54 protein-coding genes and 2 pseudogenes are annotated in these 56,108 nt (G+C 60.9%); 36 read left to right on the top strand and 20 right to left on the bottom strand.

Going from position 1 to position 56,108, the window contains the following annotated elements; translation table 11 throughout:
• From AC1DYF_RS10870 to AC1DYF_RS10900, 7 genes are all read left to right on the top strand, one after another.
• A partial coding sequence (locus AC1DYF_RS10870; RefSeq protein WP_477876742.1) for a hypothetical protein occupies nucleotides 1-296 on the top strand: 296 nt, incomplete at its 5' end.
• Between the two features lie 81 nt (nucleotides 297-377).
• Nucleotides 378-1,334, top strand: coding sequence for a UDP-3-O-acyl-N-acetylglucosamine deacetylase (gene lpxC / locus AC1DYF_RS10875; RefSeq protein WP_477876743.1), 957 nt, complete (start codon nucleotides 378-380; stop codon nucleotides 1,332-1,334).
• A gap of 201 nt (nucleotides 1,335-1,535) precedes the next feature.
• Nucleotides 1,536-2,384: an outer membrane protein assembly factor BamD gene (locus AC1DYF_RS10880; RefSeq protein WP_477876899.1), complete on the top strand. Its 849-nt coding sequence runs from the start codon at nucleotides 1,536-1,538 to the stop codon at nucleotides 2,382-2,384.
• Between the two features lie 19 nt (nucleotides 2,385-2,403).
• Entirely contained in the window at nucleotides 2,404-4,077 is a 1,674-nt protein-coding gene (gene recN, locus AC1DYF_RS10885) for a DNA repair protein RecN (protein WP_477876744.1), read from the top strand.
• A 59-nt stretch (nucleotides 4,078-4,136) separates the two neighbouring features.
• Nucleotides 4,137-6,308 (top strand): NAD-dependent DNA ligase LigA, encoded by a 2,172-nt coding sequence (gene ligA / locus AC1DYF_RS10890; protein WP_477876745.1) that lies wholly within the window; start codon nucleotides 4,137-4,139, stop codon nucleotides 6,306-6,308.
• A gap of 255 nt (nucleotides 6,309-6,563) precedes the next feature.
• Entirely contained in the window at nucleotides 6,564-8,396 is a 1,833-nt protein-coding gene (locus AC1DYF_RS10895) for an aminopeptidase P family protein (RefSeq protein WP_477876746.1), read from the top strand.
• A gap of 98 nt (nucleotides 8,397-8,494) precedes the next feature.
• Nucleotides 8,495-8,983: an acyl-CoA thioesterase gene (locus AC1DYF_RS10900; RefSeq protein ID WP_477876747.1), complete on the top strand. Its 489-nt coding sequence runs from the start codon at nucleotides 8,495-8,497 to the stop codon at nucleotides 8,981-8,983.
• Between the two features lie 48 nt (nucleotides 8,984-9,031).
• On the opposite strand, the gene AC1DYF_RS10905 is transcribed toward AC1DYF_RS10900, so the two are convergent.
• A complete protein-coding gene (locus AC1DYF_RS10905) occupies nucleotides 9,032-9,331 on the bottom strand; it encodes an AzlD family protein (RefSeq protein ID WP_477876748.1) in 300 nt (99 codons plus the stop codon).
• Nucleotides 9,331-10,044: an AzlC family ABC transporter permease gene (locus tag AC1DYF_RS10910; protein ID WP_477876749.1), complete on the bottom strand. Its 714-nt coding sequence runs from the start codon at nucleotides 10,042-10,044 to the stop codon at nucleotides 9,331-9,333. The genes AC1DYF_RS10905 and AC1DYF_RS10910 overlap by 1 nt, the downstream gene beginning before the upstream one ends.
• A gap of 186 nt (nucleotides 10,045-10,230) precedes the next feature.
• On the opposite strand from AC1DYF_RS10910, the gene AC1DYF_RS10915 reads away from it, so the two are divergent.
• Nucleotides 10,231-10,614: a YciI family protein gene (locus AC1DYF_RS10915; RefSeq protein ID WP_477876750.1), complete on the top strand. Its 384-nt coding sequence runs from the start codon at nucleotides 10,231-10,233 to the stop codon at nucleotides 10,612-10,614.
• Nucleotides 10,615-10,625: 11 nt separating this feature from the next.
• Here the strand turns inward: AC1DYF_RS10915 and AC1DYF_RS10920 are convergent, their stop codons facing one another.
• Complete coding sequence (locus tag AC1DYF_RS10920) at nucleotides 10,626-11,327, bottom strand: helix-turn-helix transcriptional regulator (protein ID WP_477876751.1); 702 nt, start codon at nucleotides 11,325-11,327, stop codon at nucleotides 10,626-10,628.
• Between the two features lie 83 nt (nucleotides 11,328-11,410).
• Between AC1DYF_RS10920 and AC1DYF_RS10925 the strand changes: the two genes are divergently transcribed.
• Together AC1DYF_RS10925 and AC1DYF_RS10930 are read left to right on the top strand one after the other, a co-directional pair.
• Nucleotides 11,411-11,815, top strand: coding sequence for a VOC family protein (locus AC1DYF_RS10925; protein WP_477876752.1), 405 nt, complete (start codon nucleotides 11,411-11,413; stop codon nucleotides 11,813-11,815).
• A gap of 75 nt (nucleotides 11,816-11,890) precedes the next feature.
• A complete protein-coding gene (locus AC1DYF_RS10930) occupies nucleotides 11,891-12,352 on the top strand; it encodes a cupin domain-containing protein (RefSeq protein ID WP_477876753.1) in 462 nt (153 codons plus the stop codon).
• A gap of 38 nt (nucleotides 12,353-12,390) precedes the next feature.
• Here the strand turns inward: AC1DYF_RS10930 and panB are convergent, their stop codons facing one another.
• Nucleotides 12,391-13,221, bottom strand: a complete 831-nt coding sequence (gene panB, locus AC1DYF_RS10935) for a 3-methyl-2-oxobutanoate hydroxymethyltransferase (RefSeq protein ID WP_477876754.1) — start codon at nucleotides 13,219-13,221, stop codon at nucleotides 12,391-12,393.
• A 16-nt stretch (nucleotides 13,222-13,237) separates the two neighbouring features.
• A complete protein-coding gene (panC, locus tag AC1DYF_RS10940) occupies nucleotides 13,238-14,095 on the bottom strand; it encodes a pantoate--beta-alanine ligase (protein WP_477876755.1) in 858 nt (285 codons plus the stop codon).
• A 471-nt stretch (nucleotides 14,096-14,566) separates the two neighbouring features.
• Between panC and AC1DYF_RS10945 the strand changes: the two genes are divergently transcribed.
• Entirely contained in the window at nucleotides 14,567-14,740 is a 174-nt protein-coding gene (locus AC1DYF_RS10945) for a hypothetical protein (RefSeq protein WP_477876756.1), read from the top strand.
• Nucleotides 14,741-14,782: 42 nt separating this feature from the next.
• Here AC1DYF_RS10945 and AC1DYF_RS10950 read toward each other — a convergent pair whose 3' ends face one another.
• Entirely contained in the window at nucleotides 14,783-15,658 is an 876-nt protein-coding gene (locus tag AC1DYF_RS10950) for a 50S ribosomal protein L11 methyltransferase (RefSeq protein ID WP_477876757.1), read from the bottom strand.
• Nucleotides 15,659-15,720: 62 nt separating this feature from the next.
• A complete protein-coding gene (locus tag AC1DYF_RS10955) occupies nucleotides 15,721-16,323 on the bottom strand; it encodes an SCO family protein (protein WP_477876758.1) in 603 nt (200 codons plus the stop codon).
• A gap of 333 nt (nucleotides 16,324-16,656) precedes the next feature.
• Between AC1DYF_RS10955 and AC1DYF_RS10960 the strand changes: the two genes are divergently transcribed.
• Nucleotides 16,657-18,636 carry a methyl-accepting chemotaxis protein gene (locus AC1DYF_RS10960; protein ID WP_477876759.1) on the top strand — a complete coding sequence of 660 codons (1,980 nt, stop codon included), beginning with the start codon at nucleotides 16,657-16,659 and terminating at the stop codon, nucleotides 18,634-18,636.
• 2 nt (nucleotides 18,637-18,638) lie between these two features.
• Nucleotides 18,639-19,103 (top strand): chemotaxis protein CheW, encoded by a 465-nt coding sequence (locus tag AC1DYF_RS10965; RefSeq protein WP_477876760.1) that lies wholly within the window; start codon nucleotides 18,639-18,641, stop codon nucleotides 19,101-19,103.
• A 96-nt stretch (nucleotides 19,104-19,199) separates the two neighbouring features.
• Here the strand turns inward: AC1DYF_RS10965 and AC1DYF_RS10970 are convergent, their stop codons facing one another.
• From AC1DYF_RS10970 to AC1DYF_RS10980, 3 genes are read right to left on the bottom strand one after another with little or no spacing between them, the layout of a single operon-like run.
• Nucleotides 19,200-19,454 carry a Txe/YoeB family addiction module toxin gene (locus AC1DYF_RS10970; protein ID WP_477876761.1) on the bottom strand — a complete coding sequence of 85 codons (255 nt, stop codon included), beginning with the start codon at nucleotides 19,452-19,454 and terminating at the stop codon, nucleotides 19,200-19,202.
• Nucleotides 19,451-19,708 (bottom strand): type II toxin-antitoxin system Phd/YefM family antitoxin, encoded by a 258-nt coding sequence (locus AC1DYF_RS10975; protein ID WP_477876762.1) that lies wholly within the window; start codon nucleotides 19,706-19,708, stop codon nucleotides 19,451-19,453. The genes AC1DYF_RS10970 and AC1DYF_RS10975 overlap by 4 nt, the downstream gene beginning before the upstream one ends.
• Before the next feature lie 42 nt (nucleotides 19,709-19,750).
• On the bottom strand, nucleotides 19,751-20,239 hold the full coding sequence (locus AC1DYF_RS10980) for a CreA family protein (protein WP_477876900.1): 489 nt from the start codon (nucleotides 20,237-20,239) through the stop codon (nucleotides 19,751-19,753).
• A gap of 176 nt (nucleotides 20,240-20,415) precedes the next feature.
• On the opposite strand from AC1DYF_RS10980, the gene aqpZ reads away from it, so the two are divergent.
• Nucleotides 20,416-21,105, top strand: a complete 690-nt coding sequence (gene aqpZ, locus AC1DYF_RS10985) for an aquaporin Z (protein ID WP_477876763.1) — start codon at nucleotides 20,416-20,418, stop codon at nucleotides 21,103-21,105.
• A 58-nt stretch (nucleotides 21,106-21,163) separates the two neighbouring features.
• Here the strand turns inward: aqpZ and AC1DYF_RS10990 are convergent, their stop codons facing one another.
• Nucleotides 21,164-22,534, bottom strand: a complete 1,371-nt coding sequence (locus AC1DYF_RS10990) for a TIGR03808 family TAT-translocated repetitive protein (RefSeq protein WP_477876764.1) — start codon at nucleotides 22,532-22,534, stop codon at nucleotides 21,164-21,166.
• A gap of 114 nt (nucleotides 22,535-22,648) precedes the next feature.
• Between AC1DYF_RS10990 and AC1DYF_RS10995 the strand changes: the two genes are divergently transcribed.
• The 5 genes from AC1DYF_RS10995 (at nucleotide 22,649) to AC1DYF_RS11015 (ending at nucleotide 27,928) form a co-directional block, all read left to right on the top strand.
• Nucleotides 22,649-23,233 (top strand): TMEM175 family protein, encoded by a 585-nt coding sequence (locus AC1DYF_RS10995; protein WP_477876765.1) that lies wholly within the window; start codon nucleotides 22,649-22,651, stop codon nucleotides 23,231-23,233.
• A gap of 69 nt (nucleotides 23,234-23,302) precedes the next feature.
• Entirely contained in the window at nucleotides 23,303-24,259 is a 957-nt protein-coding gene (locus AC1DYF_RS11000) for a L,D-transpeptidase (RefSeq protein WP_477876766.1), read from the top strand.
• A 107-nt stretch (nucleotides 24,260-24,366) separates the two neighbouring features.
• Nucleotides 24,367-25,950 (top strand): Na+/H+ antiporter, encoded by a 1,584-nt coding sequence (locus AC1DYF_RS11005; RefSeq protein WP_477876767.1) that lies wholly within the window; start codon nucleotides 24,367-24,369, stop codon nucleotides 25,948-25,950.
• A 91-nt stretch (nucleotides 25,951-26,041) separates the two neighbouring features.
• A complete protein-coding gene (locus tag AC1DYF_RS11010) occupies nucleotides 26,042-27,559 on the top strand; it encodes a winged helix-turn-helix domain-containing protein (RefSeq protein WP_477876768.1) in 1,518 nt (505 codons plus the stop codon).
• Between the two features lie 111 nt (nucleotides 27,560-27,670).
• Entirely contained in the window at nucleotides 27,671-27,928 is a 258-nt protein-coding gene (locus tag AC1DYF_RS11015; protein WP_477876769.1) for a hypothetical protein, read from the top strand.
• A 34-nt stretch (nucleotides 27,929-27,962) separates the two neighbouring features.
• On the opposite strand, the gene AC1DYF_RS11020 is transcribed toward AC1DYF_RS11015, so the two are convergent.
• On the bottom strand, nucleotides 27,963-28,574 hold the full coding sequence (locus AC1DYF_RS11020) for a TetR/AcrR family transcriptional regulator (RefSeq protein ID WP_477876770.1): 612 nt from the start codon (nucleotides 28,572-28,574) through the stop codon (nucleotides 27,963-27,965).
• Between the two features lie 104 nt (nucleotides 28,575-28,678).
• On the opposite strand from AC1DYF_RS11020, the gene gstA reads away from it, so the two are divergent.
• Nucleotides 28,679-29,356: a glutathione transferase GstA gene (gene gstA / locus AC1DYF_RS11025; protein ID WP_477876771.1), complete on the top strand. Its 678-nt coding sequence runs from the start codon at nucleotides 28,679-28,681 to the stop codon at nucleotides 29,354-29,356.
• Nucleotides 29,357-29,416: 60 nt separating this feature from the next.
• On the opposite strand, the gene AC1DYF_RS11030 is transcribed toward gstA, so the two are convergent.
• Complete coding sequence (locus tag AC1DYF_RS11030; protein WP_477876772.1) at nucleotides 29,417-30,406, bottom strand: zinc-dependent alcohol dehydrogenase family protein; 990 nt, start codon at nucleotides 30,404-30,406, stop codon at nucleotides 29,417-29,419.
• Nucleotides 30,407-30,510: 104 nt separating this feature from the next.
• Between AC1DYF_RS11030 and AC1DYF_RS11035 the strand changes: the two genes are divergently transcribed.
• Entirely contained in the window at nucleotides 30,511-31,371 is an 861-nt protein-coding gene (locus AC1DYF_RS11035) for a LysR family transcriptional regulator (protein ID WP_477876773.1), read from the top strand.
• A 54-nt stretch (nucleotides 31,372-31,425) separates the two neighbouring features.
• On the opposite strand, the gene AC1DYF_RS11040 is transcribed toward AC1DYF_RS11035, so the two are convergent.
• On the bottom strand, nucleotides 31,426-32,028 hold the full coding sequence (locus tag AC1DYF_RS11040; protein ID WP_477876774.1) for a superoxide dismutase: 603 nt from the start codon (nucleotides 32,026-32,028) through the stop codon (nucleotides 31,426-31,428).
• A 181-nt stretch (nucleotides 32,029-32,209) separates the two neighbouring features.
• Between AC1DYF_RS11040 and AC1DYF_RS11045 the strand changes: the two genes are divergently transcribed.
• The 3 genes and pseudogenes from AC1DYF_RS11045 (at nucleotide 32,210) to AC1DYF_RS11055 (ending at nucleotide 33,509) form a co-directional block, all read left to right on the top strand.
• A complete protein-coding gene (locus AC1DYF_RS11045; RefSeq protein WP_477876775.1) occupies nucleotides 32,210-32,662 on the top strand; it encodes a hypothetical protein in 453 nt (150 codons plus the stop codon).
• A gap of 181 nt (nucleotides 32,663-32,843) precedes the next feature.
• Nucleotides 32,844-33,202, top strand: a pseudogene (locus AC1DYF_RS11050) (type II toxin-antitoxin system RelE/ParE family toxin).
• On the top strand, nucleotides 33,189-33,509 hold the full coding sequence (locus AC1DYF_RS11055) for a helix-turn-helix domain-containing protein (protein ID WP_477876776.1): 321 nt from the start codon (nucleotides 33,189-33,191) through the stop codon (nucleotides 33,507-33,509). The pseudogene AC1DYF_RS11050 and the gene AC1DYF_RS11055 overlap by 14 nt, the downstream one beginning before the upstream one ends.
• A 28-nt stretch (nucleotides 33,510-33,537) precedes the next feature.
• Here AC1DYF_RS11055 and AC1DYF_RS11060 read toward each other — a convergent pair whose 3' ends face one another.
• Nucleotides 33,538-34,983 carry an RtcB family protein gene (locus AC1DYF_RS11060; protein ID WP_477876777.1) on the bottom strand — a complete coding sequence of 482 codons (1,446 nt, stop codon included), beginning with the start codon at nucleotides 34,981-34,983 and terminating at the stop codon, nucleotides 33,538-33,540.
• 147 nt (nucleotides 34,984-35,130) lie between these two features.
• Nucleotides 35,131-36,150, bottom strand: coding sequence for a LacI family DNA-binding transcriptional regulator (locus AC1DYF_RS11065; RefSeq protein ID WP_477876778.1), 1,020 nt, complete (start codon nucleotides 36,148-36,150; stop codon nucleotides 35,131-35,133).
• A 463-nt stretch (nucleotides 36,151-36,613) separates the two neighbouring features.
• On the opposite strand from AC1DYF_RS11065, the gene AC1DYF_RS11070 reads away from it, so the two are divergent.
• From AC1DYF_RS11070 to AC1DYF_RS11080, 3 genes are read left to right on the top strand one after another with little or no spacing between them, the layout of a single operon-like run.
• Nucleotides 36,614-37,612: a substrate-binding domain-containing protein gene (locus tag AC1DYF_RS11070; protein ID WP_477876779.1), complete on the top strand. Its 999-nt coding sequence runs from the start codon at nucleotides 36,614-36,616 to the stop codon at nucleotides 37,610-37,612.
• Nucleotides 37,613-37,664: 52 nt separating this feature from the next.
• Nucleotides 37,665-38,453: an ATP-binding cassette domain-containing protein gene (locus AC1DYF_RS11075; RefSeq protein WP_477876780.1), complete on the top strand. Its 789-nt coding sequence runs from the start codon at nucleotides 37,665-37,667 to the stop codon at nucleotides 38,451-38,453.
• Nucleotides 38,450-39,508, top strand: a complete 1,059-nt coding sequence (locus AC1DYF_RS11080) for an ABC transporter permease (RefSeq protein ID WP_477876781.1) — start codon at nucleotides 38,450-38,452, stop codon at nucleotides 39,506-39,508. The genes AC1DYF_RS11075 and AC1DYF_RS11080 overlap by 4 nt, the downstream gene beginning before the upstream one ends.
• A 194-nt stretch (nucleotides 39,509-39,702) precedes the next feature.
• Here the strand turns inward: AC1DYF_RS11080 and AC1DYF_RS11085 are convergent, their stop codons facing one another.
• Nucleotides 39,703-40,542, bottom strand: a complete 840-nt coding sequence (locus tag AC1DYF_RS11085; RefSeq protein ID WP_477876782.1) for an SDR family oxidoreductase — start codon at nucleotides 40,540-40,542, stop codon at nucleotides 39,703-39,705.
• A gap of 328 nt (nucleotides 40,543-40,870) precedes the next feature.
• Here AC1DYF_RS11085 and AC1DYF_RS11090 point away from each other — a divergent pair, with 328 nt between their 5' ends.
• The 6 genes from AC1DYF_RS11090 (at nucleotide 40,871) to AC1DYF_RS11115 (ending at nucleotide 48,186) form a co-directional block, all read left to right on the top strand.
• On the top strand, nucleotides 40,871-42,160 hold the full coding sequence (locus tag AC1DYF_RS11090) for an arsenic transporter (RefSeq protein WP_477876783.1): 1,290 nt from the start codon (nucleotides 40,871-40,873) through the stop codon (nucleotides 42,158-42,160).
• 255 nt (nucleotides 42,161-42,415) lie between these two features.
• Nucleotides 42,416-43,339 carry an ArsR/SmtB family transcription factor gene (locus AC1DYF_RS11095; protein WP_477876784.1) on the top strand — a complete coding sequence of 308 codons (924 nt, stop codon included), beginning with the start codon at nucleotides 42,416-42,418 and terminating at the stop codon, nucleotides 43,337-43,339.
• Between the two features lie 105 nt (nucleotides 43,340-43,444).
• The gene (arfA, locus tag AC1DYF_RS11100) at nucleotides 43,445-44,953 is read left to right on the top strand and encodes an arabinosylfuranosidase ArfA (protein ID WP_477876785.1); all 1,509 of its coding nucleotides are present in this window, start codon (nucleotides 43,445-43,447) and stop codon (nucleotides 44,951-44,953) included.
• Nucleotides 44,954-45,006: 53 nt separating this feature from the next.
• Nucleotides 45,007-46,284: an extracellular solute-binding protein gene (locus AC1DYF_RS11105; RefSeq protein WP_477876786.1), complete on the top strand. Its 1,278-nt coding sequence runs from the start codon at nucleotides 45,007-45,009 to the stop codon at nucleotides 46,282-46,284.
• 178 nt (nucleotides 46,285-46,462) lie between these two features.
• Nucleotides 46,463-47,347 carry a carbohydrate ABC transporter permease gene (locus AC1DYF_RS11110; RefSeq protein WP_477876787.1) on the top strand — a complete coding sequence of 295 codons (885 nt, stop codon included), beginning with the start codon at nucleotides 46,463-46,465 and terminating at the stop codon, nucleotides 47,345-47,347.
• Complete coding sequence (locus AC1DYF_RS11115) at nucleotides 47,344-48,186, top strand: carbohydrate ABC transporter permease (RefSeq protein ID WP_477876788.1); 843 nt, start codon at nucleotides 47,344-47,346, stop codon at nucleotides 48,184-48,186. The genes AC1DYF_RS11110 and AC1DYF_RS11115 overlap by 4 nt, the downstream gene beginning before the upstream one ends.
• Before the next feature lie 45 nt (nucleotides 48,187-48,231).
• Here the strand turns inward: AC1DYF_RS11115 and AC1DYF_RS11120 are convergent, their stop codons facing one another.
• Nucleotides 48,232-49,314: an ABC transporter ATP-binding protein gene (locus AC1DYF_RS11120; protein WP_477876789.1), complete on the bottom strand. Its 1,083-nt coding sequence runs from the start codon at nucleotides 49,312-49,314 to the stop codon at nucleotides 48,232-48,234.
• A 662-nt stretch (nucleotides 49,315-49,976) separates the two neighbouring features.
• A complete protein-coding gene (locus tag AC1DYF_RS11125) occupies nucleotides 49,977-50,351 on the bottom strand; it encodes a hypothetical protein (protein ID WP_477876790.1) in 375 nt (124 codons plus the stop codon).
• Between the two features lie 160 nt (nucleotides 50,352-50,511).
• Between AC1DYF_RS11125 and AC1DYF_RS11130 the strand changes: the two genes are divergently transcribed.
• The 3 genes and pseudogenes from AC1DYF_RS11130 to AC1DYF_RS11140 form a co-directional block, all read left to right on the top strand.
• On the top strand, nucleotides 50,512-52,062 hold the full coding sequence (locus tag AC1DYF_RS11130; protein WP_477876791.1) for a helicase HerA-like C-terminal domain-containing protein: 1,551 nt from the start codon (nucleotides 50,512-50,514) through the stop codon (nucleotides 52,060-52,062).
• 41 nt (nucleotides 52,063-52,103) lie between these two features.
• Nucleotides 52,104-52,565 carry a methyltransferase family protein gene (locus tag AC1DYF_RS11135; protein ID WP_477876792.1) on the top strand — a complete coding sequence of 154 codons (462 nt, stop codon included), beginning with the start codon at nucleotides 52,104-52,106 and terminating at the stop codon, nucleotides 52,563-52,565.
• Nucleotides 52,566-52,880: 315 nt separating this feature from the next.
• Nucleotides 52,881-54,329 (top strand): annotated as a pseudogene (locus AC1DYF_RS11140) (ABC-F family ATP-binding cassette domain-containing protein); the annotation flags it as partial.
• A gap of 131 nt (nucleotides 54,330-54,460) precedes the next feature.
• Here the strand turns inward: AC1DYF_RS11140 and AC1DYF_RS11145 are convergent.
• Nucleotides 54,461-55,882, bottom strand: coding sequence for a calcium-binding protein (locus AC1DYF_RS11145; protein WP_477876793.1), 1,422 nt, complete (start codon nucleotides 55,880-55,882; stop codon nucleotides 54,461-54,463).
• Nucleotides 55,883-56,108: the final 226 nt, after the last annotated feature.

Below are 56,108 nucleotides of genomic sequence, written 5' to 3' on the forward strand. Positions count from 1 at the left end.
ACCCGCCGAACCAGAATAAGCAAACCCAAGCGTCGGGCCGGGAGAACTATAAGCCTGACGACTTCAACCGCTCCAACCGCCCGGTGCGGACCCGCATGCCGGGTGGTGTGGGAGGGGCGGAGCTGATTGGCTCCCCCCTATCCCGATTTGCAAGTCGTCAACAAGGTGCGCACAAGCCGCTTGGCAGATCGTTACAAATCGAAAGAAACATTGATTTGGAATGGCGCGGCTGCGTCTATATTTTCAGCCTGGGTTTGTTCGGGGAGTACAGACTGCGTTTCGACGGAATGCGGTGACGCATTTAGGATCAAGAGAATGTCCGGCGGGAAGCCGGACTAGGCGGTGCGCTGGGGAACCGTCGGAGATAGCGGGGCTTTATGGCATTGGGACTTTCGGGATTTGAGACAACGTTTGCAAATTCCTTCACGGTTCGTGGCGTCGGCGTTCATTCCGGCGCGGATGTGACCGCAACGTTCAACCCTGCTGAAGCGGGCACAGGCATCATTTTCCAGCGCGTCGGGCCGAACGGCGAGAGCACCGATCTCAAAGCGGTCTCGGCCACCGTCGGCAATACCGATCTCTGCACCGTTCTCGGTTTCTCACCGGCGCGTTCCGTCGCGACGGTCGAGCATGTCATGTCTGCTTTATATGCACTTGGTGTCGATAATGCGATCATCGAGGTCGATGGCGCCGAGATGCCGGTCATGGATGGCAGTGCTGCGGTTTTCGTCGATGCGATGGAGCAGGCTGGCATTCGCTCGCTGATGAAGAAGCGCCGCTATATCCGCGTGCTCAGAAACGTCCGTGTCGACGCCGGCGCCTCCTGGGCCGAGTTCCGGCCCTATGATGGCACCCGCTTCGAAGTCGAGATCGATTTTGATAGTCCGCTGATCGGCCGCCAGACCTGGAAGGGCGACGTCAACGCCTCGACCTTCAAGAGCGAACTGTCCCGCGCCCGCACCTTCGGCTTCATGCGCGATGTCGAGCGGCTCTGGGCGGCTGGCCTGGCACTCGGCTCCTCGCTTGAGAACTCGGTGGTGATCAGCGACGACAACCGGGTGATCAACATGGAAGGCCTGCGCTATCCCGGCGATGAATTCGTCCGTCACAAAACGCTTGATGCCGTCGGTGACCTGGCTTTGGCCGGTGCTCCGTTCCTGGGCCTCTATCGTTCTCATCGCGGCGGCCACAAGGTCAATGCCATGGCGCTTCGTGCGCTTCTGTCGGACAAGTCCGCTTACGAGATCGTGGAATCGGCTGGCCAGCGTCCGCGCGTCGCCGCGCCGGACCTGATCGCCGTCAGCCATCAGGAATATGCGCCCTGGACCGCCTGAAGCGTTCAACAAGGCTGTGAATTCCTTTGCGATCGGGTCACTGAGGCAACAGTGCCGACCCGGTTTTCGCCACAAATATATATGATTTGGGTAACGGGTCGTTGCGGTTCTGGCAGTTTTGTGGCTAGTACGCTTCGCATGAGCGGGTGAACCGGCGGTAAGCCGGTTCTGGACCCTTGGGGTTTTGCAGGAAGTGAGATGATGACGATATCCGCACGCGCCGTGCTTCTGACGCTGGCCATCGGTGCCGCCGGTACTTTGCTCTCCGCCTGCACGAGCGATCCCGATATCGATATCACCAAGCTTGCGGTCGATACCGATCCGCCGGAGAAGCTCTATGATCAGGGCCTTGCCAACCTGAATGCCGGCAAGGTCGCGGAGGCCGAGAAGAAGTTCGACGCGCTCGACCGCCAGCAGCCCTTCTCTGAATGGGCACGCAAGGCACTGGTGATGAGCACTTTCGTCAAATATCGCGAGGGCGATTTCGACGACGCGATCACCAGCGGCACGCGTTACATGAATCTCTATCCGGAGACGAAGGATGCTGCCTATGTGCAGTATCTGATCGGGCTTGCCTATTCGAAGCAGATTCCGACGGTGACGCAGGATCAGCGCAACGCGGCCAAGACGATCGAAGCGATGCTGAAGGTCGTCAACAACTATCCGAATTCGGAATATGTCGACGACGCGCAGACCAAGATCCGCTACGCCCGCGACCAGCTGGCCGGCAAGGAAATGCAGATCGGCCGCTATTACGAGGAGCGCAAGGAATACCTTGCCGCGATCTCGCGCTTCCGCAACGTCGTCGAGCAGTTCCCGAACACCAACCAGGTCGAGGAAGCGCTGGCGCGACTTTGCGAATCCTATTATGCGCTCGGCCTGATCTCCGAGGCGCAGACCGCTGCGGCGGTTCTCGGCCACAATTATCCCGACAGCCAATGGTACAAGGCGAGTTACGCTCTCCTGAAGTCCAAGGGCTATGAGCCGGAAGAAAATCCCGGTTCCTGGCTGGCGCGTGCGGGCAAAAAACTGCTGCTCGGCGAGTCCTGACCCAGCCATCGGTTGATCCATGCTTGTCCAGCTGTCGATCCGCGATATTGTCCTGATCGACCGGCTCGATCTTTCGTTCGCGCCGGGCCTGTCCGTGCTGACAGGCGAAACCGGTGCGGGCAAATCCATCCTGCTTGATTCGCTGTCGCTGGCCCTTGGTGGGCGCGGCGATGGCGACCTTGTCCGGCATGGCGAGGAGAGGGGGCAGGTCAGCGCCGTTTTCGACATCCTGCCGCTGCACCCGCTGCGCAAGCTTTTGCGCGACAACGGCATCGACGATGAAGGCGATATCATTTTCCGCCGTGTGCAGTCCGCCGACGGTCGTAGCCGTGCCTTCATCAACGATCAGCCGGTCAGCGTCCAGCTGATGCGCGAGGCGGGCAACCAGCTTGTCGAAATCCATGGCCAGCATGACGACCGCGCGCTTGTCGATACCGAAGCGCATCGGATGCTGCTCGATGCCTTTGCCGGTCTCGCCGAGGAAGCGGAGAGTGTTGGCCGGCTGTTCCGCGCCTGGAAGGATGCCGGCCGGGAACTGAAGACGCATCGCGCCAAGGTCGAAGCCGCGGCACGGGAAGCCGACTATCTCCGTGCCTCCGTCGAGGAACTGGAAAAACTCTCTCCCGTCGACGGCGAGGAAGAGGAGCTGGCGGAAAAGCGGGCACGGATGATGAAATCCGAGCGTATCGCCGGCGATATTTCCGAAGCCTCCGACTATCTCAACGGCTCGACCTCACCGGTGCCGCATATTGCCTCGCTGGTACGGCGGCTGGAGCGGAAGTCCGCCGAGGCACCCGGCCTACTGGAGGAGACGGTGAAGGCGCTCGACGAAGCGCTGGACCTGCTTTCCGAGGCGCAGAACCTGGTCGAGGACGCGTTGCGGCGGACCGAATTCGACCCACGCGAATTGGAGCGGGTCGAGGAGCGCCTGTTTGCCATGCGCGGCGCCTCACGCAAATTCTCCGTGCCAGTGACCGGCCTGCCGGCACTTGCCGCGCAAATGGTTGCCGATCTCGCCGAGCTCGACCAGGGCGAGGAAAAGCTGAAGGCGCTCGATATCCGCGAGCGCGAAGCCGCGGCGGTATTCTTCGCCGCCGCGCGCAATCTTTCCGCCAAGCGGCATAATGCCGGGCAGGCGCTGTCGGATACCGTGATGTCGGAATTGCCGGCGCTGAAACTCGAGCGCGCCCGGTTCATGACCGAGATCACCACAGACGAGGAAAACGCGACCGCAGCCGGCATCGACCAGGTGGAATTCCATGTCCAGACCAATCCCGGCACAAGGCCCGGCTCGATCATGAAGGTCGCCTCCGGCGGCGAACTCTCGCGCTTTCTTCTGGCGCTCAAAGTGGCGCTTGCCGATCGCGGCTCCGCGCCGACGCTCGTCTTTGACGAAATCGACACCGGCGTCGGTGGCGCTGTAGCCGACGCCATCGGCCAGCGGCTGAAGCGGCTGTCGTCGCGGGTGCAGGTCCTGTCGGTGACGCATGCGCCGCAGGTGGCCGCCCGTGCTGATACGCATCTGCTGATCTCCAAGGGGCCGGCTGGCGACGATGGCGGTCGCATCGCCACCCGTGTTGCCACCATGGGCGAGGAAGAGCGCCGTGAGGAAATCGCCCGCATGCTCGCCGGCGAAACAATCACCAAAGAGGCAAGGGCGGCAGCTGGCAAGCTGCTCAAGGGCAACGGCTGACCCTCTTCCCATGATCTCTTTCCCCGATTAGATAGTGGAAACGCATTCCGGGGAGAGCCATGACGACGTCCAGCAAGCCAGTCACCGAACTCAGCGTCGAGGAAGCGGCGGAGGAACTCGATTTCCTCGCCAAGGAAATCGCCCGCAATGATGCCCTCTACCACGCCAAGGATGCGCCGGAGATTTCGGATGCGGACTATGACGCGCTGAAGCGCCGCAATGACGCGGTCGAGGCGGCCTTTCCGGAGCTTATCCGCGCCGACAGCCCGTCACGCCATGTGGGAGCGGCGCCGGCTGCCGGCTTCCAGCAGGTGGTGCATGCGCGGCCGATGCTATCCTTGGACAATACCTTCTCCGATACCGACGTGCAGGATTTCGTCGCCGGCGTCTATCGTTTCCTCGGCCGATTGCCGGACAGCTCGATCGCCTTCACTGCGGAGCCGAAGATCGACGGGCTCTCCATGTCGATCCGCTACGAGAACGGTCGCATGACGACAGCGGCCACGCGTGGCGACGGCACGGTTGGCGAGAATGTCACGGCCAATATCCGCACCATCAAGGAAATACCGCAAACCTTGCCCGCGGATGCGCCAGCTGTGGTCGAGGTGCGCGGCGAAGTCTATATGGCGAAGTCGGATTTCGCGGCGCTGAACGCCCAGATGGCTGCCGAGGGCAAGCCCATCTATGTCAATCCGCGCAACACGGCGGCGGGTTCGCTGCGCCAGTTGGACGCCAAGATCACTGCCTCGCGCAAGCTGAGATTCTTCGCCTATGCGTGGGGTGAGATCAAGGACGGCGAAGGCCGGGACCTGCGGCTGGCGCCGACGCAATTCGAGACCGTCAAGACCTTCGAGCGCTGGGGCTTCCCGACCAATCCGCTGATGGTTAAGCTCAATTCGGTCGACGATATCCTGACGCATTACCGCGATATCGGCCTCAAGCGCGCCTCGCTCGACTATGACATTGACGGCGTCGTCTACAAGGTCGACGAACTCGACCTGCAGCAGCGGCTCGGCTTCCGCTCGCGCAGTCCGCGCTGGGCGACGGCGCATAAATTCCCGGCGGAGCAGGCGACGACGACGCTGACGGCCATCGACATTCAGGTCGGCCGCACCGGCGCGCTGACGCCGGTGGCGCGGCTGGTGCCGATCACGGTGGGTGGCGTGGTGGTGACCAATGCGACGCTGCACAACGAGGATTACATCAAGGGCATCGGCAACAATGGCGAGCCGCTCCGCGAGGGCCGCGACATCCGCATCGGCGACATGGTGATCGTTCAGCGCGCTGGCGATGTCATTCCGCAGATCGTTGATGTGGTGATGGAAAAGCGGCCCGCCGATGCGGTGCCTTATGAATTCCCCAAAACGTGCCCGGTCTGCGGCAGCCATGCGGTGCGGGAGGTCAATGAGAAGACGGGCAAGATGGATGCGGTGCGCCGTTGCACCGGCGGTTTCGTCTGCGACGCGCAGGCGATCGAGCACCTGAAGCATTTCGTCTCGCGCGACGCCTTCGACATCGAGGGACTGGGGTCGAAGCAGATCGAGTTCTTCTTCAACAGCCAGGACCTTGGCCTGCAGATCCGCCATGCGCCGGAAATCTTCACCCTGCGCACCCGGCAGGAAGCGTCGCTGACCAAGCTGGAGAATATCGACGGTTTCGGCAAGGTCAGCGTCGGCAAGCTGTTCGGCGCTATCGATGCGCGGCGTGAGATCGCGCTTCACCGCTTCATTTACGCACTCGGTATCCGCCATATCGGCGAGACCAATGCCAAGCTCTTGGCTCGCGCCTATGGCACCTACGAGGCATTCGAAGCCGGTCTGAAGGAGGCCTCGTCCGATGAGGGCGAAGGATGGAACGAGCTCAATGCCATCGAGGGTATTGGCGAGATCGTCGCGAGGGCACTGGTCGAGTTCTACAAGGAGCCGCGCAATCTCAAGGTTATTTCCGACCTTCTGGAACAGCTGACAGTGCTGCCGGCCGAGCAGCCGACGACATCCGGCAGCCCGGTGGCCGGCAAGACGGTGGTGTTCACCGGCTCGCTGGAAAAATTCACCCGCGACGAGGCCAAGGCGAGGGCGGAAAGCCTGGGCGCGAAGGTGGCGGGATCGGTGTCGAAGAAGACCGATTATGTCGTCGCCGGGCCGGGTGCAGGCTCGAAGCTCGACAAGGCGCGCGAGCTGGGTGTGGAAGTGATGGATGAGGATGAGTGGCTGGCGCTCATTGGAGGCTGATATGGCCGAGAGTGAGTGTCCAACCAAAGGTGACATGCCTTGACTGCCTGCAGATCTGGATGCGGCTCTGGACAGAGGTATCGCTGATGCCGATGGAGGCCGAGTGATGGATATTGAGGAAGCGTTTCGCTCGCTCCGTCTTGCATTGCTGTCATCCGATCGGCTGCCACAGGAAAATTCCTGACGGTATTCCTTCGTCGGGTTCGGATTTTCCGCTAAGGTCGGCCCCGAATCCTTTGCTTCCGGAGTGCCCCCATGTTCCAGTCCTTCGAGACCACCGCAGAACCGCAATTTGGCGCCGAGCGCGTTGCCAAGCTGCGCGAGAAGATCGTGGCTTTGGAGATCGACGGTTTCCTCGTGCCGCGTGCCGACGAGTTCCAGGGCGAATATGTGCCGGCTTCCGCCGAGCGGCTCTCCTGGCTGACCGGCTTTACCGGCTCGGCCGGGCTGGCGCTTGTGATGAAGGACGAGGCAATCGTCTTTGTCGATGGCCGCTATACGACGCAACTTAAGGAGCAGGTCGACGGCAATGTGTTTATTGGCGGCGACCTCGTGGGCGAACCGCCGCACAAATGGCTGGCCGCGCATGCGCCGGATGGTTTTCGGCTCGGCGTGGATCCCTGGCTGCATACGCAGGCCGAGGTGACGAAGCTGCAGCAGGCACTGGCCGGCAAGAATGGCAGCGTCGTCTTCCTCGCCGGCAATCCGCTCGATGAGATCTGGCAGGACCGGCCGGCGCCGCCGATGGGCAAGGTGATGATCCAGCGTCAGCAGGAGGCTGGTGAACTCGCCATCGCCAAGATCAAAAGCATTGCCGAAGGCCTGCCCTCGATGGCGGCAGAAGCGGTGGTGCTGACCGATCCGTCGTCGGTCGCCTGGGCTTTCAATATCCGCGGGGCAGACTTGCTGCATACGCCGTATCCGCTGGCGCGCGCGATCATCTATGCCGATGGCCGTGCCGATATCTTCCTCGACGAGCACAAGACCGGCATCGAGCAGCGCGCCTATCTGGCGCAGATGGCGACGCAATTGCCGCCGGACGAATTCGTCACGCGACTGGAATGGATCGCCCGCGAGGGCGCCTCGATCATGCTCGATCCCGATCTCGCGCCCTATATCCTCTTCGGGCTGATCGAGAAGGCCGGCGGCAAGGTGATATCCGGCGAAGACCCCGCCAAGCTGCCGCGCGCCACCAAGAATGTGGCTGAACTGCAGGGCACGACCAAGGCGCATCTGCAGGACGGCGCCGCCATGGTCGAGTATCTCTACTGGCTCGACATGCAGCAGCCGGAGAGCATTACTGAAATCGATGCGGTCAAGGTGTTGGAAGCGTCGCGCATGCGCGTCGGCGAGCGGATGCAGAACCCGCTCAAGGAGATTTCCTTTGATACGATTTCGGGCGCAGGTGAGAACGCCGCGATCATCCACTATCGGGTGACGACGATCACCAATCGCCGGTTCAAATCGGGCGAGATGTATCTGGTCGATTCCGGTGGCCAATATATCAATGGCACGACCGATATTACCCGCACGGTGGCGATCGGCGCTGTGCCGGAGGAACAGAAGAAATTCTTCACGCTGGTGCTGAAGGGCATGATCGCCATTTCGACGGCGCGTTTCCCCAAGGGCACGCGTGGCGTCGATCTCGATCCCTTGGCGCGTATCGCGCTCTGGAAGGCGGGGGTGGACTATGGCCACGGCACGGGCCACGGCGTCGGCTCCTATCTCTCGGTGCATGAAGGGCCGCAGCGGATTTCGCGCGCGGCGATGCAGGATCTGATACCGGGCATGATTCTCTCCAACGAGCCTGGTTATTACCGGCCCGGCGGCTTCGGTATTCGTATCGAAAACCTCGTCTATGTGCGTGAGCTCGAAATGCTCGAAGGTGGCGACCGGCCGATGATGAGTTTCCAGACGCTCACTTGGTGCCCGATCGACCGGCGGCTGGTCCTGCCGGACCTGCTGACGCGCGAGGAGTTGAACTGGCTCAACGCCTATCATGCCGAGGTCGAATTCAAGCTCGCGCCGCTGATCGACGACGACAAGATCAAGGCCTGGCTGAAACAGGCGACGGCGCCGATCGGCTGAAGCGATCGGGGACGGACTGTTCTCGCTCCAGCCCCTTTCCCTCGGACATGAACTTCGTTTACATCCATTCCAATTTCCGCACTGCGAAAGGATTTGGAATGGACCGCGCGCATGACCCCAGCCAGCTCGATATGGTCGTGCTGATGACGCCCGACATGGCCAATTTTTCCGGCAAGGTGCATGGCGGGGCGCTCTTGAACCTGCTCGACCGGGTCGCCTATTCCTGTGCGGCGCGGTTTTCGCAGCACTATGCGGTGACGCTGTCGGTCGACCAGGTGACGTTCCGCCAGCCGATCCATGTCGGCGAACTCGTGACCTTCCGTGCTTCGGTCAACTATGCCGGCCGCACGTCGATGGAGATCGGCATCCGCGTCGAAGCCGAGGATATCCGTAGTGGCGAACGCCGCCACACCAACTCCTGCTATTTCACCATGGTGGCCGTCGATGCCGAGGGCAAGCCAACCGCCGTGCCTCAGCTTATCATCGATACGCCGGTCAAGGCACGCCGCCAGAAGGCTGCCGGGGATAGAAGGGCGCTGCGGCACGAATTCGAGGCGCGCTTCCAGGAAGTCACCGCGGCAGAGTGATGCTCATCTTCCGGAAGAGATTCCGGTGCTGGAGATAAGTCGCTGATCTCACACCCAAAAATGCCTGAAGGCGATGACGAATGCCCAGGATAACAACAGCATCACCAGCGTCGGCGCCCTCAATCCGATCAGCAGTGCCACGAGCATCGTCGTGGTCACGTCGAGACCATTATAGACGAAACTCGGTGCTACCAGCGCCGTCAGCACCGCGGCGGGCACGGCGTTCAGCGCCGCCTCCAGCCGCGGCGGAATGGTCGACATCGACTTGATCAGCAGATAGCCGCCGGTGCGGGTCGCATAGGTGGCGAGCGCCGAGGCGAGGATGGTCAGCGTGAAAGCGATGTCCATCACGGGATCTCTGGCTCGATTTCGGGAGAGCTATGCATCTTCGCAGGCAGTGCTGCGGCGACAGCAATGCCGGCCAGTGCGCCGATCGAGACGTGCCAAGGCTCGCCGACGAAATGATAGGCGACGATCGAAGCAAGCGTGCTGGCGATCACCGTCGGCAGCCAGTTCTCCTTCTTGCGGAAGCCGAGCACCAGGCCGAGGAAATAGACCGTCAACAACACGTCGAGACCCAATGCTCTGGGATCGCCGACGAATTTGCCGAAGATCGCGCCAAGCACGGCGGTGATCTGCCAGGTGATGTAAAAGGTCAGGCCGAAAGCCATGTACCAGGCGAAGCTGACCTTGTGACCGCTCTCGGAGCGCTTGACCGTTTCGGCGAATTGCGGATCGACGAGCAGGAAGAAGGCGACGATCTTCTGGCCGAGGCGGAAGTGCTCGATATGGCTGGCGATCGCTGCTGAATAGAGGATGTGGCGGAAATTCACCGCCACGATCGAGGCGACGACGATCCATGGCGCGATGTTATGGCGGAAGAGCGCGATGCCGACCAACTGGCTGGCGCCGGCATAGATGGTCATGTTCATCAGCAGGATTTCGCCGATCGACAGGCCCATATTGGCCGAGACGGCGCCGAGCAATACGCCGAAGGGGAGGGCGCTCAACAGGGTTGGCAGCGCGGCGCGCATGCCCGAGATGATTTCGTCGCGATTCATAGGCCGATCGATCCTGGGGGATGATCGGACCTAAGCGAAAGCGTTGGGCATTACAATCGCAGCCTTGCGATAGGAGCATCAGCTTTGGTGAAGGATTGCACCGGCAGAGATGCTGTCTATGATCCGCCCCCGATTGGTGGGCGCAAACCCTGCCGGCTCGACAACACGGTTTGAAGGAGACGATCCATGTATTATGCCATCCTGGCCTATCATGCCGCCGGTCTGGTCGAATCCTGGAGCAAGGAGGAAGATGCGGCGCTGATGGTCGACCTGCTTGATATCAACGACCGCTTGGTGGCGGAGAAGAAGCTTGGGCCCGCCGCCCGGCTCGGCGCCACTGCCGGCGCGGTGACATTGCGCGGGCCGGGGGCCGGCGTGGTCACCGATGGACCATTCGCCGAAAGCAAGGAGGAGTTGCTCGGCTTCTATATTGTCGATTTCCCGACGATCGAGGGAGCAATCGAGGCGGCGCGTGATCTTCGCCGAGTCAATCCAAGCGCCGTCTATGAGATCAGGCCGGTTTCGCTCTATATTCCCGGTGCAACTCTCGCCTCCACGGACGGGCGCTGAAGGGATTTCGATTAGGACAGCCTCACACCTCGCTCTTTCTCCATATTCCGCTTCCATCGATGCTTCAGATCGCTCGGCCGTGTGCCGTGTTTGTCCTCCAGGAATTCCGCATCAAAGATGCGGTCGGTGCGGAAATGGCGGAATTCCTGACGCAGTTCGCACCAGGCTGCCAGCAGGCGGACGGTCTCGGCATAGCCGATGATCACCGGCCAGATGGTGCGCTCGCTTTCCTCACCGCGCTCGTTGCGGTAGCGGATGTGGATCTTGCGGCCGCTGCGGATCCAATGGCGGGTTTTGGCGATGTCGAGGCCATCAGGCGCCTGCATGGTGTTGGCCGGTGCGCCGATGGTCGGTTCGGCGATGAATGGTCGCAAATGATCCGGCACCGCTGCGGCGATCTTGGTGATCAGGTCGCGCGCGGCGTTTGCCAAAGCCGGATCGCCGCGCTGGGAAACCCACTGTGCGCCCAGAACGGCTGCCTCGATTTCGTCGGGTGTTAGCGTCAGCGGCGGCATGTCGAAATCGCTGTCGAGGATATAGCCGAGCCCGGCCTCGCCCTGGATCGGCACCCGCTGGCCGATGAGATCGGCGACGTCGCGGTAGACGGAGCGGGTGGAGATTTCGAGTTCTTCGGCCAGCGCCGCTGCCGTCACCGGGCGGCTCGAGCGTCGGAGAATCTGGATGATCTGGAACAGTCGATCGGCTCGCCGCATCAAGGGATTCCTGCTGACACCACGCTGTCAGCAGGCTTCTGCGACAACACCAGGGTCATACATCATCAAAGAGAGGACCTGTCATGAATTTCGTTTCGATCCGCATCATCAGCAAGGATATCAAGCGGCTCGTGGGTTTCTACGAGACTATCCTGGGCCTGAAGCCGGTTTGGCTCACGGGAGAATTCGCCGAATTGCCGACGCCATCCTGCACCATTGCGGTGGGCAGCGAGCGCACCATGGCGCTGTTCGGCCAGGGTGCCGCCCACGGCGCCGACAATCATACTGTTGTCGTCGAATTCCTCGTCGAGGATGTCGATGGTGACTATGCAAGGATAAAGCCGTCGCTGCATGACGTCGTGCAGGAGCCGACCACCATGCCCTGGGGCAACCGGTCGCTGCTGTTCCGCGATCCGGACGGCAATCTCGTCAATCTGTTTACACCGGTCGCGGAGCCGGCACTCACCAAATATGCCATCAAGCGGTGACGGCAGACCTTTCAGTCTGCCCCCGATGTCGTGTTACCATCGGGGCAGATGAAGCGTCGGCACGAGAGGAATGCCATGCCAAAGATCGATGTTGCAAGCGTCCCGAAGGTCAAAGGCTCGGGCTATCCGAAAGAGTTCCAGGCGCCCCTGGCCGATCGTATCCGGCAGCGGCTGGGCAATGCCGGCGGGCTCAAGGATTTCGGCGTCAATCTCATGCATCTGCCCCCCAGCGGCTGGTCGAGCCAGCGGCACTGGCATTCGCATGAGGACGAATTGGTCTATGTGCTGGCAGGCGAACTGGTGCTGGTCGAGGACGATGGCGAGACGCTGCTTTGCGCCGGCGATTGTGCGGCCTTTCCGAAGAATACCGGCAATGGCCATCACATGATCAACCGGTCCGATGAGGTCGCCATCTATCTCGAAGTCGGCTCACGATGGCCGGAGGACATGACGACCTGTTCGGATATCGATATGAAAAGCGCCAATGCCGATGGCCGGTTCGTGCACAAGGATGGCAGGCCGTACAAGGATGGTTGAGGACACGCTCCTTCTCCGATCGGGAGAGGAGATGCATCTTACATTTTCTGCCGCTTCATCTGGTAAGTATGTTCTTCTGCCGGGAAGGTGCGCGCCTTGACTTCGGCCGCATAGGCCTCGGCTGCAGCCGAAATCTCCGGGGCCAGATTGGCGAAATGCTTGACGAAGCGGGGCTTGAAGCCGGTGAAGATGCCGAGCATGTCGTCGCTGACCAGGACCTGGCCATCGCAGGCGGCAGTGGCGCCGATGCCGATCGTGGCGGCTCGGACATTGGCGGTGATCTCGCGCGCCAGGGTCTCGACCATGCCTTCCATGACGATGGAGAAGGCGCCGGCCTCGTCGATCGCTTTGATGTCACGGCGGATTTTCTCGGCTTCGGCATCGCTGCGGCCGAGCGAGCGGTAGCCGCCGGTGGCGTTAACCAATTGCGGCATCAGCCCGACATGGCCGCAGACGGGAATGCCGCGTTGGCTGAGGAATTGCACGCTCTCGGCCATTTCCTCGCCGCCTTCCATCTTCACGGCCGAAGCGCCCGTCTCCTTCATGACGCGGGCGGCGACGCGAAAAGCCTGTTCCTTCGATTCCTGATAAGAACCGAACGGCAGGTCGACGATGACGCAGGCATCCTTGGAGCCGCGCATGACAGCTTGTCCATGATTGATCATCATGTCGAGCGTCACCTGCACGGAGGAATCATAGCCGTAGATGACCATACCGAGGCTGTCGCCGACCAGGAGCACGTCGCAATGCGGATCGAGGAGCTTGGCGATCGGCGCGGTATAGGCGGTCAGCATGACGATCGGTCGTTCACCCTTGAGCGCCTGGATGGAGGCGGCGGTGCGGCGCTTCTGCTGTGGCTGGACGCTCATGGGACTTCTCCGATTTTCAGCGCATGTGGGCAGTGAGGATACGGTTATCAAGCAGCTTGGTCGTGCCGAAGCGGACGAAGAGCAGCAACAGGACGGGCGAGGGGCCGATCGTTTCGAGAGGCGCAAGCGTGTCGGGATCGCGCAGCGCGATCACTTCGGGTTTCGCCAGCGGTTCCGTGGCGATGAAAGCGCTGAGGTGGGCTTCGATTTCGGCGGGATCGCGATAGCCCTGCGCCAGCAGGCGCTCGGCTTCGTCGAGCGTTTTTGGCACGATCGCGGCCGCACGGCGCTCTTCCGGCGAGAGATAGACGTTGCGGGATGACTCAGCGAGACCATCGGCCTCGCGCATCGTCGGCATGCCGATCACCTCGACCGGTTCGGCAAGATCTTCGACCATGCGCTTGATAATCCTGAGCTGCTGGTAATCCTTCTCGCCGAAATAGGCGCGGTCGGGCTGGATGATGTTGAAGAGTTTGGTGACGACGGTGGCGACGCCGGCGAAATGGCCGGGCCGAACCTCGCCCTCCAGCATCCGGCCGAGGGTTGGCACATCGACCACGGTTTGCATCGGCCGCGGATACATGTCCTCGACGCCAGGCGCAAACAGGAAATCGACGCCGCCGGCGAGAAGCATGGCGCTGTCGCGCGGCATGTCGCGCGGATATTTGCCAAGATCCTCATTGGCGCCGAATTGCAGCGGATTGACGAAAATCGAGGCGATGACGACCTCGTTCTCCTCCCGGGCGCGTTTGACCAGCGACAGGTGGCCGTCATGCAGGTAGCCCATGGTCGGCACGAGGCCGATCGACTTGCCGGCGTGGCGGAAAGGCCGCAAGTGCTCGCGCATCGCGGTGATGGTGGAAACGATTTGCAATGACCCCTCCCTGGCGCCGATCGCAGGCAGATGATTACATGTTGCATTGCAAAAACACAACGGCGCGGCAAGCCCGATTGGCTATCTAAATATCGTTTTGCCTATATTTTTACCAATCGGTAAAAACATGCAAAAAGCGCATGGCACCCATGCCAGCGGGCCCCTTACTCCGGCCGCTAAGGTGATATATCTATTGATCATCGACGGACGGGGCGTTGCCCAGTCCGAAGAATGAGTTTCGGTCGCAAGACCAGACGAGTTCATGTCGAAAGGATTTGCCTGGCCACTCCTCCTCCCAGGCCGGTGAATCTGGACATGATATTGTCTTCCTCGGGCACTCCTCCTCCCAGCCCCGGGAAGACTGGTCAGCTTTGCTGATCAAGGCGGTGCCCTCCTCCTCCCGGCACCGCCTTTTTTATTGCCGATTTTTGGGCGGGGCTTTATTTTCCAAAGGCCAACAGGAGGATTTGGATGGCTGAGACCGAGCGCCCAACCAAATCGCCAGATGAAATGTTTACCGACGATTTGATAGAGTCCATCAATTCTGCGTTTGATGACGGTAGCGAAAGTATTCCGCTGGCGGTCGCATTTGAGGCAATCGAACGCCGCTATCTCGTTGATATGCAGAAACTCAAGTCGGATTGAGGTCCGCTTCGTGCGGTAGAGGCGGGCGGAGAAGTCTCCAGCCTATCGCCTCAGCTCAATCGTCACCCAGCCGTTCATCCAAGTCGTGCGCATGTGCTTCAGCCCGGCGCCATTATAGGCCGAAATCACTTTCCAGCGTTGCGAGGCTAGAATGCCCGAAAGTACGACCGTGCCGTGATCGGAGAGATGCCGCACCAATTCGGGCGCCAGCTTCATCAACGGTCGGGCCAGGATATTGGCGATGATCAGGTCGAACGGGCTGTTTTCCCGGAAAATGCCGTGGTGAAAGCCTGGCGCGGTGGCGAATTTGATGCCGCTGGCGACGCCGTTGATGCGCGCGTTGTCGCGCGCCACGCGGACGGCGACGGGGTCGATGTCGGTGGCGACGACAGGGATGCGTGCCAGGCGATAGGCAGCGATTGCCAGCACGCCCGAGCCTGTCCCTAGGTCAAGTGCGTTCCTGACTCTGCGTGACTTCAGCACATCGCCGATCATGTCGAGGCAGCCGGCCGTGGTGCCATGATGGCCGGTGCCGAAGGCCTGGCCGGCCTCGATCAGGATGCCGATATCGCCCGGACCGACCTTGTCGGCGTCATGGCTGCCATGGACCAGAAAACGGCCGGCGCGAACCGGCTTCAGGCCTTCGAGCGACTTGGCGATCCAGTCGATGTCGGGCAAGGCTTCGCGCTGGATCGACAGGTGGGGAAATTGCTCGTTGATCAAGGCGCCAAAGCGGACCGCAAGTTCGGCCTCTTCATCGGCGGTCATGTAGATCGAGGCTTCCCAGATCTCATTGACCTCGTCGATCTCCTGCGTGGCGATTGCACGGTCCTCCTCGCCGAACAGGTCGGAGAGTGCGTCGAACACATCTGCGGCTCCGGTTTCGGACGTCGTTACATAGAGGCGGATTTCACTCACGGCAGGGCCTTTCCAGCCTGGGGCTTTGAGGCTCAAGAGCCTTTCATTCGGTCGTGAAGGCTCTAATTTTTCGCGATCAGGTTTTCAAGCTTCTTCTCGGCGACATCCGGGTTCTCTCCATAGGTGATCGTGCCGGAGAAGCGGCCCTGGCGATCGAGCAGGAAGACGGAGGCCGTGTGATCCATGGTATATTCACCATTCGGCTGTTTGGGATCGGTCGGCACCTTCTTGAAGTATACCTTGAAACCGCGCGCCATGTCCTCGACCTTCTTCGGGTCGCCGGAAATGCCGACAATCCGGTCGGTGACATTGGTGAGATAGGTCTTCAGCGCATCCGGCGTGTCACGGTCCGGATCGATGGAGATGAAATAGGCCTGCAGCTTGTCCTTGCCGGGATCGGCCTTGTTCATCCAGCCCGCCAGTTCATAGACCGTCGTCGGGCAGATTTCCGGGCAATTGGTGAAGCCGAAGAACAAAGCCGTCGGCTTGCCGCGGAAGGCTTGTTCGGTGATCGGGGCGCCGTCCTGGCGGGTCAGCGAGAACGGCACCCCCCAGGGCTCGTTCGACAAGGCGGTCGCTTCGGTATTGACCTGGTTCCAGAGCCAGAAGAACAGGCCGGCCATGACGGCGGCGAGCACGATGAGGACGATGCGTACGGCTTTCATTTCCTTACCCAGTAGCGGAACGGACCGCTCTTCTAGCGATGATAGTCTCCGGGGGCAAACCCGGCATCATCAAAATCGCGTGTTTCGCAGGCTGCGGCGATCAGCAGCAATATAAGATGCCACTCCGCAGCCGGACAGGGGCGGGCGTCTCTGGGGTTTGTTGTATTTTATCAAATTCGTTAACCGATACTTCAGGCGCTTGGGAAATCCCTCGCGTTGCAAAGGCGTGTATTTCAGCGAAAATTCGGCCTTGCATGACAAAAGCTTCGCAGATCGTCGTTAACGGGATCGCAGCTTTTGCCGCATAGCATGATGTGGATTCGGGGGCCATTCATGTCATCGCATGCAATCAAAACCAAACGCACAATTTCTGTGAACCAGCGGCTTTTGACGCTGGGTGCCGCGGGCCTCGTCGGCCTCGCCATCATGGTCGGCGCCAGCTGGTACCAAACCGACAAGGCCTCATCCGCGCTTGCCGACGAACAGGTGACCCGTGATCGGATCAAGGACGTCAACGAGTTGCGCGTCGCCAATCTCAAGCTGGTGCTCGCCGCCAATGATGCGATGATCGACCGCGACAATCGCGATGTCGGGCCTGAGCGGATGAAGATCATCACAGATTCCATCTCGGTGCTCCGCGCCAAGGCGTCGGCAGTTTCGACGCTGGCCGCGATGGCCGGCAAACCGGAGCTGACCAGCGCCTACGACTCCGATATCAGCACGCTCAATGATGTTATCGCGGTCAAGCTGCCGAAGCTGATCGCAGCCGGAGCAAGCAAGGAGCAGCTTGGCGAAATCGACGATGCCGTCGATGGCGCCGGCGCCCGCGTATCGCAGTTGTTCGACCAGTTGACCGAAGCGGGCGAAGTCGTCGGCGATGATGCGGCGCACGAAGTCGGTCATGAATCGCAGATGACGCTAAAGATTCAGATCATTGTCGGCCTCCTGGGTGCCTTGGTGTTTGCCGGGCTTTTCCGCATGAATTCCGTCGCCATCCGCAAGGGCGTGACGGCGATCCGCGACAGCCTTGAGCGGATTCGAAACGACGAACTCGATACGCCGGTCGAAGGCAGTGAGCGCGGCGACGAGTTCGGCGCCATGGCACTGTCCGCCGAAAGCCTGCGCCTGTCGGCGTTGGAAAAGCGCGCGCTCACCGAGACATCGCGTCGGGATCGCGAGCGCAACGATGCGGACCGCGCCGCGCACGAAGCCGCCAAGCTCGAAGAAGAGACTCAAATCCGCTTCGCCGTCGATTCGCTCGCGACAGGCCTTTCGCATCTTGCCGACGGCGACCTGACGATAGCGCTTCGCCAGCCGTTCCGCTCCGATCTGGAGCGCGTGCGCGGAGATTTCAATCGCGCCATCGAAAAGCTGCAGTCGGTGATCGGCGAGGTCAAGTCCAATACCGGCTCGATCGAGGCCAATGCCCAGCAGATGCGCAGCGCCGCCGACGATCTCGCCAAGCGCACCGAACAGCAGGCCGCTTCACTCGAAGAAACCTCTGCGGCACTCGAAGAAATCACGTCGACCGTGCGCAACTCCTCGGCCCGCGCCGACGAAGCCAACAAGATGGTCAACGGCACGCGCAGCAATGCGGCCGAATCGGGCCGTGTCGTCTCCGAGGCGATGGCGGCGATGGAGCGCATCGAAGGCGCCTCCAAGGAGATCGGCAAGATCATCAACGTCATCGACGAGATCGCCTTCCAGACCAACCTTCTGGCGTTGAACGCAGGTGTCGAGGCGGCGCGCGCCGGCGAAGCCGGCAAGGGTTTTGCCGTCGTTGCCCAGGAAGTGCGCGAACTCGCCGGACGGGCTGCAGGTGCGGCCAAGGACATCAAGGCGCTGGTGGCGCGGTCGAGCGAGGAAGTGCGCACCGGCGTGCAGCTGGTCACCGCCACGCGCGACAAGCTCAGCCATATCGTCGAGGACGTCTCGAAGATCAACGAACTGGTGAGCGAGATCGCCACGGCTGCCAACGAGCAATCGACCGGCATCCAGGAAATCAACACGGCCATTGGCCAAATGGATCAGATGACGCAGAAGAACGCCGCCATGGTCGAGGAGACCAATGCCGCCAGCCACACGCTGGCGCAGGATGCCGGCAATCTGACCGTACTGATGAAACAGTTCCAGATGGCCGAATCCGCATCCTCGCAGCTCAGAGCCGTGCCAAAGCCGGTTACCCAAGCCTCCAAGCCGAAGGTTTCCCCAGCCCGCCATCTCGTCGACAAGCTAGCCGGCGCCTTTCAATCCAAACCCGCCCCCGTCGCCGCCAGCGCCGGCTCAAACTCCAACAACTGGGAAGAGTTCTGATCATGAACATGCAGATCAAGCAGTCCGGCTCGCATCTCGAAATCGTGTCGTTCCATCTCGGCGATCAGGAATTCTGTATCGACATCATGGCGATCCGCGAAATTCGCGGCTGGGCGCCGGTCACTCCGATGCCGCACACGCCGAACTACGTTCTCGGCCTCATCAACCTGCGCGGCGCCGTCATCCCGGTCATCGACATGGCCTGCCGGCTGGGCATGAAGATGACCGAGCCCTCCGAGCGCTCGGCGATCATCGTCACYGATATCGGCGGCAAGCTGGTCGGCCTCCTGGTCGAACAGGTTTCCGACATGATGACGATCAAGAACGAAGACCTGCAGCCGCCGCCGGAAATCATCCCGGAAGCCCAGCGTGCCTTCTGCCGCGGCATCGTGGCGCTGGAAAAGTCGATGGTCTGCTTCCTCAACCTCGACACGGTCATCGCCGACGAGCTGAAGCAGGCGGCGTAAGGGCTCGGCTGAGCAATCTTGGAACTCTCGCTGCTGCGCCTCAATGGGGCGCGGCGGCACTTTGATTTTGAGATTTCGGCTGCGACAGTCAGTCTATCAGTAGTGAAAACGACATTGTGCGATTAGAAGCGCATCTTCTGTCGGTCGATAGACGAGGCGATGCTCCTGGTCTATCCGGCGTGACCACCAGCCCGTGAGTTTTCCGCGGAGTGGTTCAGGCTTACCAATCCCCTGAAACGGTGTGCGTTGTGCTTCCTTGATGAGCGAATTGATCCGCGCCAGCATCTTCCTATCCGTGGCCTGCCAGGAGAGATAATCCTCCCAGGCCACTTCATGGAAAATCAGCTTCATTTCAGAAGCTCGTGCTCATGCCCATTCTCGCCGGAGTCCAAATCTCGCACGGCCTTCAACAGCCGCTCGGCATTATGAGGGTTCTTTAGGAGGTACTGCGTCTCTTCGTAAGAGGCGAAGTCTTCCAGCGACATCAGCACCGCTGCAGGTTTGCCGCGCTCACGGGTAATAAGCAGCGGTGCATGGTCCTCGGCGACCTCGTCGAGCCGGGCCGCTAAGTTTTTTCGGAGATCGCTGTAAGATGTCGAACGCATAAGGATATTGTACTCAAATAAGTACAATAAGCAAGCATCACGTCACTCCGGCTTGCCTTTCGTCCACGTCACCTGCTGTCCGTATAGCGGCACCGTCGAGATCGCCATCTTGGCCGAGCCGTTTACCACCTGGCGTGAATGGATGAGATAGATCAGCGTGTCATTGGTCTTATCGTAGATGCGGGTGACGATCAGCGATTTCCAGAYCAGCGACAGGCCGGCGCGGAACACTTCTTCGCCGCCGCGGCCGAGCTCGATGTCGCCGATGGTGATCGGGCCGGTCTGGCGGCAGGCGATCGAGGAATTGGACGGGTCCTCGAACCAGTTGCCCTTGCGCAGCCGGTCGATGACGCTGCGGTCGAAATAGGTGACATGGCAGGTGACGCCCTGGACCTTGGGGTCCTGCACCGCGTCGACGAGAATGTCGTTGCCGGTCCAGTCGACACCGACCTTGCCGACAGTCTCGGCGGATTCTGCGCTCATGCAGCCGGCAAACAGCGCCAGTGCCGTCAAAATTGCTTGAATTCCCATGCGCATGGTGAAGCTCCCTGTCCGGCGTGAATTGCCATCGCTGCTGACGTGGCGGCGCGGATTGCCTAAGTCAAGGGCTGCTTACCGGCGTGATTCGATTGCGCAATGCTCCCATTGCGGGCAAGGCTGTGAGCGATATGATAGCAGCGACTCAAAAAGCATTTTTCGGGGGTTACATGTACAAGAAGTGGACTGCGGAATTTCTCGGCACATTCTGGCTTGTCTTCGGCGGTTGCGGCAGCGCCGTGATCTCGGCGGCGTTTCCGAGCGTCGGCATCGGCCTGCTTGGCGTCTCGTTCGCCTTCGGGCTCACGGTGATGACCATGGCCTATACGGTGGGTGGCATTTCGGGCGGCCACTTCAATCCGGCTGTGACGGTGGGGCTCGCCGCAGCCGGCCGTTTCCCGATATCCGGCGTGATTCCCTATATCATCGCCCAGGTGATCGGCGCGATCGTGGGTGCTGCTGTGCTGTACCTGATCGCCAGCGGCAAGGCGGATTTCACCGCCGGCGGCTTCGCGGCCAACGGCTATGGCGATCACTCGCCCGGCAAATATGGGCTGCTGTCCGCCTTCGTCGCTGAGGCCGTCCTGACCTTCATGTTCCTGATCATCATTCTCGGCAGCACGCATGGCCGGGCACCGGTGGGCTTTGCGCCGATCGCCATCGGGCTTGGCCTGACGCTGATCCACCTGATCTCGATCCCGGTGACCAATACCTCGGTCAACCCGGCACGTTCGACCGGCCCGGCGCTGTTTGCCGAAGGAGGCTGGGCGATTGGCCAGCTCTGGCTGTTCTGGCTTGCCCCAATCCTCGGCGCACTCATTGCCGGGGTGGTCTGGCGGGCGCTGGCAGAGCGGGACTGATACGAGTTTTGTGCATGTCTTTATCCCGAAACCAGTGACCACTCTCGGGAGACATGCGTTATGACACTTGGTTGCCGGCGATGCTGAGATTGGCGTAGTCGCCGGCGCCATCCTTGGCGAGGTCGCCGGAGACCTTGTCCGCCCAGCGGAAGCCGGCGATCGCCACATCGGAAATGTCCGAGAACTGATTGTCGCGGATCATTGCGGTGCCTGCGTTCTCGACGACACTGACGGCGCAGCCGACCGGCGCCTTGCGCACGACATTGCCGCTGACATTGACATTGCGCAGATAGGGACCCCAGCCGAGCTGCAGGCCCCAGAGCGGTACGTTTTCCACCACATTGCCCGAAATCACCGCGTCGGCCTCCGCCGAAATACCGATGCCGAAAAATTGGCCGTCTTCCTGATAGGGAGCGTCAGAATGCAGGTTGCGGACGATGTTGCCGGAGATGATCGCCAGCCGGCCGCCCTCGTTGAAATTGGTCGACGAAATGCCGTTGGCGGCGCCATCGACGAGGTTGCCGGTGATGACGGCGCCTTCGAAGCCGAATTCGGAATAGATCGCCATTTCGCCCGAGTTCAGGCATTTGTTGCCGGAAATCTGGATATTCGAGCCGGCATTGGAGCGCACGGCGGTGAAGGCGCAGTCGCTGACCTGATTGTCCGAGACAATGACGTCGTCGGCACGAAAAATGTTGATGCCATTGCCGTTCTGGCCGGTGCCGCCGCCCTTCGCGGCAATCCTTTCGACGCGATTGTTGGCGACGATCGTGCCGTCATGGCCCTTGGTCCAACGATGAACGAGGACGCCGCCATTGCCGCAATCGCTGACATGGTTCGAACGGATCTCGAAATCCGAACATTCCACCGCATAGATGCCGGATTCGGCCGCACCCGAAATCCTGTTGTCGGCGAGCCGGCCGGAGGAGCGCTCCGACCAGATGGCGAATTTGGAGGCGCCGAGGATCTCGCAATTGTCGATGCTAAGATCGGGCACATCTCGCAGCGTCAGAAGCCCCGGCTGGTCATCATTGAGCCAGCGATTGGCGCCGTCGATGACAAGATTGGCAAGCTGCAGCCGCTTGGTGCCGAGGGCATTGAGGAATTTGCCGTCGCCGGTATAGGCAAGCCTGGTGGCGCCGGCCACGCCTTCGATGCGGACATTTTCCGGCAGGTCGATATCGGCGATCCGGTAGATGCCGGGCGGCAGGAAGATCGGCACATTGCGGCACGAGGCATCCGCCAGCATCAGCGAAAAAGCTTTTGCCGCGGGGTCGAGCGCATTCGGCTGGACGCCATAGTCGCCGGGCGACAGCGAGCCGCGGAAATCCGCCGCGGCCATCAATGATGGGTTGCCGGCTCTGGCCATTGCCGGCAGGGTGGCGGCAAGGCCTGCTAAAAACGCGCGTCTCGATATCGAAGCTCTCATCGTCATGCCGGAAACGAGCAAGCGGCGTGCCAGGAGATATGTTCCGGAACAGGACATCGCCTTGCCGCCGGACATGTGTTAAGGCGCTTTCGAAGCAATGGCAGAGGGTGGCTGATGGGCAAGGGGCGGATAGAGGCATTTTCGGATGGCGTGATTGCGATCATCATCACCATCATGGTGTTGGAACTGAAAACGCCGCATGGTCCGGAACTGCATGACCTCCTGGCACTCTGGCCGGTCTTTCTCTCCTATGTGCTGAGTTTCATGTATGTGGGCATCTACTGGAACAACCACCACCACATGTTCCACGCGGTGAAGAATGTCACCGGCGGGGTGCTCTGGGCCAATCTGCATCTGCTGTTCTGGCTGTCGCTGACGCCCTTCACCACGGCCTGGATGGCCGAGGACCATTTCGAGAGCCTGCCGGTCGCGCTTTATGGTCTTGTGCTGGCGCTTTGCGGTGCGGCCTATACGATCCTGATGCGGGTGCTGCTGCATCATCATGCCAAGGACAGCCAGTTGGCACGCGCCGCCCAGGGTGATCACCGGGATTGGCTGTCGGTGATCGCCTATGCGATCGGAATCGCGCTTGCTTTCGTCGTGCCCTATGTCAGCCTTGCCATCTATGCGCTCGTGGCGCTCGTCTGGCTGATCCCGAGCCGCCGCTTCGAACATATCCTCCGCTCCGAGAACGCGTAAAGCCGGCGGCAAGCCCCGCGCCAGATGCCTATGGCATGCCGGATAGGCATTTACGCGCGCGGATTCACCATGGCCAGATCCTTTTCCCGACTGCTGTTCGTAGGCTCTACCCTCATCGTCCTTGCGGGTTGCACCGCCGACGACCGAACAGGGCAATTCCTCAACGACGTCAACGTCTACGACACCGGTTCCATGGACGCGGAACGGTTCGCCCGCCAGACCTATCCCGTCTGGAACCGGACAGGCCCCTACAAGGAGCGCGATCTCTTCCGCGAAGAGCAATACACTACCAACCACAAGCGCTATGTCCGCTCTCAGCCTGAAAACATCCCCGTCTATACGTCCGATGACGGCGATACCGAGGGCACGCATCTGGATCCCGGCGTGTCGGCCAGCGATATCGATCCGCAGCCGAAACGGAAAGTGATCTACAAGCGCGTCGAGACCGACACCAGCATGGTGACGCAATCGATCCCGACGACCAGTGTCGCACTCTACGACAAGGTCGACGATGCCGGCCATTGGCTGCCGCCGATCCCGACCGAGGACGTGGCGTCGAAATATCTGCGCGCCGAGGTCGATTACCCCTCCAGCGAGCAGCCCGGCACGATCGTGGTCGACACCGCGACTCGGCATCTCTACCTGATCCTCGGCCATGACCGGGCGATGCGCTATGGCGTCGGCATCGGCCGACTGGGCTATGCCTGGAAGGGTCGCGGCGTGATCCAGTACAAGCGCGAATGGCCACGCTGGACGCCTTCGGACAATTACGTCTCCGAAAAGACCGACATGAAGATGTTCTCCGCCTCCTATGGCGGCCTGGTCGGCGGCATCAAGAACCCGCTCGGGGCGCGCGCGCTCTATATCTATGCCGATGGCAAGGACACGCTGTTCCGCGTCCATGGCACGCCGGACTGGAAATCGGTCGGCAAGCAGGCCTCGTCGGGCTGCATCCGCATGTTCAACCAGGATGTCATCGACCTCTACGGCCGCGTCAAGGACGGTGCGACGATCATTGTCGATTGATTGAATAGCTTGACTGCAAGGCCGCTCCTGTTCGCCGGATTGCCTCTGGACGTCGGCCTCGGCTTCGCTATTACATAGAGCTTCCGTAACACTCGAATTGCGAGCTCATGGACTCAACGCACCTGTTCGAACTGGTGATTGCCATGTTCATGGCGATCATCGCGCTACATTACGTTGCCGAACGGCTGGGATTGCCGCCATCGGTGGCGCTGCTTTCGGGCGGGGCGCTGCTTGCCTTCCTGCCTGGCCTGCCGACGATCACGGTCGATCCCGGCCTCGTGCTCGTCATCTTCCTGCCACCGCTTCTGATGGATGGCGCATGGGCGATCGCGCTTGGCCGGTTGCGCCGGCATGTATTCGGTATCGCCTCGCTGGCGATCGGTGCCGTGTTTTTCACGTCTGCCGTCGTTGCCGTGGTGACGCATCTGTTGTTTCCAGCACTGCCTTGGGCGGCCTGTGCCGTGCTGGGCGCAGTCGTTTCGCCGCCCGATGCGATTTCCGCCCGCGCCGTGCTGCAGCGGGTGAGACTGCCGCGGCGGCTGCAGATCCTGCTCGAAGGCGAAAGCCTGCTCAACGATGCGAGCGGCCTGGTGCTCTTCCGTTTCTCGGTCGCTGCAGTCGTCACCGGTGTCTTCAGTACTGCCGATGCCGTGGGAAGCTTTTTCCTGCTGGCGGTTGGCGGCGCGCTTGTCGGCATCGCCGTGGGCACGGTCTGGGTCTTGTTCGTCCGTCGCCTGAGCGACGAATATCTGATCATCGCCACCACGACCTTATTGGGCTGGGTGTCCTATCTGCTCGGCGAAATGCTCGGTGTCTCCGGCGTCATCGCCACCGTCACCGTCGGCCTGATCGCCGGTTGGTATCAGCACACGCTGCTTTCGGCCGCGACCCGCATGCGCGGCACATCTTTCTGGACGGTGATCATCTTCCTGATGGAGGCGGCGGTTTTCATCCTGATCGGGCTCTCCTTGCGCGGCGTCGTCGAGCGCGGCGGCGGCTTCGGCGTGGTGCTGGCAACCATGGGCGGGCCGATCCTGGTGATCCTGCTCGCGCTGACGCTGGCGCGCTTTGCCTGGGTGTTCGGGTCCGACCTGGCGATCGCGCTTTGCAATGCGCTGGGTCTTAAGCGTTACAAGCCGCTTGGCGCCCGCGGCTCCACCGTGCTTGGCTGGGCGGGCGTGCGCGGCGTCGTCACTCTGGCGCTGGCGCTCAGCTTGCCCGAGGGCTTTCCCGGCCGCGACTTCATCCTGGTGACATCGTTCGCCGTCATTCTCGGCACCGTGCTCATCCAGGGCACGACGCTGGGCCGCGTGATCGACTGGGCACGGCTGAGCGAGCCGCAGTCGGAAAAGCCGAAGATGAGCATGAGCCAGGCGGAGGCGTCGATGGCGCAGGCGCAGTTCGCCACCGTCCAAAGCCACGCTTACGACAGCGACGGCACGCTCATCCATCCGCAATTGCTGGAGCGCTATCAGCGGCGGGCCGTGGCAATCGTCGACTATGCAGAACGGACGGAGCATTACACGCCCATGCTGCAGGCGCATTTCGACGTCGTCCTCGCGGCAGTCGCCACTGGACGACGCGAACTCATTCGATTGCACCGCGCAGGCGATATCGATGACGAAACATTGCACGAATTGGAACGCGATCTCGACCTTGAGGAACTGACGGCGATTTCGGCCAAGTCGTAATCGTGCCTAACCAATGTCCTTAAGATGAGCCGGTAGCAGCAACCGACTTTCGCTTTGCGACAGGGCGACGCACCTCCTATAAATGATCGGCATGGAAATAGATCGTTTCGGTCCATTCACGCTCGACGTGCGCCGCGGGGTGCTCCTGCGCCAGGGATCGCCGATTGCCGTCAATCAACGCGCGCTCGCCATTCTGGGGGAACTCGCTGCGGCCAAGGGAGAGGCCGTGAGCAAATCGCAATTGCTTGCCAATGCCTGGCCCGATGTGCTGGTCGAGGAAAATAACCTGACGTTCCAGATTTCTGCGCTGAGAAAATCGCTCGGCAAAACCGATGAGGGCGAAGACTGGATCGTCACTGTGCCGCGGTTTGGATACCGCCTCGCGTTGCCGGATACGGCCCGGCAATCATCTTCGTCTGAGTTCGACAAGCCTCGCTTGGCCGTGCTGCCATTCACCGAGCCGAGGAGCGATCCCGATGCCGCCTATTTCGCCGAAGGGGTTGTCGGCGACATCATCACCGCACTCAGTCGCTTCAAGAGTTTTGCGGTTGTCGCCCGTAGCGCGTCTTTCCATCTGCGAGGCGCGTCTGCCCAGGAAGCCTCAAACAGGCTTCAGGTCCGCTATGTGCTGCAGGGAAGTGTCCAGCGCGAGAGGGATCGTATACGGATTTCTGCCGAACTCGTCGATGGCACTGATGGCCGCCAGTTGTGGGCAAGGCGGTATGACGGCTCGATCGACCAGATCTTCGATTTCCAGGACAGGATCGCCGAAGATGTCGTCGCGCTGATCGAACCGAACATTCAGCGCGCTGAGATTTTGCGCGCCAGAACCGAGCGACCCGGAAGCATTGCCGTCTACGACATCTATCTGCAGGCGCTGGCTTTGATATCCACCGAGTCGGAGCAGGATAACGCCGCGGCATTCCTTCTTCTTCAAAAGGGATTGGCACTTGCGCCCGATAATGCTCTGCTTTTGGCGCATGCCGTCTGGGCGATCGAGCATCGGACGACAATGGGGTGGCCCGCCTTGACCGCCGACGACCGCGGGCTATGCATCGAATTCATCCACCGTGCCCTTCGCCATGCAGACGGCGATGCAATCGTGATGGCGCATTGCGGCATAGCGCTGCTGCAAACGGCGAAGGATTATCGATGGGGCATGTCGGTCATTCAATCGGCAGTCGAGGCCAATCCCAACAATCCGATGGTCGTCGTCAGGGCAGGAGTGGCGCATCTGCATTGCGGCAGCGTCGAGCAGGCGCTCGACTTCTTCCATCGTTCCAGCCTGCTCAGCCCCGGCGACCCGGGGGCGCATTTCGCTCTCTCCGGCATGGGGCATGCTCATCTTATCCTCGGCAATTTTGAGGAGGCCATAGTGTGTGCCGGGCGGGCTCTGGCGAGCAATCCCAATTTCGACCCTGCGCTCTGGGTATTGATTGCCGCCAACGCGCATCTCGGACGGCTTGACGAGGCGCGTCATTGTCTCGGAAGGCTGCGCAAAATGTCGCCGGCGGTTACGCTTGAAAGCATCGAGGCCGGTCAACCTGCTTTGCATCGAGGCCGCGTCGAAACGCTGCTCGAAGGTCTTCGCCTGGCAGGCTTGCAATAGGTATTTCGCAGCCGGCCGTTCACAACAATTAGCAATTATTAGGCGACGGCTGAAGGACATTTCATCCGCGCCGACCGATGCTCTCTCCTGTCATCGAACAGGGAGGCCATCATGATCACCACGCTGACCATATTGTCGCTCGACCAGGGCAAGATCTACTGCCCGGAGCCTGTTCCGGTCGAGGAACTTGATCTCGATGCGATCGCCGCTCGCCACATTTCCAGGGTCGGATCGCCTGTCATACGAGCCCGGCCGGACCCTGGAAGGCTTAACCGGGTGTTTCGAGTTTCAAGCGGCGTTCTTGAGCGCCTCGGTGGTCTGTTGCTCAGGCTATGCTTTCGGCGACGGTCTGTTGGCGAAATTGGATAGTAGCAGTCTTGGTGTCCTGCGTGTTCGTCTTCGCTCACGCTTTGCCACAGATCATCTCGACGCCGGCTGCGGCCAGCGCCCTGAGGCTTGCCTCGCTGTCGCCGGCGCGCGAGCGCACTGCCAGCGAATGCATGATGGCGGAGGCCAGCTTCGCCAGCATCTTCGGATCGGTGCCTTTGGGCAGTTCACCCTTCTCGATAGCCAGTTCCAAACGTGATTCAATTTTTGCGTCGAACTCATTGAGACTGCGACGTAAAACCTCCTGGACGCGGAGGTGCTGCACCGATTCCACCGTCGCCGTGCCGATCAGGAAACAGCCGCGCGGGCCGGATATGCCGTGCAGGTAGATGGCAAGCGCCGTGTCATAGATATTGGCGATGTTGTTGCGGATCGGCAGTGACGGATCAAGCGCCTTGTCCAGGGCTATGTTGCTGTCGGCCCGGTAGCCCTCCAGCGTGTCCACATAAAGGTCCAGCTTGTCGCCGAAAGCGCCATAGAGGCTGGGCCGGTTGAGTTCGGTGGCTTGGCTGAGATTGTCCAGCGATGCTCCGGTGAAGCCGCGGTCCCAGAATACCTCCCTTGCACGGCTGATTGTCTTCGCCGCATCGAAGGCGCGCGGCCGGCCGCGTTTCTTTTCGTCCTTCATAATTGTACCGCCTCGCATAAAATTCTTGACCAAATCAATTTTATGCGAAATAGTACAAATGTTCAATCGCAATGGCGCGGTGTGATCCGCGCGGGAGAGGAACGATGAAGCTCTACATGCATGCCGCGGCCTGCTCGATGTCGCCGCACATTATCAGCCGCGAACTCGGCCTCGATATCGAACTGGTGACCGTCGACCGGCAGACGCACAGGACGAGCCGCGGCGAGGATTATCTGGCGATCAATGGCAACGGCTATGTGCCGGCGCTGATGCTTGATGACGGCAAGGTGCTGACCGAAGGGCCGGCGATTGCGCAATTCCTGGCCGACAGCACGCCCGAAGGCACGCGCATGCTGCCGCCCTCGGGCACGTTTGCCCGCAGCGAAATCCAGTCCTACCTGAACTTCATCACCTCGGAACTGCACAAGCCGATGGCGATGTTGTTCAACGCGGCGCTGGCGGGGGCGCATGACGGTATCCGAGGCACGGTGGAGAAGCGGCTCGCTTGGATGAGCGACAGGATGGCCGGCCCTTACCTGACCGGCGAGGCCTTTACCGTCGCTGACGCCTATCTGTTTGTCTGCCTGAACTGGGCGCCCTGGATCGACATCGACATGGACCGCTGGCCGAAGCTGCAGGTCTTCCGGCAGGCCGTCGCGGCGCGTCCAAGCGTCCAGGCAGCACTCGAGGCGGAAGAGCTTCATCCGTTCGAAGCGGGTGGGACGTTCTTTGCTCCGCGATCCTATGTCGATATGCGGAGCCCGGTGCGGGTAACACCCTGATCGAGATATCTGGTCAATAGCCGCCGCGTCGTTGCCGCGATGCGGCGGCTCTCTTTTCACTCAGGCGATATCGATCACCAACTTGCCCTGGGCCTGGCGGTTTTCGATCAGGGCATGGGCTTCTGCCACGTCCGAGAGTGTGAAGCTGCGGGGATCAAGCTTCGGCACAAGTTTGCCGGCATCCGCCAGCGCCGTCGCCTGCCGCATGATCTCGCCGTGATGCTCGTGGCCTTCGCCTGTGAGTAACGGCAGCAGCGTGAACACACCGCTATAGGTCGCTGACTTGAAGGACAACGGCGCCAGTGCATGCGTGCCCCAGCCGAGCGCGCTCACCACATGGCCGAAACGCTTCACCGACTGGAAGGCATTGTCGAGACCTGCGCCACCGACAGTATCGTAGACGATGTCAAAGCCTTTGCCGTCGGTGTGGCGCGCGACGTAATCCTCGACGCTTTCATTCCGATCGATCGGCGTCGCGCCGAGGCTGCGGAGGTAGTCCGCCTTTGCCGCACCGTCGACGGCAAAGACTTCCGCCCCTTTCGCCCGGGCGATCTGGACCGCGACATGACCGACGCCGCCGGCGCCGCCGAGCACGAGCACCCTCTGGCCAGGCTGAATATTCGCCCGGTCGACGAGACCTTCCCAGGCGGTGATGAAGGCGAGCGGCAGGGCGGCGGCTTGACGCATCGACAGATGCGAGGGTTTTGGCGCAAGCAGCCGCGCATCGACGGCGGCGTAGTCGGCCAGCGAACCCTGGATGCCGCCGACGCCGCCGGTCATCCCATAGACCTCGTCGCCCGGACGGAAGGCGGTGACGCCTTCGCCCACAACCTCGACCACGCCGGCAAGATCGATGCCGAGAATGGCGGGCAAGGGGTGGCGAGCATGAGCGGCCTTGCCGGCGCGGATCTTGGTGTCGAGCGGGTTGACGCCGCTGGCGCGGATGCGGACCAGGACTTCGCCGGCGCGCGGCTCCGGCCGCGGCATATCGGCGAGGCGGAACCGGGCGTCGGGAGCATCGAGAATCAGGGACTTCATCATAGCGGCCATTGGGGGTCTCCGTGTTTGCATGGCCATATATGTGGCACCTTCATTCTTGTATGAATATCAAAAATACTGTTTAATATCCATGCGTTTTTGTATGGGATACTGTGATGGAATGGAGCGATCTCAGGATTTTCCTGGCCATTGCCCGCGAGGGCACGCTGGGTGCGGCGGCCCGCAGGCTCGGCGTGACGCAACCGACAATGGGACGGCGGTTGAAGGCGCTTGAGACAGCCGTCGGCCAGACATTGTTCCAGCGCACGGCGGATGGATTCGTGCTCACCGACGAGGGCGCGGCGGTGCTGCCGCATGCGGAGCGGATGGAAGAGGAGGCGCTTGGCTTGCAGCGCGCGCTCTCCGGTTACGATCGGCAACTCGATGGGTTGATCCGGATCTCATCTTCGGATTGGTTCGGCCGGCATATCCTGTCGCCGATGCTGGCGCGGTTTCATCGCCGCCATCCGAATGTCGTGGTGGAGCTCATCACCGACAGCCAGCTTCTCAATCTTTCGCGGCGGGAGGCGGACCTGGTTTTCCGGATCCGGCCATTCACCGAGCCGGATGTGATTGCCCGGAAATTCATGCATGTCGAATACGGCGTCTACATCGGCGCAGACTATGAGGATCCTGTGGCCGGAGATGGCGAGGGTCTTGAACTGGTGACGATGGATGAGGCGTTCAGCGGCATGCCTGATGTCGCCTGGCTGAAAGCGCAATTTCCCAAAGCAAGGGTGGCGATGCGCAGCAACAATCGCGATGTGCAGGCGGCTCTTTGCGCCGGCGGCGTCGGTATCGCTGTCCTGCCGCGACCGCTCGGGGATGCTGTTCCCGATATTCGCTGCGTTCCGCTTTCTGAAATGCCGCCGTCGCGGGACACCTGGCTTGGCTATCACTGCGACCTCAAGCGTCTCGCGCGGCTTCGTGCCTTGCTCGACAGCCTGCTCGAACAGGAGAGCGGCAGCGGAAAATGAAAACACCCGGCGCTGGCGGCAGCACCGGGTGTTTTGCTTAGCGGGACGTCGTGCTTACTTGGTCGCGGTTTCGTACATTTCAGCCACGTGATCCCAGTTGATCAGGCTGTCGACGAAGGCTTCGAGATATTTCGGTCGGGCGTTGCGGTAGTCGATGTAATAGGAGTGTTCCCAGACGTCGACGCCGAGGATGGGGCTGGCGCCATGCACGAGCGGGTTCTCGCCATTCGGGGTCTTGGAAATTTCGAGCTTGCCATCCTTGACCGAGAGCCAGGCCCAGCCGGAGCCGAACTGGGTGGTGCCGGCATTGATGAAATCGGCGCGGAACTTGTCATAGCCGCCGAGATCGGAATCGACCGCCTTGGCCAGCGCGCCCGGCAGGCTCTTGCCGCCGCCGCCCTTCTTCATCCACTTCCAGAAATGGATGTGGTTGTAGTGCTGGCCGGCATTGTTGAACAGGCCGGCATTCTTGCCGAACGACTGCTTGACGACGTCTTCGAGCGACAGGTTCGCCATGCCGGATTCTTCCGCCAGCTTGTTGCCATTGGTGACATAGGCCTGATGGTGCTTGTCGTGGTGGAATTCCAGCGTCTCGCGCGACATGAATGGGGCAAGCGCATCATAGTCGTACGGCAGGGGCGGAAGTTCAAAAGCCATGGTCGTCTCTCCTTAATTCATCCTTGTGGCCAAGGAATAAAAGCCGGTTGGAACATAGGTTTGCCATCGTTGGAAGGCAACAGTCGACGGCGAATAAATTCGCTGCCCTAACGTCTCTACCGACTTGTTGTTTCCGACAGTCGCTTTAATCATTCAGATTGAATCCATGTGGAGGACCATCATGCTGAAACCCGCCAAAACTGCCCTCATTGTGCTCGCGCTCGCCACGCCGGGCGCCGCCTTCGCCGCGTCCAACGGCGCCGCCGACCCGTTTGCCGGCCAGGTCGAACAGAAATGCATGGATGCCGCCGGCGCCGACTTCCGCCGCCCGCAGGTCGTCGTCGATCCCAGCGGCACCGAGACCTATGGCCTGGCGATCGTGATGGGTCGCTCCAAGGAGCTCAGGGGCAGGGCCGCGGTGATCTGCATTGTCGATCGCAGGACCGGCAAGGTCGAACTGGGCAGCCCGCTCGGCACCGATGTCGTCCGCGTGCGCGGTCCGAAGCAGGACAAGGAAAATGGTGGCGACGAAAACGGCAAACGCAACAAGCGCAACAAGATGGAAAACCAGAACGACAATACCGGCGCCGGCGGCCAGGATGATAACGACGACGATTCGGACGGCGGGCAATAAGCCGGTTTGAGTCTGAAGGACAAAGGCAGCCGGTCCCTGTCGAACTGGCAGCAATGGTTAAAGCCCTTCCCGTCAATGCGGAGAGGGCGGGTTGTGCTGTTGACGTGACGCATCGCCTCAGTGTCACTGCGTTCCATTCGGCGACTTGAATCGGGTGGCACCTGGTGCTATCTTTTTTGTAATGGCTCGGGTCTTCAAGACGACGTGGTTTTCAAAGGCGGCGCGTAGCGCCCGGATAGGTGATTCCGAGTTGTGCAAAGCAATCGGAGAGGTCGCGCTTGGCTAGGCCGATAACCTCGGCAGTGGCGTTTTCAAGAGCGCCTGAATGACAATCGCCATCGATCGATCATTTTGGCGAAGAGCGGGGAATTTTGGGTGTTTGCTTATCTGTTCGCCAAAAAGGATCGAGCCAATATCACAGACGATGAATTGGCTGCGTTTCGCAAGCTCGCCGCCCTTTATCGACAGAAATCGCCGGGAGCCCTGGCAAAAGAACTGGAGATCGGCGAACTCGAGGAAATATGCCATGCGGAAAAATAGCTTCAAATCCGATGCCTTCGAGGCGATACACAGCGCAGTTTCCGGAATGGTTCGAGCGGGGACGGTGTCCAAGGTGACCCTGCGCGAATTCGATGATCTCTGCCTTGAAAAAGCTCTCGATCTATCACCCGAGGAGATCAAGCATCTTCGGGAAGGAAGTCATCTGAGCCAACCGGTTTTTGCCCGTTATCTCAACACCAGCGAATCCACGGTGCAGAAATGGGAGTCGGGGGCAAAGCGCCCATCGGGTACCGCACTGAAGCTGCTTTCCATCGTGCGGAAGCACGGCGTCAGCATTTTAGGCTGATGCCGCTATTGGGTTCAAAAGCGTTGGCTCACCCCTTCACCGTCAGCAATGGCTTGATGCGAACGCCCTTGTGGACCATGCCGGCGGCACACATCGCTTCCACCACATCGTCGATCGGCCTGTAGGCGGTCGGCGCTTCCTCTTTCAGCCGACCCAGGGCCTCGCCGACGATCTCCGGGCGGCTGCGGATCATCGGATCATCAAGGTCCACTGGCCCGACCACTCTGAGATGATCGAAGGATGAGGGCGCCTTGCGCGCTTCTTGCCGCGACAGCCGGCGGCCGGCGCCGTGGGCGGAGGATTCAAGCATCGTGGGATTGCCGCAGCCACCGAGCAGCCAGGTGCCGTCGCCCATCGAGCCCGGCAGGATGACGGGTTCGCCGATCCAGGGAGAAGCCGGCATGCCGCCGGGGCCGCGGCTAGGGCAGGCCCCTTTGCGATGCAGGGCCGTCTGTCCGTCATCCTCGATCCAGATCGCATTGTGGGGCGCGTCGTAGACAGTGCGGAAGCCGAGAGTGCGCCCGGTCGCCCGGCTCAGCGCCTCGACCGTCTGGAGAGCGAGAAAGAAACGGTTGGCGAAGGCGGCATTGACCGCATTGGCCTGACCCATGACGAAACGCGCATAGAGAGCGGCATCCGCGTGTCGCGAGAGAAGGCGGTGATCTTGCCGCTTGCCCTTACGCTGCGACAGCCGTTCACGCGTGGCGGAGCCGATCCGCTGGCCGAAATCGAGCGATCCGGAATGCACGACGACGATCAGCGAGGTGCTTCCGACGCCCAAAGCCTGGGCAAAAGCGGCATCGGCGATGCTTTCGACGCGGCCGATTTCGACGAAATGATTGCCGCCGCCGATGCTGCCGAGCATGGCGTCGTGGCGGAAATCGTCGTCCGGCGAAGCGTAGTGCGCGAAATCGGGGTCGATTCCGGTTGTGGCAAAGGCGCCGGTATCGCAGGTGCGGTCGAGGTCGGACCAGTATTGGCCGATATCCAGCTTTTCCAGCAGGCCGCGGCGGCGGACGGCGAGGCCTTCGAAGAGGCCGGGCAAGCCGTCACGCAGCAGCGCCTGGCGGTGGTGGCCGGTCAGAGCGATGTCGCGGCCGCCCTGGAAGAAAATATGCCGTAGATGATGATCGAGGGCAGGCGGCAGATCGTCCGGGCCGACACCATCGACCACGATCATGCGCATGCCGCAACCGATATCGTTGCCGATCATATGCGGCAGCAGGCCGCCCTCGATATCGGCGACCACGCCGACCGGCACCGGCTTGCCGGGATGGAAATCGGGCGTGGTGACGATCGAGCGGATCGAGGCCGAGACCTCGTCGCAGGCTGCGGCGTCAGGCAATGCCTCTGCCAGATCCCTGTAGGACTTGCGCTTCTGGCTTTCGGTTTCGTTGAAGGCTGACACCGAATGAACGGTATAGTCCGATACACGCAGTGACGCGATACCGGCTTTCGTGAGCGGTTCTTGCATGATTATGCTCCGTTTGCTTGCGGGTCAGCAGCCGCGGCAATACGGAGTGGCGCTCGGATAGCAGATGTGGCCTGTGATGTAAACGCTGAGCCAATTGGCGCTGTTTCAATGCCAGCATGCCGGTGGACGCCGTGTGCGTTGGCCGCCTCAGCCGCTTTGACCGGGGCGCAAGGCTAAGGGCACCAATTTTTGCACCAGGCTTTTGGGGAACGCCCCGGCATGTTGCGGCATCCTGCTCAGGAGCGCGATTGCGAGTTCTTCCCCAAGACGATCGAGGGAAACACTGAAGCAGGTTAGCGCGGGCGCGAGGAAGCGGATGGTTGGTTCGTCGCGGAAGCCGATGAGCGCGAGGTCTGCCCCCGGCACGGCACCGATCTCGGCCAACCGCCTGTATATGCCGATGGCCGTGATCTCGTAGATCAGCAGCACCGCCGTGGGCGCATTGGGGACGGCACGCATGCGGTCAACCAGCTCGTAACCTGCCTCCTCATTTCGGCGCGTGACGAAGACGAACTGCGGGTCGAATGCGATGCCGTTGCGCTCCAGCGCCTTCTTGTATGCGTCAGCGAAGACCGGACCGAAGTTGATGCCTCCGTAGGGCAAGGTGACGGCAATGCGGCGATGACCCTGCTGCACAAGGCGGTCGACCGCGGCATCGGCAACACCCTCGAAATCCATGTCGATCCACGGATAGTCGCTTCCGGAACGGCTTCGTCCGAGCGTGACGAATGGAACGCCGGCGGCTTCGAGCATGTCGATACGTGGGTCGATCGTCTGTGTGCCCGACAGTATCATTGCGTCAAACACCCCGCGCGCCACGTAGCGCTCGAGGAAGCGATGGGAATCTTCGTTGGTCGGCCGTGGCAGGACAAGCAGGTCGAGACCATGGCGGGTGAGCACCGACTGGACGCCGTCGAACACGCCCATGAAGAAATATTCGCTGCTGGGAGCATTGTCATGGTCAAGGTCCATCATGAACCCGACCGAGCGTGAGCTGCCCTGCGCCAATGCCCTTGCCGCCTGGTTGGGCGCGTAGCCGAGCCGGCGCGCCGCCTCAAGCACGATGCGCCGTGTGTTGTCGCTGACATCCGGCTTGCCATTGAGCGCACGCGACACAGTGCCGGTAGAAATACCGAGTTCCTTGGCCAGTCGAGCTATGCCCCGCATGAATTCCTCGTGCTCTTTGTTTCCTATTGACATGAAACTCACAAAAATAATAGCTTCGTAAGCGCTTACGGAACTTCCGTAAGCGCTTACGGTAGGGTGCGCTCTGGGAGGAGATCATGACGAGCCGTGCAGTCGGATTGCGGGAACCCTGCGGGGAGCAGGACCTTCACCATGGACGGCTTGCCCAGCCGTGCGCAGACCGGGCGAATTGGCCCATGCGGCGATTATCCAGCCGCGATCGTCACCGTGAAACGGGTCACCATCGATCGGCATGTGCCGATAGCCGGTGCCACAAGGCCGCTCGAACGATCGGCAAATGCAGTCGCGTTGTTTCAAGCAGGTGAAAATGAAGATCTCGCGGCCCGGCTGCGAGGGGAAATTCAGCGCTCGCCCCTGACCGGTTCGCGAGCGAGGCAGCTTAGAAGCGCATCTCACATCAAGCCAAGCACAAAGGGAGGACTATATGACTGTTTATACAAGGACGCTGAAGTCCATTGCGACCGCAGCCCTGATGATCGCCGCATTTTCCGCCGTCGCCAAAGCGGGTCCGCTTCCCGACAAGTGGTGTTCGAATGTCCATATCCGCTTCTTTACCGGCGGCGGCGAGGGCGACGCGTTCGGCACCATCGTTTATAACGGCGCCAAGCAGGCAGCCGCCGATACTGGCGCGCAGGTGGACTATCTGTTTTCGAAGTGGAACTCGGAAACGATGATCCAGCAGCTGCGTGAGGCGATCGCGGCCAAGCCTGAAGCGATTGCCATGATGGGTCATCCCGGCAATGCAGCGATCATGGGGCTGGCCGACGAAGCCTCCAAGGCCGGCATCAAGATGATGTATCTCAACGTTCCCGTCGACGAGGTCGTCGCCAAGTTCGGCGGCGGCTATGTCGGTGCCCAGCAGAAGGCCCAGGGGCGGGCGTTGGGCACCGAAGCCCTGCGCCGCTTCGGGTTCAAGGCTGGCGACGTGGCGATCGTCATCAGCGACTTTGCCCAGGCAGAGCGTGCGCAGCGTGAGTTGGGCATCATCGAGGTGTTCGAGGCGGCGGGCATGAAAGTCGTCAAGCTGCAGCAGCCGGAAGAAATGAAGGCCGATCCGAATGCGGGCATTCCGATCATCACCGCAGCGCTCGCTGCCAACCCCGGCACGAAGGTCATCGCCTATGCCGGCGGTCAGCAGCTGGGCACCGCGCCCGCCTATATGAAGGCGGCCGGCAAGAAGCCGGGGGAGATCATCAACATTTCCTTCGACACCAGCCCGCAGATCATCCAGGCGTTCCGGGACGGATGGGTGCAGCTTACGGCCGACCAGCAGCCGTTTCAACAGGGATACCTTCCGGTGCTCAATCTTTGCGAGCAGGTGGTTCTCGGCCTTGGCCCCGTAAACGTGGATACAGGCGCCGGATTTGTCACGCCAGAGAACTATGAGGCAGTCGCCAAGCTCGCCGAGCAAGGGCTGCGCTAGTCACCTGCGGAACCCGGCCACTGGCCGGATTCCCCTTGCTGGAAGGCGAACGATGAGCGATCGGATAATAGAACTAAGGGACGTCAAGAAATCATACGGCCAAGTCTATGCCCTCGGCGGTGTTGACCTGCATGTCGGCAAGGCCGAGGTGGTCGGCCTGGTCGGAGACAATGGTGCCGGCAAGTCGACCCTGATCAAGATCCTTGCTGGCGCAGTCCGGCCGTCAAGCGGGGAGATCCTCGTGCACGGCGAGCCGGTGACGGCAAGATGGAATGCAGCAAAGTCGAGGCAGGCAGGCATCGAGACTGTGTTCCAGGATCGCGCGCTCGCGGTCCAGCAGACGATAACCTGGAACATTTTCATGGGCCGCGAGATCGTCGGGCCACTCGGTTTCCTGAGGGCGCGCAAGCAGCGCGAAGAGGCGGCCCGGCTCATGCGTGAGATCGGCTTTACGTCAAAAGTGTTTGGCCCGAACTCTATCGTGGGTCAATTGTCCGGCGGAGAAAGGCAGGGCGTCGCGATCGCGCGGGCGCTCTACAATCAAAGCGAACTCATCGTGCTGGACGAACCGACGACCGCACTCTCGCTCACCGAAACCGCCAAGGTGTTTCATTTCGTCCGTCAGGCACGCGCAGCTGGACGTTCGATCCTGTTCATCGGGCACAACATACACCACGTCTTCGATATTGCCGACCGGTTCATCGTTCTGGATCGGGGGAGGGTGGCAGTGCAGGCAACCAAAGCCGAAATCGGTTCTGCGGAGAGGTTGATCAAGTTCATGGAAGATATCGCGCATCCCGGCGAGATCGGGCGTCAGCTGCTTGAAAGGGCGTCCATATGAGCGAGTTGATGCTGGACGCACCGGAGAAGGAAATGGATGGATCGCTCGACGCCGACGCTGTGCGCAGGCTGGCCGAGGGCAACCACGCCGATCAGTCTCGCCTGCGCAGGTTCGCCATCGATAACCGTGCCGCGATCGGTTCGGCGTTGGTCGCGGCAGTCATGCTGGCAATTTTCTATGTCGGCAATCCGGCGGTCTTCGCTCAATGGACCATCTACAAGGCGGTGTTCACCAGCCTGCCCATGGTCCTGTTCGTGGTGGTGCCCCTGGTTTTTGTCGTCACCGTCGGCGAGATTGACCTGTCGTTTCCGGCGACCATGGGCATGGCGGGCTGGGCATTCGCCCTTGTCGTTCAGGCCGGATATGACCCCTTTCTGGGGGGGCTGGCTGCGGTTGCAACCGGGCTGTTGCTTGGTTTTTGCAATGGCTTTCTGGTGGTTTACGGCAATCTCTCGTCACTGATTGCGACGCTTGGAATGAACTTCATGCTTCGCGGCCTCATCCAGATCAAGACGGAGGGGATTTCCATCGCCTTGGTGGAGCTGCGAGACAGTCTCGCATATCGTGTTCTGGCGGCGGACGTGTTCGGAATACCTGCCCAGATCGGCTGGGCTCTGCTGTTCATCATCGTCTCGGCGCTGCTCTACAACCGCCATCGATTCGGTGTCCGTGTCCACATTGTCGGTGACAACCCCGAAGCAGCGCAGCAGATGGGCATCAATGTCAAGCGTGTGCGGCTTCAGACCTTTGTCTTCGTCGGCCTCGGTGCGGCGCTGGCAGGCGTGTTCTCGGTGTTCATCAATTTCACCTGGTGGCCGACTTCGGGCGATGGCTACCTGCTCCCCGGCCTGGCGTCGGTCTTCGTCGGCGGAACGGCGCCGTGGGGCGGCATCGGAACGATACTCGGAAGCGCCATCGGCAGCTTCACGGTCTCCTTCATTCAAACAGGAGTCGTCGGCGTCGGGCTTTCGGGCTTCTACACCCAGTTCTTCTACGGTCTCATCATCATCCTGTCCTTGCTTGGCCACCGCTGGAACCAGGTGAGGTATCGCTGACAAGGCCAGTCGCATGCCATCCGGGCAGATTGCGCGACCTGAATCGGGTGAACTTCGCACGCCAAGCGCTGTCGGCTCGTCGCGCACCAGAGGCCGGGCGCCGAAATGCAATGCGCGCCAGAGCCAGGCAGTTACTGCATCGGCTCTGGCGTGTCGGCGGGGACACCCATGACAGATCACGACGATGCGGCCGATCACAGCCGCTCTTGCTGGACGCCGCTGAAACGCAGTGCGCGTCCGTCCTGGTCGACAATCGCCCGCATTTCCCGCTCGAGAAGATCCTTGTCGTCGACGCCCCGCAACAGGCGACCGGCGAGAGGATCGAAGCGGCCTGCCGCGATATCGACGATCAGCTCGGCGGCGCGTGCAGGCGGCACATCGACACCGTCATCAAACAGCTTCTGGATGCCAGGCAGATGCGCCTTGCCTGCATCGGAAAAGAGCTGCAGCTCGGTCATGGAAGTTCGGACCAAGCCGGGGTCGACGGCGAAAGCACGAACGCCGCTATCGATCGTCGTGTCGTTGAGACATTCGGTGAACCGCATGATCGCTGCCTTGCTGGCGGCATAGCCCGACCCATTGGGGAAGCTGTTGCCGGTGCCCCCGCCCACCAAATTCACCACGCGCCCGGATCTCCGCACCAGCATGCCGGGTACGGCGACCTGACAGGTGTTGAACGTGCCGCGCAGATTGATCTCAACATCTTGCCACCAGGTCTCCGGCGAACACTCCCAGATAGGACCGAAGGCGCGAAACGAACCGTGGTTGTTGACCAACAGGTCAATCGATCCGTAACGTGATGTGATCTGTCGGAATGCGTCTTCGACCGCGGCACGATCGACCAGATCGACCGCGATGGCCATGGCGGTGCCGCCTGCATCTTCGATGGCCGAAACCGTCGTCTCGATCTCATGGGCGGTTCTCGCGAGTGCAGCGACTTTGGCACCATTGCGAGCCTGTTGGAGGGCGATTTCCCGCCCGATGCCTCGGCCGCCGCCGGTCACGACCGCTACGGTTTCCTGCAGTTTTTTCATCAACTCGTTCCTCCGCGAGAGTTTACAACAGTCATTGCCAAAGTGTGCTTTGTATGTCCGTAGTCGGTGCGCTACATCGCTGCGATGATGGTTATTGGCGTCATAGCAAGGACCTCTGCGCATCTTAGCGGATGAGCGAGGGCATAGGAAACCGGTTGATCTCCCGCCAACAAATGGCGCGGCTTCGATGCCGCCGCGCGGCTCGCATGAAGGATCCCCTAAACGTCTCGCCGGGAGGGACGCGGCATTTTTCCGGATCGATAAGGACAGTGGCGTTTCTCTCATTGCGGACGGCGCCTGGCCGAACTAAACGGGCAGGGCGCAATTCATGGATCGGGCGATCTCGATGTTTTCCTCCACTTATGCCACGCCGGCGGTCATTGCCGTCGCGGCCGCAACTGCGTTGTGTCTGATCATGCGGCCTTTTCGTCTGCCCGAAGCCGTATGGGCGATGCTTGCGGCTGTCATTCTCGTATCCACCGGGCTCCTCGCGCCCTCCGAAGCGTTTGCAGGTGCGCGCAAGGGCCTTGATGTCTATTTGTTTCTCATCGGCATGATGCTGCTCTCGGAGCTCGCCCGCAAGGAAGGGCTGTTCGATTGGCTTGCTGCCGTCGCCACCGGTCACGCAAATGGCTCGCCCGGTCGCCTGTTCATCCTGATCTACGGCGTCGGCACGGTCGTCACCGTGTTCCTCTCCAACGACGCCACGGCGGTCGTGCTCACTCCGGCAGTCTACGCGGCCTGTCGCGCGGCCAAGGTGAAGGATCCTTTGCCTTATCTCTTCATCTGCGCCTTCATTGCAAATGCCGCGAGTTTTGTGCTGCCGATCTCCAATCCCGCCAATCTGGTGATCTTCAATGGCGGGCGGATGCCGCCGCTTTTGCAGTGGCTGCGGGTTTTTACGCTGCCTTCAATGGTCTCGATCGTGCTGACCTATATGCTGTTGCGATGGACGCAATCCCGGCAATTGAACGACGAAAAAATCGCCGCCAGCGTCCCCACGCCGCCACTGCCCCATGCCGCAAAAGTCGCAGGTGCAGGTCTGATCGCAACAGCCTTGGGGCTCGTCGGCGCCTCGGCTTTCGGTGCGGATCTCGGACTGCCGACCTTCATTGCCGGCGTCGCTACCCTCGTTCTGGTCTCCGTCTTGAACCGGGAGGCGCCGCTTGACGTGCTCAAAGGCGTTTCGTGGGCTGTCCTGCCATTGGTCGCCGGTCTGTTCATCATCGTCCAGGCTCTCGCCGGGACCGGGCTGATTGCAGAGCTCGGAAAGGCGCTGGCAACTCATGCTGCATCCGCCCCGTCTTATGCTGCAATGATCGTCGGCATGGCGACAGGTGTGGTCTCGAATGCGGTGAACAATCTTCCGGCCGGCCTGGTCGCCGGCAATGTCGCACAGGCGGCACACGCATCGATTACGATCTCCGGGGCTATTCTGGTCGGCATAGATCTCGGGCCAAACCTCTCCATAAGCGGCTCGCTGGCAACGATACTCTGGCTGACGGCGCTGCAGCGCGAAGGTGTCACCGTCAGCGGGCTACAATTCTTCAAGCTGGGATTGGTGGTCATGCTCCCAACGCTGGTCGCAACGCTCGTGGCCCTCATCGCGGTCAACTAGCGGAAGTTGTCACCGGTTTGCGGACGGCGGGCCAGCATCGGGCAGATCAACTCCGTCAGCCGTCTGGCCGTCGGTGATCCTGCGATACCCGATGATGTCTATTCACGGTGATGCTTCAGCACCGAACGTTTGAAATCGGCGGGATTGTCATATGATCGCCATAAAGGTTTCAGGGCAGGGGTGATTTGCGGCGATCGAGACTTTCAAAGTATCGGATATGCTGATATTCAGATTTTTTTCATCATCTGAATGACCATGACAGGCAAAGTACTCGTAATAGACCCTTCAGAGCGCCAGGATATCGTCAAAGGCTTGGCGAGCGATGTGCGCATCTCGATGCTCAAGCTGCTCCGCATCGGCGGACCGAAAAACGTCAACCAGATTGCCGAGGAATTGGCGCTGCCGCAGTCTACCGTCTCCTCCAACCTGCAGATTCTGGAGGATGTCGGTCTGATTACCACCGAAAGCGTCAAGGCGAAGAAAGGCAGCCAGAAAATCTGCCATTCCGCCTTCCACGAAATTCTTATCGCTTTTCATGATGATGTGGTCGGGCGACGAGACGATCTCATCGAAGTGTCGATGCCGCTCGGGCTCTATACCCAGTTCGAGGTGACGTCCCCCTGTGGCCTGTGCTCGCGGGATGGCGTCATCGGGTTACTGGATGTGCCCGATACATTTCTCGAGCCGGATCGCATGAAGGCCAGCCTTTTGTGGTTCACCCACGGCTTTATCGAATATCAGTTTCCCAACAACACAATGCTCAAGAAAACCAGGCCGAAAGCGCTCGAATTTTCGATGGAGTTGAGTTCCGAAGTTCCGGGCACGGCCGCTAACTGGCCCTCCGACATCTTCATCCAGATCAACGGGGTCGACGTCGGCACCTGGACGTCGCCTGGGGATTTCGGTGACAAGCGCGGTCTTTACACTCCCGGCTGGTGGAAGCTTGCCGGTTCTCAGTATGGCAAGCTCAAGAACTGGCGCGTCAACGGCGAAGGCAGCTTCATCGACGGCGTCAAGATCTCCAACGTCAAGCTCGATGATCTCGGCATCGACCGGCATCGCTCGGTCCGCATGCGCATCGGCGTCAATGAACATGCCGATCATCCCGGAGGCATCAACATCTTCGGGCGTGGCTTCGGCAATTACGATCAGGACATCGTGCTGCGCATTCAGATCTGAAAAAACGTCACCTGCTGCTTGACGTTTCAGCGGCGTTCGCTTTACTGTTCCCGGCAGCAGGATATTTACCTGAATTTCAGGTATGAATGTATGATGGGGAGGAATATGAAGGCGAAGGTCACAGCGCATGCGCGCTATACGATTGCCGACATCGATAAACGGCTTTATGGCTCGTTCCTCGAACATCTTGGTCGCGCCGTCTACACGGGTATTTACGAGCCGGGTCACCCGACGGCGAATGCCGAGGGCATGCGCGGCGACGTTCTCGACCTCGTGCGTGAGCTTCAGACGCCGGTCTGCCGATATCCGGGTGGCAATTTCGTATCCGCCTACAATTGGGAAGATGGCATCGGGACCAAGGAAGACAGACCGACGCGCCTTGATCTCGCCTGGCGTACGTCGGAATCCAATCACGTCGGCATCCATGAATTTGCCAGCTGGGCAGAGGCCGCAGGCACGGAGATGATGCTGGCCGTCAACCTCGGCTCGCGCGGCCTCGATGCCGCACGCAGTTTCGTCGAATATGTCAACCATCCCGGCGGCTCCTACTGGTCGGATTTGCGGCGCAAGAACGGTCGTGCAGCACCCTGGGATGTACGGCTCTGGTGTCTTGGCAATGAAATGGACGGCCCCTGGCAGGTCGGGCACAAGAATGCCGCCGAATACGGCCATCTGGCAAATGAGACGGCAAAGGCGTTGCGCGCCTTCGACGAAAAGCTGCAGCTCGTCGTCTGCGGCTCGTCGCATTCCGACATGCCGACCTATCCGCAGTGGGAAGCCACGGTTCTGGAGGAGACCTACGACCAGGTCGATTATATTTCGCTGCACATGTATTTCGAGAACTATGAGAAGAACACCGCGGAATTCCTGGCGCTCCCGGAAAAGCTGGACCGCTACATCAATACGGTCGGCGGTGTGATCGATTACGTGAAGGCAAAGAAGCGGTCGCAGCGCGACGTCAAGATTTCCTTCGACGAGTGGAATGTCTGGTATCACGAAAGACGCAGCGACGCCCGGCGGATGAAGGAATGGAATTGGCCGCATGCACCGGTGCTGCTGGAAGACATCTACAATTTCGAAGACGTTCTCCAGGTCGGCTGCATCATCAACACCTTCATCCGGCGCTCCGACGTCGTCCGCATCGCTTGCATTGCCCAGCTTGTCAACGTGATTGCGCCAATCATGACCGCGCCCGATGGTGCTGCGTGGCGGCAGACGATCTATCATCCGTTCAAGTTTGCCTCGGTCTACGGACGCGGTACTGCGCTTCAGCTCGATGTCGATTGTGCCGGCTATACGTCCAATGTCGCCGCCAACGTGTCCTATCTGGACATTGCCGGCGTTCATGATGGGGATGCGGGAACGCTGACATTCTTTGCGGTCAACCGGCATGGTAGCGAAGCGATGACCATCGACCTGCCGCTCGAAGGTTTCGGCAATGCGCGATCGGTGACGCACACGCTCATCAAGCACGACGACCTCGAGGCCACCAACACCAGCGACAATCCGAACAATGTCGCGCCGCGCCAAACCGACGATGCGACATTGAGCGGCAACGCGGTGCACGTGACCGTTCCGCCCTATTCCTATTCGATGATCAGAGTTCAGCTATAGGTTTGCAATTGCCGGCGGCGGGAGGCCAATCGGCAGGTAGGAGGAGAGAAGCGATGCCTAGAATTTCGACTTTGGTGAGAACCGCTGTCATGGCCGCGGGGTTGTTTGCAACCGCGGCGCATGCGGAACAACAGACCGTCGTGTGGTGGGATTTCCTCGGCGGCGGCGATGGCGTGCGCATGAAACAGTTGATCTCCGATTTCAACGACGCCCACAAGGACAAGATCAAGATCGACGCGACCACGCTGCAGTGGGGAACGCCGTTTTATTCGAAAGTGCAGACGTCCGTTGCCGTCGGCGAAGCGCCTGACATCATGACCTATCACGCAAGTCGCATTCCGCTTGCCGTCAAGCAGGGTCTGCTGCAGGAGATCACGGCTGATGACATGAAGGCGATGGGCCTGTCGCAAGCCGACTACGCGCCGGCAATCTGGAATGCGGTGACGATCGACGGCAAGCAATATGCAGTGCCGCTCGATACCCATCCGATCGTGCTCTATTACAACAAGGACATTCTCAAGAAAGCGGGTCTGCTGACGGACGACGGCAAGCCGAAAGGCATGGATTCCGGCGAGCATTTCAAGCAGACGCTGGAGGCGCTGAAGGCGGCAGGCGTGAAATTCCCGCTTGGCTCGGTGACCGCCGACGGCAATTTCATGTTCCGGACCATCTACTCGTTCATGGGACAGCAGGACGGGGAATTGATGACCGATGGCAAGTTCCTGGTCGGGGACAACGCCAAAAAGCTCGAAAATGCGTTGACCGTGCTGCAGGGCTGGACGAAGGAAGGGCTGCAGTCGACCTATACCGATTATCCGGCGACGGTTGCCCTGTTCACCTCCGGCAAGGCGGCGATGATGATCAACGGTGTCTGGGAAGTGCCGACCATGGTCGACCTTCATAAGAAGGGCAAGCTGTTCGAATGGGGCGCAGTGGAACTGCCGGTGATTTTCAATCACCCCTCGACTTATGCGGACAGCCATACCTTCGCCATTCCCGCCAACAAGGGCAAGGACATGAGCCCCGAAAAGCGTGCGGCTGTGCTCGAGATCATGTCCTGGATAGACAAGCATTCCCTGTTCTGGGCGACAGCGGGCCATATCCCGGCCTATAAGCCGGTGACTGACAGCGCCGCCTACAAGGCGATGCAGCCCAATGCGACCTATTCGCCTTTGACCGCGCATATGATCTACGATCCGAAGTCACCGCTTGCCGGCGTTGCCGGACCGATCTTCGACGTCATGTCCACCTATTTCGTGCCGACGCTCAATGGCGAAATGGACCCGGCGCAGGCGGTGGAAAAGATCAAAGCCGGCCTCGACGATCTCTGATCTTGCATGCCGGGGCGTCCAATCGGTCGCCCCGGCAATTGCTTGCGTCATCGGCGTCTGAAAGCGCGTCGCCTATTTGCGGATCGATGTGACGTGCTTTGACTGTTTGTTTTGCACATGTCGCCATCCGAAACCGGAGACCGCTTTCGGGCGATATGCTGTAGGTTCGGGAGAGAGCATGCTCAGAAACAAGCACGGCGAGGCTCTCGTTGCCTTCGCGCTGATCGCGCCCTTCGTGGCAATCTATGGCCTTGTTTTCGTATACCCAACCGTGAAGCTGTTCATGATCAGCTTCACGGACGCGCCGCTGATCGGCCCGGGCCAGTATGTCGGCCTGCAGAACTATACGCGTCTCCTGAACGATGGCCATTTCAACACGGCATTCTGGAACACTGCATATTTTGTTGCGCTCACGGTCCTTCCGGGCACGGCTGTCGCCTTCGCCATCGCACTGAGCGTCAGCCGTCTTGCAGGCCGGCTGCAGGCGCTTGTGCTGGCGCTGTTCTTCCTGCCCTACATACTGCCCGTTTCCGTGGTCTATCTCATTTGGGACTGGACGCTGAACTATCAGTTCGGCATTGCCATGTATGTCTTCGATCTCATCGGCATCGCCCGCGTGCCGATCTTCAAGACGACGGCCTGGTTCATGCCCGCGGTCGGCTTCGTGACCATCTGGTGGACGGCGGGCTTTTCCATCCTGTTGTTCCTTGCCGGGCTGCGGGCAATTCCGGGCGAGATCTACGAGGCAGCAGCGCTGGACAATGCCGGCCGCTGGGCGACGTTTCGCAGCGTCACCTGGCCGCTGATGTGGCCGATCACGGCGCTGGTGATCACCATCCAGTTGATCCTGCAGCTGAAGATTTTCGACCAAGTATACCTGTTCTCCACCGGCGGGCGTCCGAACGACAATCTGGTACTCGTCTACTACGTCTTCCAGCGCGCCTTCCAATCCGACCAGGGCGGCAGGGCGGCAGCGGTGGCTGTCGTGCTTTTCGCCATCGTCATCATCGTCTCGGTGCTGAACTTCCAACTGACCCGGCTCTCGAAAGGAGGGTCCCGATGAATGTGAAGACTGCGAGGCGGCTCAATCTTGTCGGGCTGGCGATCACGCTGGGCACTGTCATCATCTCGATTCTCTGGGCTTTCCCGATCTATTGGGGCGTGATTTCGTCACTGAAGCCCGAAGAAGAGGTTATCCGGCCCTATATCGAGCTTTGGCCGGATACGTTCACCGTATCGCACTATTATTTTGCCTTGACGCAAACCGATATCGGCCGCTGGTATCTGAATTCTATCATCGTCGCGCTCAGCGTCACCTTCCTGACCGTCTCGACATCGCTGCTTTGCGGATATGCGATTTCGCAGCTGCACTTTCCCTTCCGTCGGCCGCTCTGGTGGCTGATCCTGGCGAGTTTCATGGTGCCGCTGTCGGCCCTGATCGTCAATCATTTCGAGCTGATCGCCGGCCTCGGCCTGGTCAACACCTGGGCCGGCATCATCCTGCCGCAGCTGATCAATCCGGTCATCGTGATCGTCTACAAGCAGTTCTTCGACGGCGTGCCGAAGGAATTTCGCGAAGCGGCTGTCATGGACAATGCCTCCGAATGGCGCATCCTGACGCGGGTCTACATCCCGATGAACTGGGGTGTCACCACGGCGCTGTCGATCGTGACTTTCATCTGGTCGTGGAACGCCTTCCTCTGGCCGTTCCTGGCGGTCACGCGCAATGAAATGATGACGATCACGGTGGGCATTACCCAGGTCAGCGACGCGTTCGGGGTCTACTATGCGCGGCAACTGGCGGCCGCCGTGCTCGCCGGGTTCCCGGTCGCACTTGCCTACCTGATCTTCCAGAGGCGGGTTACCGAAGCGATCACGCTATCGGCGGGGATCAAAGGCTGAGGCGAGGCGGCCGCCTGGCCGCCCGGATACCGCGTGCCGTCACCGTCAATGTGCGTGATAGGCCTTGCCCTGCTGGTCGAAGAGATGCATCGCGGCGATATCGAAGCCCAGCTGGACCACATCCGCGGTCTGGACAGCGGAATTTCCCTCGGCCTGCGCGATCAATTCCGTTCCGTCTTCGAGCGTGCAATAGATGAGCGTGCGCTCGCCAAGTCGCTCGACGACACCGACCCGTGCCGCGGCAGTGGCTGCAAAAGAGCGATCACCCTGCACGATGTGGACGGATTCAGGACGAATTCCCAATTCGTACGCGCCCGGCCCTGGAGGATCGAGATCGATGTCGAATTCGGCTCCGCCGGCGAGCCTCACGCGGCGGGGAGGCTCGCCTTGCACGTCGACGCGAATAAAATTCATCCCCGGGCTGCCGATGAAGCCGGCAACGAACCGGGAGGCGGGCCGAAGATAGACTTCCATCGGCGTGCCGATCTGCTCGATCTTGCAATTGTTGAGCACCACGATCCGGTCGGCCAGCGTCATCGCTTCGATCTGGTCGTGGGTGACGTAGATCATCGTCGATTTGATGCGGTTGTGCAACTGGGCGAGTTCGACCCGCGTGCGGACGCGCAACGCCGCGTCCAGGTTCGATAGCGGTTCGTCGAACAGGAATGCCTTTGGTTCCTTGACGATGGCGCGCCCGATGGCAACGCGTTGACGCTGACCGCCGGACAATTGTCCCGGCCGCCGCTCCAGCAGCGCCTCCATTTCCAGCATCCGCGCTGCATCTCTGACGCGCGCCTCGATATCGACTGAGGCCATGCCGATATTGCGCAGCCCGAATGCCATGTTTTCGCGCACGGTCATATGCGGATAAAGCGCATAGTTCTGAAACACCATGGCGACGTTACGCTGGCCGGGCGCCAACTCTTCGCTGCGCCTGCCGTCGATGGTCAGGCTTCCCCTGTCGATTTTCTCCAGGCCTGCGATCATGCGCAGCAGGGTGGATTTGCCGGACCCTGAAGGGCCCAGAAATACCATCAGCTCCCCGGCTTCCACGACAAGCGATACGTCTTGGATAACGTTAACGCTGCCGTAGCTCTTCGATACGCTGTCCAGCCGTATTTCCGCCATCCGTTCCTCCGCGAACTAGCCACTTTGCCGATATATATCATAAGTCAAGATATAGTCGAGGCGCGTGCTGGAAATTCTCAAGCATGGTTCGGGGCCGCCGCACGGCATGACATGGCCGAGATCGGCTGGAACGGGTCATGCAACGCGCGCCAATACGCCCGACATCGATCCCTCCAACTTTGGTGACACCGTGTTCCGGGCGGCACTCGCTCTCGCGACGCAGTCTTCGGTCTTCGGCCTGCTGCGGATGCCGTTCGGACTGGGCCTGATGGCCATCGGCGACAATGAGGCAGCGGCGGCAAGCGACAGCATCGCGCCGGTCCGGTCGAGGATCGCCGCGTTCGTCGCCTCGGCCGGTAATCTGCGGGTTGGCCGGCGCCATCTACTATATCGCGGCCCTCGGCGTCGATCCGGTGGGCGCCTTCGACGTCGACTGGCAGATACGCATCCTGTTCATCATCATTGTCGGCGGTGCCGGGCACACTGGAGGGCCTGCTGATCGGCACCGCGATCCATTTTGCGCTGCGGGAGCTGCTGCAGCACCCAGGGCGGCTGGAAGGGATCAAACACCCTCCAAAGACTGCTCCAGATCAAGGCCGGTTAACCTCGATTTCCCTGCCGTGCGGGCGCGACCCGGATCAGATCGCGCCGTCAGCGCCGCCTCAGACGAACTGGCTGAGCCCCGGCACCGAGGCGACAACCTTGTCGACCAGCTCATCGCCGGCATATTTTCTCGCGACAGCCACTGTCTCGCGTGCCAGCGCGGTGATCTGGCCCATGCCAAGGCCGACGCTCATCAACTGCTGGCCGAGACCCATGATGCCGCCGCCGGCCAGGCCGGCGAGGAAGCCGCCCGAACCTTCGCCACCCCATTCGGAGATCAGGTCGCGGGCGCCGGGAATGGCGGCGATCATCTTGTGGACGGCGTCGTCATCGGCCTCGCGCTCCAAAAAGCCCAGCATCATGCCAATGGACTTCTGCGCCGTTAAGGTATCGAGCCCGGTTGCGGATGCGATTTCAGCGACGAGTATAGTCATGGCGTCCTCCGATTCCATTCTTTTTCATTCTTCCAATTATTGGCTGACATTGCAGATGCTTGCAAGGTTGTCCGACGATCGGTCGCACCTTATAACAAGCCCGGACGGATTCAACACGGCAATGCGGATCGTTCGCATCGCCGCGGCGTGGGAGAAAAGCATGCTCGAACAAGGCAAGATCTATCTGGGGACCAGCCGGAAACCGGATGATACGATCAATGAGCCGGAATATCTCGACCTCCGCTATGGCAACCGCCACGGTCTGGTGACCGGCGCCACCGGCACCGGCAAGACGGTGACGCTGCAGGTGCTCGCCGAGGGCTTTTCCAATGCCGGCGTGCCGGTATTCTGCGCCGATATCAAGGGAGACCTCTCCGGCATTGCCGCCATGGGCGAGGAGAAGGATTTTTTGATGAAGCGGGCCAAGGACATTGGCTTTGCGGACTATGATTTCCAGCAATTCCCGGTGATTTTCTGGGACATTTATGGCGAGAAGGGCCATCGCGTCCGCACCACGATCACCGAAATGGGACCGCTCTTGCTGTCGCGGCTGATCAATGCCAGCGAGGCGCAGGAAGGCGTGATCGCCATCGCCTTCAAGATCGCTGATGAAGGCGGTCTGCCGCTGCTCGACCTGAAAGACCTGCAGGCGATGCTCAACTATATGGGCGACAATGCCCAGGAATTGTCGACCAAGTTCGGCTTCATCACCAAGGCCTCGGTCGGCTCGATCCAGCGGGCGCTGCTCATTCTCGAACAGCAGGGCGCGGCGAATTTCTTCTCCGAGCCGGCGCTGAAAATTTCCGACATCATGCGCACCACCAATGACGGGTGCGGCGCGATCTCGGTGCTGGCGGCCGAGAAGCTGATGATGAATCCCAGGCTCTACGCCACCTTCCTGCTCTGGCTGATGTCGGAACTGTTCGAGCAGCTGCCCGAGGTTGGCGACCCGGACAAGCCGAAGCTGGTATTCTTCTTCGACGAGGCGCATCTGCTGTTCAGCGACGCGCCGCCGGTGCTGATCCAGCGGGTCGAGCAGGTGGTGCGGCTGATCCGATCCAAGGGCGTTGGCGTCTATTTCGTCACGCAGAACCCGATGGATGTGCCGCCGACGGTGCTGGCGCAACTGGGCAACCGGGTGCAGCATGCGCTGCGCGCCTATACGCCGATCGAGCAGAAGGCAGTGAAGACCGCGGCCGACACGTTCCGGCCCAATCCGGATTTCGATTGCGCCACGGTGATCACCACGCTCGGCACCGGCGAGGCGCTGGTCTCGACCATCGAGGACAAGGGCGCGCCGTCGATCGTCCAGCGCACGCTGATCCGGCCGCCGTCGTCGCGCGTCGGACCGGTGACCGATGCCGAGCGCAAAGAGGTGATTTCGGTGAGCCCCGTCGGCACTGTCTACGACCAGGACATCGACCGCGAATCGGCCTTCGAAATCCTGACGAAAAAGGCCGAAGACGCCGCCCAGGCACAGGCCCCGGCGCCAGCGCCGGAACAGCCGAAGACGACAGGCACGATCGGCGGCTGGACGCTGCCCGGCTTCGGCACCAACGACAATGCAGCACCGCAGCAACAGCAGCAAAAACGTTCCGGCTACCAGCGCGAGACGATCGTGGAAGCGGCGATGAAGTCGGCGGCCCGGACATTGGCGACGGCGGTGACGGGCGCGATCGTGCGCGGCGTGCTGGGTAGCTTAAGGCGATAAAGGCGCGCTCCGGCGCGACCTGCAAGGAGGAGGACAGAGTCGTGAATAGTCTCGATCATCGCATTCCACCGCCGCTCGTCGCGCTGATTCTTGCGGTGCTGATGTGGCTCGCAGCGCGATGGCTGCCCGCCACGCCCCTGACAAGCGGCGTGACCTATGCCATTGCGGCAGTGTTCCTGATTGCGGGCATTTTCTTCTCGGCGTCGGGCGTCACGTCCTTCCGCCGTGCCAGGACGACGCTCAATCCGGTCAAGATCGAAGAAGCGTCGAGCCTTGTGACCAGCGGGATTTACGGCATTACCCGCAACCCGATGTATGTGGGGGTGACGCTGGTGCTCTGCGCTTGGGCCTTTTTCCTTGGCTGCCTGTGGACATTGATCGGTCCTGCCGTCTTCGTCGCCTATACGACCCGCTTCCAGATCGCTCCCGAAGAGCACATGCTGGCGGTGAAGTTTGGCGAGACCTATCGCAGTTACTGCCGCCGTGTGCGGCGCTGGCTGTAGGTTCCATGGTGCGCAGCGTGCATGGCAAGGTTTGAGCCGTGGTTGCCGGCTTTGCCAACTGATGCTAACGTCATGCCAGTTCAAGAAAGGAGGGCTGCATCGTGATCGACCGTTTCGACCGCCATCGTCAGTGTGGCCCCAATCCGGCCCTGCAGATGCGTTTGCAGGGCTGACCAGGGACTGTCCCCTTCTCCGGTCTGCCTTTGCGGAACCGCGGTGCGTGCCATTTGGCCCCAGCCGCTCCCGTATTTTCCGAGCATTGACGGCTTGCATTCGCCCGTAGGCGAGGCCGCTCGGTAGACCGAGACCATCATCATGACCCTGATCAATATCCGCAATCTCAGCGTGACGCTCGCCGCGCCGCTGTTTTCCAACCTCAATCTTGCCGTCAATGCCGGTGACCGGATTGGTGTGGTTGCCGCCAATGGCCGTGGCAAGTCCACGCTGCTCAGGCTCATCGCCGGCATGGCAGAGCCGACGACCGGCGATGTGGTCCGCGCACGCGGCCTGACGATTGGCTTCGTCGAACAGAACGTGCCGCAGGGATCGCTTGGACAGACGTTCGATGCCTTTGTGCGCTCCGCATTGTCACATGAGCAGGCGGCCAGCGAGGGCTGGCGCGTCGATATCGCGCTCGATGCACTCGGCGTCGATCAGGAATTCAGGGCGAAACCGCTCGGCGCCCTCAGCGGCGGCTGGCAGCGGCTTGCCATGCTGGCCCGTATTGCCGTGACCGAACCCGATCTGCTGCTGCTCGACGAGCCGACCAACCATCTCGACCTTGCCAAGATCGGCCAGCTGGAAGCCTGGTTCGCCATGCTGCCGCGCGACATGCCTGCTATTATCGCCAGTCATGACCGCGCCTTTCTCGACGCGGTCACTAACCGGACGCTTTTCTTGCGAACAGAGCAGTCGCCGGTGTTTTCCTTGCCCTATACGCGGGCGAGGGCGGCGCTCGACGAAGCGGATGAGTCCGATGCGCGACGTTATGAGCGCGACATGAAAACGGCAGACCAGCTTCGACGGCAGGCGGCCAAGCTCAACAATATCGGCATCAATTCCGGCAGCGACCTGCTGGTGGTCAAGACCAAGCAGTTGAAGGCACGCGCGGAAAAGCTGGAAGACGCCGCCAGGCCTGCACACAGGGAGCGTTCGGCCGGCGCAATCCGGCTTGCCGATAGGGGCTTGCACGCCAAGGTGCTGGTGACGCTCGACAATGCGGGGGTCACGACGCCGGACGGCAGGCTGCTGTTCGAGACCGGCAAGCGCTTCATCTGCCAGGGCGACCGGATCGTGCTGCTAGCGCCGAACGGGGCAGGAAAGACGCGGCTCGTCGCCATGCTGCGTGCGGCCATCGAGGTTCCGGAGATCGACAGCGCTGGCATCCGGGCGACGCCGTCGCTGGTGCTCGGCTATGGCGACCAGGGGCTCGCCGATCTTGCCGACGGCGAGACACCGTTCGCCATTCTGAGCCGGCGTTTCGAACTTGGCGAGCAGCGGGCGCGCAGTCTGCTGGCTGGCGCCGGCATCAGCGTCGACATGCAGGCGAAAGCGGTGGGAAAACTGTCGGGCGGGCAGAAGGCGCGTCTCGGTCTTCTGGTTCTGAGGCTGGCCGAGCCGAACTTCTATCTGCTCGACGAGCCGACCAACCATCTCGACATCGACGGCCAGTCGGCGCTTGAAAGCGAATTGCTTGAACGGCAGACCAGTTGCCTGATCGTGTCGCACGACCGCAGCTTCATCCGCAATGTCGGCAACCGTTTCTGACAGATCGACCGTCGCAGGATCGTCGAGGTCGATGATCCCGAGGCTTTCTTTACGTCGTTTGGTGCCGCGTGAAGGCTGCAACAGTTGCTGCGAGGGGCGGAGGTCGTTTGCTCCTCCGCCCACTCGTTTCAAAGCATGAAATCGCCCTTCACCAGATCGATATTGCCGACCAGCTTGATCTCCATGTCGGCGGTCTTGTCGCCATTGTCGTCCACCAGCACGAACGTATTGCCGCCGTCGTGTTCGAAGCGCACTTCGCTCGACTTGCCGTCGAAAGCTTTGCCGCCGATGAAGTCATAAGCGCCGCCGAAATTCTGACTGGCGAACATCGGCGACAGGTCGATCTTGTCGTGCTGGGAATGCTTGAAATCCTTGATCGTGTCCTGGCCGCTGGCATCGACCGTCGAATTGTCGAGGCCCTGGTACTGGAAGTGGTCGGCGCCGGCGCCGCCGGTCAGCGTGTCGGCGCCGAGGAAGCCGAAGAGCACGTCGTCGCCGCCGCGGCCGTTGAGATCGTCCTTGCCGATCGAGCCTTCCGCAGTTTCGCCGTTCTCCGAACCCGCGAATTCGAACGTGTCCTGCTGGTAGGCGCTGACCTGGTAGATCTCAAAATTCTTGAACGTACCGCCGTGGAAGCTGCCGGTGTTGAGCGACGAATTTTCCAGGTCGAGGCGATTGTGGAATTCGAGCGTATCGCCTGAGCCGGTCATCGGCGCGCCCTGGGCATTGTCGGTCAGTTCCGTGTAGAGCGTGTCGCTGCCGGCGCCGCCATCTGCGTGGATGGCACGCGGGTCCAGCGAATGGGTGGCCCAAATTCTGATAAAGTCGTTGCCACCCCGGCCCATCAGCGTGTCGGCACCGTGGCTGCCGATCAGGGCATTGTCATGATTGTCGCCCTTGAGGATGCAGGAGGTGATCGCAAAACAGTCGACACCCTCGACATTCTTGATCGTCAGCGTGCCGCCCCAAGGATTGGTGCCCGTTCCCTTGGCGAGGTCGATCTTGGCGACGCCGCCGGTGGTCGAGGGAGCGTCGGTGATCGAGTCGAAGTCGATCAGGTCGATGCCGGCGCCGCCATTGATAACGGCATTCTGGTGGTGCCAGACATAAATGGTGTCGTTGCCGTCGCCGGCGTTCACCGTCCCCTTGCCGCCGCCGCCGACTTCGAGATTGTTGTCATATTTGTCGCCGGTGCTGATCACTGTGCCGGTCAGATTGTCGGCGAGCAGGAAATAGACCTGGTCGAGATTGTTGTTGATGGCGATCGTCTGGCCGCTGTAGTCGATATGCAGGCCCGTGACATCCACGGCGTGCTTGCCGTTGGTGATCAGTTCCACCGAGGTGATGAAGCCGCTGGTGGCAGTGCCGTTGCTGACTTGCAGGTTGTCGACGTCGACGACGACCTGGTTCTTATGATTGTTCGGGTCGGAATAGGTGATGACGCCGTGTTTCTTGTCGATCTGGACGGCGGGCACCAGGGCCATGAAGCCGAATGTCTGGAACAGCGCCTGCTCGCTGAGCAGGCCTTCATATGTAAATTCCACAGTCATGTTCTGTCACTCCACGGGATCTGACAAGGTGGCTCGCCGGTCAAGATAGAAGTTTTCTTACAAGCTGCCCCCCCTGATCAGGGTAGATCGCATGGCAAAGCCGTGAATATCTTGCCAAGTGCAATCGTTTTAGACATAGTTAAACAAATGCTACACGTCCACGTAAGGCGGGATACTGTAGTGGCGCCAGCAAATCCGCGCCGATGCCAGATTACCTTAAATGTCG

Source organism: Rhizobium sp. P2_G9 (genome assembly GCF_056403475.1).

Coding starts and splice junctions, on each gene's coding strand:
- lpxC (WP_477876743.1), top strand. CDS start 378: ATGGCATTGGGACTTTCGGGATTTGAGACAACGTTTGCAAATTCCTTC.
- AC1DYF_RS10880 (WP_477876899.1), top strand. CDS start 1,536: ATGACGATATCCGCACGCGCCGTGCTTCTGACGCTGGCCATCGGTGCC.
- recN (WP_477876744.1), top strand. CDS start 2,404: ATGCTTGTCCAGCTGTCGATCCGCGATATTGTCCTGATCGACCGGCTC.
- ligA (WP_477876745.1), top strand. CDS start 4,137: ATGACGACGTCCAGCAAGCCAGTCACCGAACTCAGCGTCGAGGAAGCG.
- AC1DYF_RS10895 (WP_477876746.1), top strand. CDS start 6,564: ATGTTCCAGTCCTTCGAGACCACCGCAGAACCGCAATTTGGCGCCGAG.
- AC1DYF_RS10900 (WP_477876747.1), top strand. CDS start 8,495: ATGGACCGCGCGCATGACCCCAGCCAGCTCGATATGGTCGTGCTGATG.
- AC1DYF_RS10905 (WP_477876748.1), bottom strand. CDS start 9,331: ATGGACATCGCTTTCACGCTGACCATCCTCGCCTCGGCGCTCGCCACC.
- AC1DYF_RS10910 (WP_477876749.1), bottom strand. CDS start 10,044: ATGAATCGCGACGAAATCATCTCGGGCATGCGCGCCGCGCTGCCAACC.
- AC1DYF_RS10915 (WP_477876750.1), top strand. CDS start 10,231: ATGTATTATGCCATCCTGGCCTATCATGCCGCCGGTCTGGTCGAATCC.
- AC1DYF_RS10920 (WP_477876751.1), bottom strand. CDS start 11,327: ATGCGGCGAGCCGATCGACTGTTCCAGATCATCCAGATTCTCCGACGC.
- AC1DYF_RS10925 (WP_477876752.1), top strand. CDS start 11,411: ATGAATTTCGTTTCGATCCGCATCATCAGCAAGGATATCAAGCGGCTC.
- AC1DYF_RS10930 (WP_477876753.1), top strand. CDS start 11,891: ATGCCAAAGATCGATGTTGCAAGCGTCCCGAAGGTCAAAGGCTCGGGC.
- panB (WP_477876754.1), bottom strand. CDS start 13,221: ATGAGCGTCCAGCCACAGCAGAAGCGCCGCACCGCCGCCTCCATCCAG.
- AC1DYF_RS10945 (WP_477876756.1), top strand. CDS start 14,567: ATGGCTGAGACCGAGCGCCCAACCAAATCGCCAGATGAAATGTTTACC.
- AC1DYF_RS10955 (WP_477876758.1), bottom strand. CDS start 16,323: ATGAAAGCCGTACGCATCGTCCTCATCGTGCTCGCCGCCGTCATGGCC.
- AC1DYF_RS10960 (WP_477876759.1), top strand. CDS start 16,657: ATGTCATCGCATGCAATCAAAACCAAACGCACAATTTCTGTGAACCAG.
- AC1DYF_RS10970 (WP_477876761.1), bottom strand. CDS start 19,454: ATGAAGCTGATTTTCCATGAAGTGGCCTGGGAGGATTATCTCTCCTGG.
- AC1DYF_RS10975 (WP_477876762.1), bottom strand. CDS start 19,708: ATGCGTTCGACATCTTACAGCGATCTCCGAAAAAACTTAGCGGCCCGG.
- aqpZ (WP_477876763.1), top strand. CDS start 20,416: ATGTACAAGAAGTGGACTGCGGAATTTCTCGGCACATTCTGGCTTGTC.
- AC1DYF_RS10990 (WP_477876764.1), bottom strand. CDS start 22,534: ATGAGAGCTTCGATATCGAGACGCGCGTTTTTAGCAGGCCTTGCCGCC.
- AC1DYF_RS10995 (WP_477876765.1), top strand. CDS start 22,649: ATGGGCAAGGGGCGGATAGAGGCATTTTCGGATGGCGTGATTGCGATC.
- AC1DYF_RS11000 (WP_477876766.1), top strand. CDS start 23,303: ATGGCCAGATCCTTTTCCCGACTGCTGTTCGTAGGCTCTACCCTCATC.
- AC1DYF_RS11005 (WP_477876767.1), top strand. CDS start 24,367: ATGGACTCAACGCACCTGTTCGAACTGGTGATTGCCATGTTCATGGCG.
- AC1DYF_RS11010 (WP_477876768.1), top strand. CDS start 26,042: ATGGAAATAGATCGTTTCGGTCCATTCACGCTCGACGTGCGCCGCGGG.
- AC1DYF_RS11015 (WP_477876769.1), top strand. CDS start 27,671: ATGATCACCACGCTGACCATATTGTCGCTCGACCAGGGCAAGATCTAC.
- AC1DYF_RS11020 (WP_477876770.1), bottom strand. CDS start 28,574: ATGAAGGACGAAAAGAAACGCGGCCGGCCGCGCGCCTTCGATGCGGCG.
- gstA (WP_477876771.1), top strand. CDS start 28,679: ATGAAGCTCTACATGCATGCCGCGGCCTGCTCGATGTCGCCGCACATT.
- AC1DYF_RS11030 (WP_477876772.1), bottom strand. CDS start 30,406: ATGGCCGCTATGATGAAGTCCCTGATTCTCGATGCTCCCGACGCCCGG.
- AC1DYF_RS11035 (WP_477876773.1), top strand. CDS start 30,511: ATGGAATGGAGCGATCTCAGGATTTTCCTGGCCATTGCCCGCGAGGGC.
- AC1DYF_RS11040 (WP_477876774.1), bottom strand. CDS start 32,028: ATGGCTTTTGAACTTCCGCCCCTGCCGTACGACTATGATGCGCTTGCC.
- AC1DYF_RS11045 (WP_477876775.1), top strand. CDS start 32,210: ATGCTGAAACCCGCCAAAACTGCCCTCATTGTGCTCGCGCTCGCCACG.
- AC1DYF_RS11055 (WP_477876776.1), top strand. CDS start 33,189: ATGCGGAAAAATAGCTTCAAATCCGATGCCTTCGAGGCGATACACAGC.
- AC1DYF_RS11060 (WP_477876777.1), bottom strand. CDS start 34,983: ATGCAAGAACCGCTCACGAAAGCCGGTATCGCGTCACTGCGTGTATCG.
- AC1DYF_RS11065 (WP_477876778.1), bottom strand. CDS start 36,150: ATGCGGGGCATAGCTCGACTGGCCAAGGAACTCGGTATTTCTACCGGC.
- AC1DYF_RS11070 (WP_477876779.1), top strand. CDS start 36,614: ATGACTGTTTATACAAGGACGCTGAAGTCCATTGCGACCGCAGCCCTG.
- AC1DYF_RS11075 (WP_477876780.1), top strand. CDS start 37,665: ATGAGCGATCGGATAATAGAACTAAGGGACGTCAAGAAATCATACGGC.
- AC1DYF_RS11080 (WP_477876781.1), top strand. CDS start 38,450: ATGAGCGAGTTGATGCTGGACGCACCGGAGAAGGAAATGGATGGATCG.
- AC1DYF_RS11085 (WP_477876782.1), bottom strand. CDS start 40,542: ATGAAAAAACTGCAGGAAACCGTAGCGGTCGTGACCGGCGGCGGCCGA.
- AC1DYF_RS11090 (WP_477876783.1), top strand. CDS start 40,871: ATGGATCGGGCGATCTCGATGTTTTCCTCCACTTATGCCACGCCGGCG.
- AC1DYF_RS11095 (WP_477876784.1), top strand. CDS start 42,416: ATGACAGGCAAAGTACTCGTAATAGACCCTTCAGAGCGCCAGGATATC.
- arfA (WP_477876785.1), top strand. CDS start 43,445: ATGAAGGCGAAGGTCACAGCGCATGCGCGCTATACGATTGCCGACATC.
- AC1DYF_RS11105 (WP_477876786.1), top strand. CDS start 45,007: ATGCCTAGAATTTCGACTTTGGTGAGAACCGCTGTCATGGCCGCGGGG.
- AC1DYF_RS11110 (WP_477876787.1), top strand. CDS start 46,463: ATGCTCAGAAACAAGCACGGCGAGGCTCTCGTTGCCTTCGCGCTGATC.
- AC1DYF_RS11115 (WP_477876788.1), top strand. CDS start 47,344: ATGAATGTGAAGACTGCGAGGCGGCTCAATCTTGTCGGGCTGGCGATC.
- AC1DYF_RS11120 (WP_477876789.1), bottom strand. CDS start 49,314: ATGGCGGAAATACGGCTGGACAGCGTATCGAAGAGCTACGGCAGCGTT.
- AC1DYF_RS11125 (WP_477876790.1), bottom strand. CDS start 50,351: ATGACTATACTCGTCGCTGAAATCGCATCCGCAACCGGGCTCGATACC.
- AC1DYF_RS11130 (WP_477876791.1), top strand. CDS start 50,512: ATGCTCGAACAAGGCAAGATCTATCTGGGGACCAGCCGGAAACCGGAT.
- AC1DYF_RS11145 (WP_477876793.1), bottom strand. CDS start 55,882: ATGACTGTGGAATTTACATATGAAGGCCTGCTCAGCGAGCAGGCGCTG.